Source organism: Lysinibacillus sp. NPDC094403 (genome assembly GCF_050278745.1).
Classification (GTDB): Bacteria; Bacillota; Bacilli; order Bacillales_A; family Planococcaceae; genus Lysinibacillus.
In genome coordinates this window covers 57,672-115,342 of the sequence record NZ_JBNNTL010000012.1, presented here as the reverse complement: position 1 = coordinate 115,342, position 57,671 = coordinate 57,672, and the positions used below count along the sequence as shown (strand labels likewise).

53 protein-coding genes and 1 tRNA gene (1 of these 54 only partly in view) are annotated in these 57,671 nt (G+C 36.3%); 30 read left to right on the top strand and 24 right to left on the bottom strand.

Annotation, left to right across the window (positions count from 1 at the left end):
* Window positions 1-715: 715 nt before the first annotated feature.
* Window positions 716-2,197 carry a malate:quinone oxidoreductase gene (locus ACQKMV_RS17050; protein WP_427505364.1) on the top strand — a complete coding sequence of 494 codons (1,482 nt, stop codon included), beginning with the start codon at window positions 716-718 and terminating at the stop codon, window positions 2,195-2,197.
* 208 nt (window positions 2,198-2,405) lie between these two features.
* Window positions 2,406-2,984, top strand: a complete 579-nt coding sequence (locus ACQKMV_RS17045; protein ID WP_427505363.1) for a Crp/Fnr family transcriptional regulator — start codon at window positions 2,406-2,408, stop codon at window positions 2,982-2,984.
* Here the strand turns inward: ACQKMV_RS17045 and ACQKMV_RS17040 are convergent.
* From ACQKMV_RS17040 to ACQKMV_RS17005, 8 genes are all read right to left on the bottom strand, one after another.
* Window positions 2,981-3,703: a DUF4386 domain-containing protein gene (locus tag ACQKMV_RS17040; protein WP_427505362.1), complete on the bottom strand. Its 723-nt coding sequence runs from the start codon at window positions 3,701-3,703 to the stop codon at window positions 2,981-2,983. The genes ACQKMV_RS17045 and ACQKMV_RS17040 overlap by 4 nt on opposite strands.
* A 427-nt stretch (window positions 3,704-4,130) precedes the next feature.
* A complete protein-coding gene (locus tag ACQKMV_RS17035; protein ID WP_427505360.1) occupies window positions 4,131-4,799 on the bottom strand; it encodes a hypothetical protein in 669 nt (222 codons plus the stop codon).
* Between the two features lie 171 nt (window positions 4,800-4,970).
* Window positions 4,971-5,384 (bottom strand): MarR family transcriptional regulator, encoded by a 414-nt coding sequence (locus ACQKMV_RS17030; protein WP_427505358.1) that lies wholly within the window; start codon window positions 5,382-5,384, stop codon window positions 4,971-4,973.
* A 276-nt stretch (window positions 5,385-5,660) separates the two neighbouring features.
* A complete protein-coding gene (locus ACQKMV_RS17025) occupies window positions 5,661-6,692 on the bottom strand; it encodes an alpha/beta fold hydrolase (protein ID WP_427505357.1) in 1,032 nt (343 codons plus the stop codon).
* Between the two features lie 38 nt (window positions 6,693-6,730).
* On the bottom strand, window positions 6,731-7,390 hold the full coding sequence (locus tag ACQKMV_RS17020) for a hypothetical protein (RefSeq protein ID WP_427505356.1): 660 nt from the start codon (window positions 7,388-7,390) through the stop codon (window positions 6,731-6,733).
* 2 nt (window positions 7,391-7,392) lie between these two features.
* Window positions 7,393-7,800 (bottom strand): permease prefix domain 1-containing protein, encoded by a 408-nt coding sequence (locus ACQKMV_RS17015; RefSeq protein WP_427505354.1) that lies wholly within the window; start codon window positions 7,798-7,800, stop codon window positions 7,393-7,395.
* On the bottom strand, window positions 7,797-8,126 hold the full coding sequence (locus ACQKMV_RS17010) for a PadR family transcriptional regulator (protein ID WP_049662700.1): 330 nt from the start codon (window positions 8,124-8,126) through the stop codon (window positions 7,797-7,799). The genes ACQKMV_RS17015 and ACQKMV_RS17010 overlap by 4 nt, the downstream gene beginning before the upstream one ends.
* Window positions 8,127-8,704: 578 nt before the next feature.
* Complete coding sequence (locus ACQKMV_RS17005) at window positions 8,705-9,895, bottom strand: M14 family metallopeptidase (RefSeq protein ID WP_427505353.1); 1,191 nt, start codon at window positions 9,893-9,895, stop codon at window positions 8,705-8,707.
* A 347-nt stretch (window positions 9,896-10,242) separates the two neighbouring features.
* On the opposite strand from ACQKMV_RS17005, the gene ACQKMV_RS17000 reads away from it, so the two are divergent.
* A complete protein-coding gene (locus ACQKMV_RS17000) occupies window positions 10,243-12,987 on the top strand; it encodes an ATP-binding protein (protein WP_427505352.1) in 2,745 nt (914 codons plus the stop codon).
* 4 nt (window positions 12,988-12,991) lie between these two features.
* Window positions 12,992-13,831, top strand: a complete 840-nt coding sequence (locus ACQKMV_RS16995) for a CheR family methyltransferase (RefSeq protein ID WP_427505350.1) — start codon at window positions 12,992-12,994, stop codon at window positions 13,829-13,831.
* A 61-nt stretch (window positions 13,832-13,892) separates the two neighbouring features.
* Here ACQKMV_RS16995 and ACQKMV_RS16990 read toward each other — a convergent pair whose 3' ends face one another.
* From ACQKMV_RS16990 to psiE, 3 genes are all read right to left on the bottom strand, one after another.
* The gene (locus tag ACQKMV_RS16990; RefSeq protein ID WP_427505348.1) at window positions 13,893-15,035 is read right to left on the bottom strand and encodes a SpoIIE family protein phosphatase; all 1,143 of its coding nucleotides are present in this window, start codon (window positions 15,033-15,035) and stop codon (window positions 13,893-13,895) included.
* A gap of 190 nt (window positions 15,036-15,225) precedes the next feature.
* Window positions 15,226-16,233 carry an HAAS signaling domain-containing protein gene (locus ACQKMV_RS16985; protein WP_427505347.1) on the bottom strand — a complete coding sequence of 336 codons (1,008 nt, stop codon included), beginning with the start codon at window positions 16,231-16,233 and terminating at the stop codon, window positions 15,226-15,228.
* 703 nt (window positions 16,234-16,936) lie between these two features.
* Complete coding sequence (gene psiE, locus ACQKMV_RS16980) at window positions 16,937-17,392, bottom strand: phosphate-starvation-inducible protein PsiE (protein WP_427505345.1); 456 nt, start codon at window positions 17,390-17,392, stop codon at window positions 16,937-16,939.
* Between the two features lie 415 nt (window positions 17,393-17,807).
* On the opposite strand from psiE, the gene ACQKMV_RS16975 reads away from it, so the two are divergent.
* Window positions 17,808-18,029 (top strand): phosphate-starvation-inducible protein PsiE, encoded by a 222-nt coding sequence (locus ACQKMV_RS16975; RefSeq protein ID WP_387084852.1) that lies wholly within the window; start codon window positions 17,808-17,810, stop codon window positions 18,027-18,029.
* Window positions 18,030-18,166: 137 nt separating this feature from the next.
* Here the strand turns inward: ACQKMV_RS16975 and ACQKMV_RS16970 are convergent, their stop codons facing one another.
* Both ACQKMV_RS16970 and guaC read right to left on the bottom strand, forming a co-directional pair.
* Window positions 18,167-19,900, bottom strand: coding sequence for a methyl-accepting chemotaxis protein (locus ACQKMV_RS16970; protein WP_427505343.1), 1,734 nt, complete (start codon window positions 19,898-19,900; stop codon window positions 18,167-18,169).
* 276 nt (window positions 19,901-20,176) lie between these two features.
* Window positions 20,177-21,160 (bottom strand): GMP reductase, encoded by a 984-nt coding sequence (guaC, locus tag ACQKMV_RS16965; RefSeq protein ID WP_427505341.1) that lies wholly within the window; start codon window positions 21,158-21,160, stop codon window positions 20,177-20,179.
* A gap of 392 nt (window positions 21,161-21,552) precedes the next feature.
* On the opposite strand from guaC, the gene ACQKMV_RS16960 reads away from it, so the two are divergent.
* Window positions 21,553-21,972: a VOC family protein gene (locus tag ACQKMV_RS16960; protein ID WP_427505340.1), complete on the top strand. Its 420-nt coding sequence runs from the start codon at window positions 21,553-21,555 to the stop codon at window positions 21,970-21,972.
* A gap of 56 nt (window positions 21,973-22,028) precedes the next feature.
* Here ACQKMV_RS16960 and ACQKMV_RS16955 read toward each other — a convergent pair whose 3' ends face one another.
* Window positions 22,029-23,978 carry a methyl-accepting chemotaxis protein gene (locus ACQKMV_RS16955; protein WP_427505339.1) on the bottom strand — a complete coding sequence of 650 codons (1,950 nt, stop codon included), beginning with the start codon at window positions 23,976-23,978 and terminating at the stop codon, window positions 22,029-22,031.
* Between the two features lie 387 nt (window positions 23,979-24,365).
* Here ACQKMV_RS16955 and ACQKMV_RS16950 point away from each other — a divergent pair, with 387 nt between their 5' ends.
* Window positions 24,366-24,740 (top strand): VOC family protein, encoded by a 375-nt coding sequence (locus tag ACQKMV_RS16950; protein ID WP_427425674.1) that lies wholly within the window; start codon window positions 24,366-24,368, stop codon window positions 24,738-24,740.
* Window positions 24,741-24,860: 120 nt separating this feature from the next.
* Here the strand turns inward: ACQKMV_RS16950 and ACQKMV_RS16945 are convergent, their stop codons facing one another.
* Entirely contained in the window at window positions 24,861-25,607 is a 747-nt protein-coding gene (locus ACQKMV_RS16945) for a hypothetical protein (protein ID WP_427505337.1), read from the bottom strand.
* 271 nt (window positions 25,608-25,878) lie between these two features.
* On the opposite strand from ACQKMV_RS16945, the gene ACQKMV_RS16940 reads away from it, so the two are divergent.
* From ACQKMV_RS16940 to ACQKMV_RS16920, 5 genes are all read left to right on the top strand, one after another.
* Window positions 25,879-27,066 (top strand): acyl-CoA dehydrogenase family protein, encoded by a 1,188-nt coding sequence (locus tag ACQKMV_RS16940; protein ID WP_427505336.1) that lies wholly within the window; start codon window positions 25,879-25,881, stop codon window positions 27,064-27,066.
* Between the two features lie 13 nt (window positions 27,067-27,079).
* Window positions 27,080-27,949, top strand: a complete 870-nt coding sequence (locus ACQKMV_RS16935) for a transporter substrate-binding domain-containing protein (RefSeq protein WP_427505335.1) — start codon at window positions 27,080-27,082, stop codon at window positions 27,947-27,949.
* Window positions 27,950-28,304: 355 nt separating this feature from the next.
* Window positions 28,305-29,012, top strand: coding sequence for an amino acid ABC transporter permease (locus ACQKMV_RS16930; RefSeq protein WP_427505333.1), 708 nt, complete (start codon window positions 28,305-28,307; stop codon window positions 29,010-29,012).
* 12 nt (window positions 29,013-29,024) lie between these two features.
* A complete protein-coding gene (locus ACQKMV_RS16925) occupies window positions 29,025-29,726 on the top strand; it encodes an amino acid ABC transporter permease (RefSeq protein ID WP_427505332.1) in 702 nt (233 codons plus the stop codon).
* Between the two features lie 13 nt (window positions 29,727-29,739).
* Complete coding sequence (locus ACQKMV_RS16920) at window positions 29,740-30,495, top strand: amino acid ABC transporter ATP-binding protein (RefSeq protein WP_427505330.1); 756 nt, start codon at window positions 29,740-29,742, stop codon at window positions 30,493-30,495.
* A gap of 62 nt (window positions 30,496-30,557) precedes the next feature.
* Here the strand turns inward: ACQKMV_RS16920 and helD are convergent, their stop codons facing one another.
* Together helD and ACQKMV_RS16910 are read right to left on the bottom strand one after the other, a co-directional pair.
* A complete protein-coding gene (gene helD / locus ACQKMV_RS16915) occupies window positions 30,558-32,864 on the bottom strand; it encodes an RNA polymerase recycling motor HelD (RefSeq protein ID WP_427505328.1) in 2,307 nt (768 codons plus the stop codon).
* 402 nt (window positions 32,865-33,266) lie between these two features.
* Window positions 33,267-33,509: a hypothetical protein gene (locus ACQKMV_RS16910; protein ID WP_427505327.1), complete on the bottom strand. Its 243-nt coding sequence runs from the start codon at window positions 33,507-33,509 to the stop codon at window positions 33,267-33,269.
* A gap of 244 nt (window positions 33,510-33,753) precedes the next feature.
* Here ACQKMV_RS16910 and ACQKMV_RS16905 point away from each other — a divergent pair, with 244 nt between their 5' ends.
* From ACQKMV_RS16905 to ACQKMV_RS16895, 3 genes are all read left to right on the top strand, one after another.
* Window positions 33,754-34,710, top strand: a complete 957-nt coding sequence (locus ACQKMV_RS16905) for an AAA family ATPase (RefSeq protein ID WP_427505325.1) — start codon at window positions 33,754-33,756, stop codon at window positions 34,708-34,710.
* A 23-nt stretch (window positions 34,711-34,733) separates the two neighbouring features.
* The gene (locus ACQKMV_RS16900; protein ID WP_427505324.1) at window positions 34,734-35,369 is read left to right on the top strand and encodes an RNA ligase family protein; all 636 of its coding nucleotides are present in this window, start codon (window positions 34,734-34,736) and stop codon (window positions 35,367-35,369) included.
* An 88-nt stretch (window positions 35,370-35,457) separates the two neighbouring features.
* A tRNA-Tyr gene (locus tag ACQKMV_RS16895) sits at window positions 35,458-35,529 on the top strand.
* Between the two features lie 107 nt (window positions 35,530-35,636).
* On the opposite strand, the gene ACQKMV_RS16890 is transcribed toward ACQKMV_RS16895, so the two are convergent.
* On the bottom strand, window positions 35,637-36,827 hold the full coding sequence (locus ACQKMV_RS16890; RefSeq protein ID WP_427505323.1) for a coenzyme F420-0:L-glutamate ligase: 1,191 nt from the start codon (window positions 36,825-36,827) through the stop codon (window positions 35,637-35,639).
* A gap of 227 nt (window positions 36,828-37,054) precedes the next feature.
* Here ACQKMV_RS16890 and ACQKMV_RS16885 point away from each other — a divergent pair, with 227 nt between their 5' ends.
* On the top strand, window positions 37,055-37,975 hold the full coding sequence (locus ACQKMV_RS16885; protein WP_427505321.1) for a LysR family transcriptional regulator: 921 nt from the start codon (window positions 37,055-37,057) through the stop codon (window positions 37,973-37,975).
* A gap of 422 nt (window positions 37,976-38,397) precedes the next feature.
* Here ACQKMV_RS16885 and ACQKMV_RS16880 read toward each other — a convergent pair whose 3' ends face one another.
* On the bottom strand, window positions 38,398-39,279 hold the full coding sequence (locus ACQKMV_RS16880) for a LysR family transcriptional regulator (RefSeq protein ID WP_427505319.1): 882 nt from the start codon (window positions 39,277-39,279) through the stop codon (window positions 38,398-38,400).
* Window positions 39,280-39,439: 160 nt separating this feature from the next.
* Between ACQKMV_RS16880 and ACQKMV_RS16875 the strand changes: the two genes are divergently transcribed.
* Entirely contained in the window at window positions 39,440-40,408 is a 969-nt protein-coding gene (locus ACQKMV_RS16875; protein ID WP_427505390.1) for a YeiH family protein, read from the top strand.
* A 123-nt stretch (window positions 40,409-40,531) separates the two neighbouring features.
* Here the strand turns inward: ACQKMV_RS16875 and ACQKMV_RS16870 are convergent, their stop codons facing one another.
* Entirely contained in the window at window positions 40,532-40,867 is a 336-nt protein-coding gene (locus ACQKMV_RS16870) for a heme oxygenase (RefSeq protein ID WP_427425662.1), read from the bottom strand.
* Window positions 40,868-41,209: 342 nt separating this feature from the next.
* On the opposite strand from ACQKMV_RS16870, the gene ACQKMV_RS16865 reads away from it, so the two are divergent.
* The 7 genes from ACQKMV_RS16865 (at window position 41,210) to ACQKMV_RS16835 (ending at window position 47,886) form a co-directional block, all read left to right on the top strand.
* On the top strand, window positions 41,210-41,812 hold the full coding sequence (locus ACQKMV_RS16865; protein WP_427505317.1) for a class I SAM-dependent methyltransferase: 603 nt from the start codon (window positions 41,210-41,212) through the stop codon (window positions 41,810-41,812).
* 490 nt (window positions 41,813-42,302) lie between these two features.
* Complete coding sequence (locus ACQKMV_RS16860; protein ID WP_427505316.1) at window positions 42,303-43,523, top strand: ABC transporter substrate-binding protein; 1,221 nt, start codon at window positions 42,303-42,305, stop codon at window positions 43,521-43,523.
* A gap of 268 nt (window positions 43,524-43,791) precedes the next feature.
* Window positions 43,792-44,667, top strand: coding sequence for a branched-chain amino acid ABC transporter permease (locus ACQKMV_RS16855; protein ID WP_427505315.1), 876 nt, complete (start codon window positions 43,792-43,794; stop codon window positions 44,665-44,667).
* A 13-nt stretch (window positions 44,668-44,680) separates the two neighbouring features.
* A complete protein-coding gene (locus ACQKMV_RS16850; RefSeq protein WP_427505313.1) occupies window positions 44,681-45,616 on the top strand; it encodes a branched-chain amino acid ABC transporter permease in 936 nt (311 codons plus the stop codon).
* Window positions 45,616-46,395 carry an ABC transporter ATP-binding protein gene (locus tag ACQKMV_RS16845; RefSeq protein WP_427505311.1) on the top strand — a complete coding sequence of 260 codons (780 nt, stop codon included), beginning with the start codon at window positions 45,616-45,618 and terminating at the stop codon, window positions 46,393-46,395. The genes ACQKMV_RS16850 and ACQKMV_RS16845 overlap by 1 nt, the downstream gene beginning before the upstream one ends.
* A complete protein-coding gene (locus ACQKMV_RS16840) occupies window positions 46,395-47,102 on the top strand; it encodes an ABC transporter ATP-binding protein (RefSeq protein ID WP_427425656.1) in 708 nt (235 codons plus the stop codon). The genes ACQKMV_RS16845 and ACQKMV_RS16840 overlap by 1 nt, the downstream gene beginning before the upstream one ends.
* 289 nt (window positions 47,103-47,391) lie before the next feature.
* Window positions 47,392-47,886 carry a cupin domain-containing protein gene (locus ACQKMV_RS16835; protein ID WP_427505310.1) on the top strand — a complete coding sequence of 165 codons (495 nt, stop codon included), beginning with the start codon at window positions 47,392-47,394 and terminating at the stop codon, window positions 47,884-47,886.
* 167 nt (window positions 47,887-48,053) lie between these two features.
* Here the strand turns inward: ACQKMV_RS16835 and ACQKMV_RS16830 are convergent, their stop codons facing one another.
* Together ACQKMV_RS16830 and rluF are read right to left on the bottom strand one after the other, a co-directional pair.
* Window positions 48,054-48,773, bottom strand: coding sequence for a DUF6904 family protein (locus tag ACQKMV_RS16830; protein ID WP_427505309.1), 720 nt, complete (start codon window positions 48,771-48,773; stop codon window positions 48,054-48,056).
* A gap of 22 nt (window positions 48,774-48,795) precedes the next feature.
* Window positions 48,796-49,497, bottom strand: a complete 702-nt coding sequence (rluF, locus tag ACQKMV_RS16825; RefSeq protein ID WP_427505308.1) for a 23S rRNA pseudouridine(2604) synthase RluF — start codon at window positions 49,495-49,497, stop codon at window positions 48,796-48,798.
* A 365-nt stretch (window positions 49,498-49,862) separates the two neighbouring features.
* Here rluF and adh point away from each other — a divergent pair, with 365 nt between their 5' ends.
* The 5 genes from adh (at window position 49,863) to ACQKMV_RS16800 (ending at window position 55,010) form a co-directional block, all read left to right on the top strand.
* Window positions 49,863-51,383: an aldehyde dehydrogenase gene (gene adh / locus ACQKMV_RS16820; protein ID WP_427505306.1), complete on the top strand. Its 1,521-nt coding sequence runs from the start codon at window positions 49,863-49,865 to the stop codon at window positions 51,381-51,383.
* A gap of 21 nt (window positions 51,384-51,404) precedes the next feature.
* Entirely contained in the window at window positions 51,405-51,764 is a 360-nt protein-coding gene (locus ACQKMV_RS16815; RefSeq protein ID WP_427505304.1) for a DUF779 domain-containing protein, read from the top strand.
* A gap of 265 nt (window positions 51,765-52,029) precedes the next feature.
* Entirely contained in the window at window positions 52,030-52,992 is a 963-nt protein-coding gene (locus ACQKMV_RS16810) for a DUF4003 family protein (protein ID WP_427505303.1), read from the top strand.
* 43 nt (window positions 52,993-53,035) lie between these two features.
* Window positions 53,036-54,463, top strand: coding sequence for an aldehyde dehydrogenase family protein (locus ACQKMV_RS16805; RefSeq protein ID WP_427505301.1), 1,428 nt, complete (start codon window positions 53,036-53,038; stop codon window positions 54,461-54,463).
* A 67-nt stretch (window positions 54,464-54,530) separates the two neighbouring features.
* Window positions 54,531-55,010 (top strand): acyl-CoA thioesterase, encoded by a 480-nt coding sequence (locus tag ACQKMV_RS16800; protein ID WP_427505299.1) that lies wholly within the window; start codon window positions 54,531-54,533, stop codon window positions 55,008-55,010.
* A 48-nt stretch (window positions 55,011-55,058) separates the two neighbouring features.
* Here the strand turns inward: ACQKMV_RS16800 and ACQKMV_RS16795 are convergent, their stop codons facing one another.
* The gene (locus tag ACQKMV_RS16795) at window positions 55,059-56,369 is read right to left on the bottom strand and encodes a protoglobin domain-containing protein (protein WP_427505298.1); all 1,311 of its coding nucleotides are present in this window, start codon (window positions 56,367-56,369) and stop codon (window positions 55,059-55,061) included.
* 296 nt (window positions 56,370-56,665) lie between these two features.
* Here ACQKMV_RS16795 and ACQKMV_RS16790 point away from each other — a divergent pair, with 296 nt between their 5' ends.
* Window positions 56,666-56,875 carry a hypothetical protein gene (locus ACQKMV_RS16790; protein ID WP_427425646.1) on the top strand — a complete coding sequence of 70 codons (210 nt, stop codon included), beginning with the start codon at window positions 56,666-56,668 and terminating at the stop codon, window positions 56,873-56,875.
* A gap of 122 nt (window positions 56,876-56,997) precedes the next feature.
* Here ACQKMV_RS16790 and corA read toward each other — a convergent pair whose 3' ends face one another.
* Window positions 56,998-57,671, bottom strand: partial view of a magnesium/cobalt transporter CorA gene (gene corA / locus ACQKMV_RS16785; RefSeq protein WP_427505296.1) — the 3' portion only. It continues 283 nt past the right edge of the window; only the last 674 of its 957 coding nucleotides appear in the window; the start codon falls outside the window, past its right edge; it ends in the stop codon at window positions 56,998-57,000.

Sequence of the window (57,671 nt, the reverse complement as noted above, 5' to 3'; positions counted from 1 at the left end):
GAAGTGGCTCTTGAAGAGTTTTTAAAAGATTGGAACAACCAAAATGATGTTGTAGGGGCACTTGTATGTGGCAGCTACATAACAGGAAATCCTTCTAGATAGATGTACATATTATTTTATCTGATGATGTTGATTGGCGAGAGAGAGGAAATAGAATTATTAATGGTTTTCTTATAGAATATTTCGCTAATTCACCAAAACAAATTTGCAAATAGATAGATGGTTGGAAAATAAAAAGTTCTGTCGAAGAATAGGATGAGATTTGACTGGTTAGAATAAAAAAGAAATAATTTTAAAATAACACTAGAAAATATTAAGAAAATTCGATATATTTTTATATGTAGTGGAGCTGGTGCAAAAACAGGACTGGTTCCATATTTTTATGTTATTATATAGATATAATAATCAAAAAACCCTCATTATTATATGAAAACGCTAGCCAATTTTGGGCGAATTATTCCAAAAAATTTAAATAAAGGTTGGGTTTCTTTGTGAGGGAATAGGAGGTTTTTCTCTTGATTTATTAAGGGGAAGGCTCGAAAAATGCACATAACTCTCATATAGATAGTTAATATTTTAATCTTTATGTAATTATGATACACTGCAATAAGGTAATAATTGATACAGAAAAGGTGTACTCCTAGGTTACTCCATGGCTTCTAAGCAGGAGAACTTACATCCTTTCTGCAAATCTTAATATATAAGGAAGGTAAAAATGAGTAACAGACAAATTAAATCAGATGTTATCTTAATTGGTGCCGGAATCATGAGTGCTACTTTGGGGACAATGCTCAAAGAATTAGCGCCAGATTGGAAAATTACAGTGTTTGAGCAGCTCGATAAAGCTGGTGAAGAAAGTTCTCACGAATTAAATAATGCGGGAACTGGGCATGCGGCACTTTGTGAGCTTAACTACACTTCAGAGAAAAAAGACGGATCAATCGATATCAGCAAAGCGATTAACGTTAATGAACAGTTCCATGTTTCAAGACAGTTTTGGTCTTACCTTGTGAACAATAAACTGATCAATAATCCACAAGACTTTATTATGCCTTTACCTCATATGAGCTTAGTACAAGGGAAAGACAATGTAGAGTTTCTAAAAAAACGTCATGAAACGATGACAAAAAATCCTTTATTCCAAGGTATGGAATTTTCTGACAACCCAGAAAAACTAAAGGAATGGATTCCTCTTATTATGCAGGATCGTTCAGCAGATGAAGCTATCGCTGCGACAAAAATTGACACTGGTACAGACGTTAACTTTGGTGCATTAACACGTATGTTATTCGACCACTTGAAAAATAAAGACGTTGACATCAACTACAATCATAGTGTTCAAAGCATGAAACGTACTAGCGATGGTTCATGGGAAGTACGAGTGCATGACAAAAACGGCTGTAAAATGGAATACCATACAGCGAAATTTGTCTTCCTTGGAGCTGGTGGAGGAAGCCTAGAGTTGCTTCAAAAATCAGGTATTCCTGAAGGAAAACATATTGGTGGATTCCCAATCAGTGGATTATTCTTGGCATGTAAAAATCAAGAAGTTACTGACCAACATCATGCAAAAGTATACGGAAAAGCTAAAGTTGGTGCTCCACCAATGTCTGTTCCGCATCTTGATACACGCTATATTGATAACAAAAAATCGTTACTATTTGGTCCGTTCGCAGGTTTCTCACCTAAGTTCTTAAAAACAGGTTCAAATATGGACTTATTTGCTTCTGTTAAACCGCATAATATTACAACGTTATTAGCGGCAGGGGTTAAAGAAATGGGATTAACAAAATATTTAATCCAACAACTTATGCTATCTAAAGAACAACGTATGGAAGAGCTACGTGAATTCATCCCGAATGCTAAGAGCGATGATTGGGATATTATCGTAGCTGGTCAACGTGTACAAGTTATTAAAGATACTCAAGCTGGCGGTAAAGGAACACTTCAATTTGGTACTGAAGTTGTAAGTGCTTCTGATGGCTCAATCGCTGCATTACTTGGAGCTTCTCCTGGTGCTTCTACTGCTGTCCACGTTATGCTTGAGGTAATCAATAAATGTTTCCCTCAACATGTTAATGAATGGGAAGCGAAAATTAAAGAAATGATTCCGTCTTATGGTAAGTCATTAGCGGAAAACCCAGAGCTTCTTAAGGAAATTAACGCATCAACAGACGAAGCGCTTCGTTTAAAATAAAATCTGATGTAGAAACAATGGATTTAAGCGTTTGTTTCTACAAAATATAATATAGAACCTTCATTCTAATTTTGGATTGAAGGTTCTATTTTTTTATTTCATAAATCGTAGTATGAATTTTCAACCATATTAATTAATATATTTAAAAAGGCATTGATTAATGACAAAATCACAACGATTGAACGAAAAAAGTTGAATGGAGAGCAAGATGAGAAAAATACTAATGAAGTATATGACGAAGTATTCGACTCTTAGTGAAGAACAACAACAAGCAATTGTTGAAGGGATACAAATTGAGGAATTTAAAAAGGGAACAATCCTCCTTAGACAAGGAGATGTTCCAACTAAATGTTATTTTGTATTAAAGGGATGCATTAGGCAGTATGCTGTAGATGAAACGGGGAAGGAAGTCACATCCAATTTTTATACAGAAGAACAATCCATTTCAAATATTAATCGTCATAAACAGGATAAGTCATCCTCATACACTTTCTCTTGTTTAGAGGACTGTACATTGGTCGTAGGTGATCTTGTAACTGAAAAAGATATGTATCACAAATATACACAATTGGAAGCAATGACCCGCAAGATGATAGAGCATAGCTTTGGTGAGATGCAAGATGAGTTAGCTTCATTTATTGCATCTACACCAGAGGAACGCTATAAATCATTATTACAGAAACGACCTTATTTAGTTGATCGTGTGCCCCAACATCAATTGGCGAGTTACCTTGGTATAACGCCAGAATCCTTAAGTAGAATTAAGAAGCGAATTAATAAATGTTAGGAGGATGCAGCTTTAGAGACTTTTCCTCCTCTTATTAGCAACCAAATCCCAAAGCCCAGCTCTCCTAAAACCATTGGTACATTAAATATAAGTTTGAGAATTGAAATAATCACATCATATTGCGAAAAAAACGTGATACATAGATTAATAATGATGTAGCCTATTGCGGCAATCAACAACAAGATGCTAATGACTTTAGGGATTTCGGACGATTTGAAAGCAATATAGCTTATAACCAGAAGATGCCCTCCAAAAATAATTAAATCAATAGCCCAGATTGTTTCAAATGCTTCAAGGAATAACATAGTATGTGCCTGAAGTTGATCAATATTAAATGTTAAATTATTTGTACCATTAGAAAGGAGTAATACAAAGACCAAATTTAGAATGGCAATGCCTAATATAGTCGTATAGGTAAGACGGAGCCATGCTGCGAGCAATGCAAGGCTTCTATTAATGGGCTCTAAAAAAATATAAAACGCCCAAGTAACTATAATGTCAGTAATTAGGATGATAATCCAACCAAAAATTTCAGCTTTGAAAAGCCTTATTGATGACTTTAAGTTATTAAAAGTTGCACTAGCATTTTCATGTAATACAAGGTTTTCATGGACAAATCCATAGGAAAAAAATGCAGCAAGTGCCATGATGATGAGAGCGGTTCCCCCAATTAAAGCCGATTTTCGTCGGTTGGAATGTCCGTTTATTGTTGTATTCATATCAAACCCTCCCTTTTAAAGTTGCTTTTATTTTAAAGGGATGATCATGATGTAGCATTGACTTAAATCAAGGATTAAAAATATAACGATACTTCTAATCACGACGAAATCCTCGAGAGGGGGGCACATCTTTTGATTAACTAAAAGATGTGCTTTTTCATGTTAACCCTAAGCTTCGAGATAGAGCGTTTAACATATATTGAGCAAAAGAACAGGAGTAAGGATACAAGGAGGGCTAGGGGAATACTGAAGATGACTGGAAGCTCAACGCCATACCAAATGCTCATCTTTATTTGCTCAAGACCTAATGTTCGCAAAATGCCGGCTAATATTGACAATAATGCACTAAAGACCAAACCTACATAGAGGACAGATAACACAAGGAGTGCCAATGAGCCAAAAAAGGTCTGAATAATGTTTTTTAATATCATTCCTTCTCCCTCCGTATAGTTTGTTGCACTTTAGCACTTGGAGCAATTGAATAACTATCAGTATAATAAAGTGTTTTTATTCTACAATTACTTCCTACAATGACAACATCGCCTTCGACAACTTCCGCATTTGTATAGGAAAGACGTACATTTTTCCCTTTTATGCAATGACAAATCAATTTTTTCTTTAATAAAGAAAGAACAGAAATCTTATCCTTTTCTATACATATTTCATCTGCTATAAGCTCCCCAATTTTACTTTCACCAGACATTTTTAAATGAAAAAGCTTGGCTAGTATTTTTGTTGCTTTCACAATACCGATTGCATCCACAGTTTCAGCCTCTAAACTTTGCTCAATGGTCATCTTCCCAGAACTACTCAATTTTTTTACTTGCCCATTACGTATATTTAAGTTCCCGGCATTTTTAATCTCATTAATTTCACAAAAATCTTTTATAAGACATGATCCTGTACTATTTAAAATCTGCGCTTCAACGTGAGAATGAAAAGAACTATGACCATGAGTAGAGATTTTTTTTACGCGTACCTCGTGATGTAAAGTAACTAATCCACGGATATTTAATTGCTCACAGTCTGCTGCTAAGTCTTTAATATTGCCATTTGTAAGAGTTACCGTGCGTAGTTTTTGAATCAAAATAATCACCCCGTATATTTTAGTCTATATATATTTTAATTATTAAAATATATATTTATTAAAATATATGTGACTTCATTTTGTCAAGAACTAATAAAGTGAAAATTGCCTAAGCATGCGTCAAATGTGTCCTAGTATATTTTCTGAGCAATAAAAAAAGGATTTCAATTTTATGAAATCCTAAAAAATTTTTTTCATTAACTGATTAACCTCACGCAATATTGTTGCCATGTCTATCAGTTTTTCCTGTGGAAATTTTAAAAATAAATCTTGAACCTTCATTTCACCATTATTAGTTAAAATCATTTTTACAACACGACGATCTTCTTTCTCTCTAATTCGCTCTACTAATTCTAATTTTTCCAGCTTATCGCACATCGATGTAACGGCTCCAGGTGTCACACTAAAGAACTCAGCAATTTCTGTTGCTTTCATACTACCATTAATCTTTAGCTGAAGTAGGAGGATCAGTTGGTTTTGAGATAATGATTCTCCCTCAGATAAAAGATTTACAAACATTTTCGATGTATGCTGTATTTCAAGCATCTCGCTCATAATGATTTCCACATTGTGCAATTGATCATTTTTTGACATAATATCACAGCCTGTTAAAATATTTAATAACTAAATTATATAGTAAATAAATAATGTGGGCTACTATAGATACCCTTAAGGGAAATGATTTCTTGACATTGTAAAAATACTGAAGCTGTCATCGAGAAAGATAGGAAGTTAATTAACATGATGTAAAATGTTGTACCGGACATAAGATTATGAAATTAACACAACTGTATTTATTTCTGCTCATCGGACGCCCAGTAAAGCACCCAGCCGGAACGAAAATTAACTCCCTTTATAGTGGAGAGCCATTTATTTCAAAAACGTATCGCACATCCATTCATAAAATTTTTCCTTCTCTTCAAATTGTGGATAATGAGCTGATTGTTCAAATGCAATAAACTCTTTTTTATCGGCTTCAATCATATCAAAGTATTTTCTCGCTTGGTTAGATGAAGTTTGATAATCATATTTACCCATAACAAAATAGCATGGTAATTCAAGTTTTTTTACTTTAGTAGGTAATGGGTTTTTCATTACTTCCTCTAATAGAGTTTTTGGAGAATAGGATAGCCCATAGTTGTAACGAATCACATCTAATAAGTTATACTCACGACTGAATAACATACCTATGCTATTCCCATCAGGGTTATCAATAAGTCTTGAAGCTCCACCATATTTTGCAATATATTCCCGTGGAATAAACGTCTCGCCATTTTCAACTTGTTCAGTTAACCCTTGTAAATATAAAACATCATCCTTATTGCCAGCATTTTCGGCTTGCTGAATAACGTAATTCAAACCGTCAATCTCGCTTCCTGCTTGATCACTCATCTGTCCAATTCCAACATATGCTGTAAATTTTTCAGGAGCTTTAGAGGCAGCTTGCGTTGCAATATACGTACCATAAGAATGGCCAATTAATATTACTTTTTCTTTGCCAAGACGATCTGATATATAATCCGTCAAAGCCAATAAGTCATCTACGAGTAAGTCTGATGAAAGATTAGAGTAATCCTCAAAAAAATGATATGATTTTCCGCTTGCCCTTTGGTCGTAATTCACGACCGTAAAATTGTTTTCCAATAAGTTTTGATACTTACTGGCATACGGTATTTCTGAACATCCAGGCCCTCCATGAACAAAAATAATAACGGGATTATCCTTATCTTTGCCACGTATCATAACTTCATGATTACTTCCATTTATCTTTACTTGTTCTAATGCACTTACACTGTTATTGCCTTTAATATCGGAAGTCCATGTAGGGAATAAAAGCGCTGTTATGAGTAATACGATTGTAATTATTACAGTATATTTTATAAATTTCATGATCTTTTTCATCTAATTCCCCCTGCGAACATGAAATATAATCATAATCTTCAGACTCTTTTGGGAAGAGTTGTTGAATTGTACATTTTTCTTTTATAAACATAAAAGTACATGCTTAGGGGCCACCATAGGACTACAAAGATTGGATAAAACGCCCATATTACTCCTGGTGAAGAGACAATATTTACAGTAATAAAAAAGATACTGATAAGAACTGTAGCGGTAGCAGAGAATGCTACAAATGTTTTTCTTTGTGCGTGGTATAAAGCTAAGGGCCACCAAATTACTAAAAATGAAGGATAAATCGCCCAAGGATATGGATGGGATAAAATAATATTTAATAGGGAGTAATAAATAATGGTACTTGCACAGCCGATCAGTGCAATTTTTAATGTTTTTGCTTTTTCCTCTAAATACATAAGAATTGGCCACCAGATGATTGGATAAACCGCATAAATGAACCATATATAATCTGGCGAGTATAAATAATTTTCAATGATAAGAAAAGCAATAATCAGGGCGCTGCAAACAAGAGAATATTGTTTATACATTCTTTTAGACATAAAGAATATCGTTATTGGCCATAGCAAAACAAGTAAGCACGGGTAAATAAACCAAAGCTGCTGAGGTGACGTCGTATAATTGACGATCCCTAAAAAAATCATTGTCATCAAACTACCTACAATCGAAAAGTTAATCAAGTTTTTCATATTTATTCACTCCATTTCTTACGTGACCAAACGAAGTACATAGATAGTGGCCACCATAATATTGCGAAGATCGGATAGATTGCCCAAATTGTATCTGGTGTATAGTAAAGATTAATAAAAATAAAAAATGCAATAATTAAGCCACTACCCCAAATAGAAAATTCTAAATTTAATTTAGACATGTTTTTCTTTTCGGGCTCCTTGACACCTAATTCTTTTTTTAAATCCTCAATATCTCCAAATTCCACGATGGCTTTGTTGATGGCATCCTCTTGTTCTTTGCCTTGATCCATCAAATAAAATACTTTTTCTTCAAGATTTTGAATGATTTCTTGTTTAACCATCTCTGTTTCTTTATTACGAGGAATGTCTTTAAAAAGCTCATCAATATGATTTTTTATTTTTTTCATTCTAAGCCCTCCATAAATAAGTCGATAATTTCTTTTACTTCCGACCACTCTTTTACTAGCTCATTTAAATAAGCTTTACCTAATGGGGTAATACGGTAATACTTTCTTTTGCCTCCGTGTGAAACATCACCAAAATAGGCTTCAATAATTTCCTTTTTCTCAAGACGTTGAAAAACTGCGTATAAAGTTGCTTCTTTAATTTGAAAACGATTATTTGTGCGGATACTTATTTCCTGAGAAATTTCATAACCATAACGATCTTTCTCTAAAATTAACCTTAAAATAATGGAGTCCAAGTGTCCGCGGATGATGTCACTTCGAACCATAAGTCACCTACTTATTTTTTTATTGCTCTATCTGTCAGAGTAATATTAGCAAACATTACTCTACCTGTCAAAGTAATTTTTCCAAATACGTCCATATTTCTTCTAAGAAGGATCATCATCAAAACGTGTGGTTGATTTCCGTTCCGGCTGGGCGCTTTCCTGGGGGCGTCCGATGAGCCGCTTCACTCGCGATGCTCGCTCCAGGGTCTCGGGCCAACAGATGTTTTTTGCGCGAAAGCGTAGTGTTAACGTAGCGGCAGCAGCACCGATGTTGGTCACGAAGGCGTTATCACAGGATGTGATAACGCCTTCGTTCCTCTTTTCGCTAATCCCCAAGGAGTCGCCCAGCCTCCACTCCAATCCAATCAACTTACTGACATAGTAGACGTTTTAACAAAAGTCATCCATGACTTTTAGTGAGGAACTATCAAGAAGCAATCAATCAGAGGGTAAAAAATCCCCATTCACTTCAAAAGTAAAAGGGGATTGGGGTTATTTATTTGGCATTGAATTATGATGTTTACTTCGAGTTCATAAAATTTTTTACGAAACATAAGATCTTCATGCGCACTATTCTATTACATATACAATGCAGCAAGGAATATGCCTAATGTCTCTTCATAAATATCGTCGAATTGGCTGAGCGGAAGAGGATTTGTACCACTACCTAACTCAACTGTGAAGCCAGGTCTACGCCAATCTTGAATAAACCAATCTTTATAGCCCGCGTAACTGCCTGCTGAATTGATAGGCTCGTAGCCACTGACTCGACTAAACTCATTAACAAGGATTTCTGACTCAAGTGGTTCGAGATTTTCAAAACCCCAATAAATTACTCTACCTTGTGTATGAAACGCAAGCACTCTGGCAAAATCACGCTTCTTTGTTAAATCAGCCATAGCAATGGCCTCTGGCTCGGACAAAGGTCGTTGTCCTCCGAAATCTCTTGGCCCAGGTGTATTCGGATTTCGTGCGCTTTCGAGCTCCCATTTTGCAGGAAACTGGTCGTTCAAATCAACACCATGTATATTTGCCTTCCAACCAGAGAAATCGGTACTACCGTTATTCCAAGTAATAAGCTGATTCCTTAATGCTTCATCATTAGGTGGTCCTTGTAATACTAAATCGACACCATCGGGGTTGACCATCGGAACTATAGAAAGGATTGTTTGCTGGTACAGTGGGAGTAGAGATAAACCGCGAATTGTACTTTGATTGGTGAGTGAGAGTAGGTAGTCGTTTATAAAAGTTAAAATAATCGGAGTTGTAATCCATTCATTCGCATGAAAGGAACCGTTATAATGGACACGCTTAGTTCCGTTCCCGATTAGAAGCTCTGGGATTTCATGCTGTAAAACAGAATGTCCAATCGTAGAGCTTTGTAGAAAAGGATAAGCATCGAGTAGCTTTTTGATATCATTCATCATAATAGTGTAAGTATAATTTTGTTTCCCATTTACGAGCCTCCATGTGATTCGTTGGGGAATACGTACTGTCTGTCCAATGTGCAATTGATTTGGATTAAAATCAGGGTTTACAAGCAAGATGGCTACTAATGGGAGATTTCTGCTTTGGGCTATTTGCCAAAAAGTATCTCCTTGTTTGATTTGATAATTGACTGTGATGAATCCCGGAATTCGAATACGTTGTCCAACCCTTAAAAATTGAGATTTAACGTTTCGATTTGAATCTATAATTAGCTGAAGAGGTATTTTAAACACTTCACTGAAACGCCAAAGAGAATCCCCTGGTCTTACGTAAATGTCCACAATTGTTCTCTCCTTAATATCAATTATTACTTGGCAAAATTGGCCAATATAAATGTATATGAAAAGAATGCGGGACTTATTAACTTTTAACTTCTTTTAGCAATTATTCTCTGTAGCGAAAGCAAAGCGTCAGCTACAATTATTCTCTATAGCGAAAGCAAAGCGTCTCATCGGACGTGCCTAGTCGGAAAGGAAATCAATCACACGTTACGGTGATGAGCTCTTGCAATGTAAAAGTACTTCTCGGCAAGAGATTACTCTTAACCTAAGAGCAAGAAATTTTGTTACTTCTTGATGTACAATGATACTAGTTATAGAGTTTATGACAGATAAAGGTAGGGAAACAAATGCTAAATAAATTAAAGATAGGTATACGAACGAAAATTACGTTAGGCTATATTGTTATCATACTTTGTTTACTTGCATCAGTGCTCATCTTAAATAATCAAATTATCTCTCTACAAAAAGAAAGAAATTATATTATCAAGAATAATTCACATATACATGCTGTAACCAATTGCATTGAAAAATACATTTTAGATATGGAATCGAGCCAGAGGGGCTTTGTTATTACGGGTGAACCAATCTATTTAGAGACCTATTACGAAGCTGGTGAAAAGTGGAGATCCGATTTTAATGAACTTTATCGGCTTTTTGAACATAAACCAACACAGCAACAGAAGTTAAACGAGATAAAGGCAACGATAGAGCATTGGATTACAACATCAGGAGAACCAGCCATTGAATTTAAAAAAGAAAACAAGGCAGAAGCGATATGGGAACTCTACAAAGTAGATGTAGGTCGTAAAGACATGGAAACAGTACGAGCTCAGTTTGAATCGCTCCGTTCAGAGGTAATTGCAAGTATGCAAGCCAAAGTAAATGACTTGGACAAAAGGAGTAGTATCGTAACACTTACATTGCTCGGCATACTTGTATTTATTTCAGTTGTTGCGATTATCATTGCAAATGGTATTTCCCGTTCAATCGTAAAGACGTTAACACAGGTTACGCAAACGATTCAAGAAATCACTGCTTCCAAGAGCAGTCAAAAGGGAAGGATTCATGTTAGAACGAATGATGAGATCAATGACCTTGCAGCTGCTACTAATGAGTTGTTGGATATACTCGAGAGAAGAGAATGGCTGCAGCTGAATATCGCGGAAATCGTCACAAAATATCAAGGCATTTCTGCCATCACCAAATTAGCTGAAACCTTCCTTTCAGAAATAGCGCAAAAAACGCAGTCTTCCCTTGGTGCATTTTATGTTCGTGAAACCACTGATAATCATATACAGTTTGTGAAAAAAGCTGCTTTTGCGGACGCAAGGGATGATGTTGGAATTGAGAGCTTTAAACTGGGGCAAGGTTTAATTGGACAATGTGCTTTAGAAAAAAAGATTTTAATTTATAACGATATTCCAGAAGATTTCCGTTTAATAGGTACTAGCTTAGGGGAAGTACCACCAAAAAGTATTTTTATCGTCCCTATTATATTTGAGAATGACGTCATAGCTGTCGTTGAATTAGCTACAATGACTGGCTTTAATGAGCAACAGCAGCGATTAGTGAAGCAAGTTATCGAAACTTTTGGATTAACGATCAATAGTGTCCTAGGGCGTATGGAAATTGTCCGTTTATTAAATGAATCAAGAGCTATGACAGAGGAATTACAGGTGCAATCTGAAGCACTTCAGGCACAATCCGAAGAATTGCAGATGCAAACAGAGGAACTGACAGTGATTAATGAACAATTGGAGGAAAGAACAAAAGAGGCAGAGTTAAAGACGAGAGAATTAGAACAAGCTAAAAGAGAATTAGAGGAAAGTGCGGAGCAGTTGTTACTAAATTCAAATTATAAATCTGAGTTTTTAGCCAATATGTCACATGAATTGCGAACGCCACTGAATAGCATATTAATTTTATCTGAAATGTTAGCTGAAAATAGCCAAAGTAATTTATCAGATGAGGAAGCTGAATTTGCAAAGGTTATCCATTCTTCAGGTGAAGATTTGCTTGCGTTAATTAACGATATTTTAGATTTATCAAAAGTTGAGGCAGGCAAGTTAGATATTAGTTTTGATGAAATGAATATGAGTGAGGTTCCTGTACAAATCGAGCAAACCTTTGCGCCTGTAGCAACGAAAAAAAATCTCCAATTCCATATTTCGAAAGAAAATAATGTAACAGATGTTTTCTATACGGACGAAAAAAGATTCAAGCAAATATTGAAAAATTTATTATCAAATGCCTTTAAATTTACAGAACAAGGCTCAGTTAATCTTGAAATTAAACAGCTTGGCCAAGAACAGTTAACAAGTAATATGCAGGATCTCAGTGCCGACTGGTTAGAAATCACAGTTATAGATACAGGTATAGGGATTCCGAAGGATAAGCATCAGCTAATTTTTGAATCATTCCAACAGGCTGATGGGGCAACAGTGCGTAAATACGGTGGAACAGGTCTTGGTTTGTCCATTTGTAAAGAGCTTGTAAGATTACTTGGTGGCTGGATTTCTTTACAAAGTGACGAGGGGCAAGGTAGTACATTTACACTGACAATCCCAAGCTTACCCAATGGAATCGCGGAGCAAAAATACCTTGAGCTTGCTATTCATGAGGTAGGGGCTACTAATGAAGTACATGAGTTAGAAGAGGAAGAGCCACTATCAAAAGTTCAGGGATTTTCTCAACATGAGGTAGAAGTTTTTCAAGGGAAAAATATTTTAATTGTAGATGATGATTATCGTAATATCTATGCATTAAAAAATGCGCTCGAAAAACGAGGCATGAATATCTTAGTTGCAAAAGATGGAATAGAGTGTTTAGATATTATGCAAGCAAATGGTGAGATTGACCTTATTCTGATGGATATTATGATGCCAAATTTGGATGGCTATGAAACGATGTCGATTATACGCAAACAACTCAAGATTACGGATTTACCGATTATCGCTTTAACAGCGAAGGCTATGAAAAATGATCGAGATAAATCATTAGAGGCTGGTGCTTCAGATTATATTAGTAAGCCATTAAATTTAGAACAATTAATATCCGTTTTAAGAGTATGGCTAGTTTCTAAAGGGAGTTAATAAGATGGACCGATTTCCTTTGCAACAAAAAGCGCCGACAGATTTAGAAATTGATTTATTACTTGAGGGTATTTATCGTTTGTCAGGATTTGATTTTCGACAATATAATCGTTCTTCAATATCACGAAGAATTAGTAATAGGATGAGGATGAATAATATCTCAACGATTTCTCGTGTACTTGAAAAAGTAATACACGAAAACGGATTTTTAGAGCAACTATTGAACGATTTTTCTATAAATGTTACTGAAATGTTCCGCAACCCTAGTTTTTTTAAGGCTTTTCGCCAAGAGGTTGTACCGTATTTAAGAGATTACCCTGAAATTCGGATATGGCATGCAGGATGTGCCACGGGTGAGGAAGTATACTCCATGGCTATTTTGCTAGAGGAGGAAGGGTTAATGGATAAAGTGGTTATTTACGCTACAGATATGAACGAACAAGTTTTGGAAAAGGCAAAAAAGGGAGTATTTCCGATTAGCAAAATGCAGACATATACTAAAAACTATATGCTTGCAGGTGGCCATCATGCTTTTTCCGAATACTATAAAACAGATTATCAATATGCTTATTTCCATCCATCACTGTTAAAAAACATTATATTTGCACAGCATAATTTAGTAACAGATCAATCGTTTAATGAATTTCATGTCATTGTGTGCCGAAATGTTTTAATTTATTTTTCATCTGAGTTACAAAATCAGGTCCATCATTTGATTTCCGAAAGTCTAAGTGATAATGGATTTTTATGCTTAGGAGATAAGGAGACAATACGATTTGAGGACAGCATTTCAAAATATAAGGAAATCATAGGTAATGAAAAAATATATCAGAAGATAGAGTGAGATAAAAAATGGGCTGTTGCCTAAGTTTCTCCACAGTAGAGACTTAGGCAACAGCCATATCTTATATAGCCTGCACTTGAATCATTAATACACACATATCATCTGGTTGATTCGCTTGTTTCTCCTTAGGCAGTAAATTGTCGATTAGACTTCGAGAATAATCCCATTTCGTAGATATTAGCGATTGTAAATGCTTCTCGGATTCCATTTCACAAGGTCCCATTGCTTCTAGCACACCATCCGTATATAAAATAATTTGCACATCTTCATTGTATTGAATAAATTGCTTTTGTACGTCGATCTCATCGAAAAAGCCGACTGCACAGCTTCCTCGTTTTAATGGTACGAGCGTCTTTTTATCGATCAGAGCATAGCCAGAAGGATGACCAGCGTTCACATATTCAATTGTTTTTTGTTCGGTATCTATCACTAAATAAATAGCCGTGAAATAAAAAAGATTGTCCTCTTTTCCGTTGCGCAAAAGTGTCATATAACGGTTTAACTCTTTTATAACTAATTCAGGGTCTTCTAATTGTTTAACAGCCTCTCTTAGGACAGAGGAGATAAACATACAAACAAGTGCTGCAGAGATACCATGTCCCATCATATCAAGTAAAATGCAGGCGTATCGGTGATCATTTATTTTATGCCAATAATACATATCTCCCGCTAAATTAGAAGAAGGAAGATAAGATACCTCTATTTGAATATTAGTCTCGTTTAAAGGAGCGCTCAAAAGGCTTCTTTGTACGTGTGTTGCCAGATCTAATTCGTATTGTATTTTCTTTTCTTGCTGAGTATGCCAATCTAATTCAGCTTTCAATCGTAAAGCAACTCGAATTCTAGCGAGGAGCTCCGTTTTATTAATTGGCTTTGTAATATAGTCTACTCCTCCGATATCAAGTGCTTCTGCGAGCTTGTTTTTATCTTCTAAAGCTGTGACAAAGATAATTTGAATATCTTTTAATCGTTTATTTTGCTTAATACGTTTACAGGCTTCAATACCGTCGATTTCAGGCATCATAATATCTAATAAAATCAAATCCACGGAATTTCCTTTTGGATTTGGTGCATCTAACTGTAAATAATCAAAAAGCTCATAGGCAGATGTTAGAGAAACACAGTTATCATAACCTGCATTTTTTAATACTTTTTCAATTACAAATAGATTGACTTGATTATCATCTACAAGAAGAATGGTCATAATTATTTCCCCTTATTCTGTTTGAATTAGTGCAGATTATTATTATACAAAACATTAGAGAATAACGGTATTTTGAGGGAGCATCTTAAACGTTTTCAGGTATAGGAAAAAGTTTTTAGTAGGTAGTGAATTTATATGATGAGTAAAGAGCCAACAAGAAAGAGTCAGCCCTCAGAACTTATATTTCTTTTCAAACTCTAGCCTTTTTAAAGCCATTATAAATATCAAATGCATTTGCTATGATGGCTATAGCAATGCTTACGAATAATATTCGGTCTATAGCAAACAAAATCTTAGCAGAGGTCGTTTCCGTAATCGCAGCGATATAAGGTACAGCGGGACTGTGTATGAAATCATGGTGAATAGCCAAGAGGATAAAAACAATAGTTCCTGTACATTGAAGGAGCGCATTAGCTACGGCAATTAACATTGTCCATTGACCAGTCTTCAATTTCCATAATGTTAAAGCTACACTTAAAGCTATACAAAATAAAATGATTGGAGCGAAGGAGAGTAAGACTTCCTGATTGAATATAGGCATAACAAATTTTAAGCCGCCTTTATTGTGAGACGTATAGATTCCTAAAAGGTGATTAGCATTGAAATAGACAAAGGCGAAAATAGCAATACCTAAGAGACTAAAAATATTATCATTAAGTGAAATAGTTTTTTCTTTAGGAATTATTTTAACTTTTACTAAATCATCAGGTGTCCATTCCGGACGGTCTGTTATAAAGGGTATTCGAATATTATTTCCTCCAGATCGTTCAATAACAATGAAAGCAACTGTAATCCAGAACAGTACATATATAATTACTGAGATAATATTAGCGATAGTTAAAGAAATAGTTTTAATAATAGCAGTCAGAAGTGTACCTTCTCCGTTATAAAGAACAATACTTTCTATCACCTGAAAAATAACAGTAATAAAAACCGCCCAAGGAACAACTAATTTTATTGTCCTAATATAAGTTTCAAACACTTTTGGACCGATTAAAAATCGTGGTGTGTCCTGATAGCTTGCTGCAACTTCTACAGGATTGCCTAGCTTTTTAAGCACTCCCTTTATATCTGATTCTGAATAATCTCCAGGTAACATATCTTCAATAGTAGATTTTAGTTTTAGACTGGTATCATTACGTTTATCTTTACTTATCCTTTTAGTTACTTCATGAATATATACATCAATCAGATTCACTCTTTCCGTCTCCCTTCAATAATTCATGCACTCCTAATTCCATAACATTTAATATTTCCGGGCTTTCCCTTTGGTTGTATCCTTGCAACTTGTAATTACTGCCTTATGCCCAATCGACGAAGCAATGTGAGTAGTGTACATAGTTCATTGTTACATCCGACTTGCTCGAGACGCTGAATAAGGTTGTAGCTATTATACGTTGTATGCTGTTGACTCAAAACAACAAGCACTAATGTTCCACCTTGTAATTCTTGTGTAGACATCTAATAAGGAACTAACCTTAATAATCTTGTCAACATACAGTATTATTTGCATGTGGTAATATATGTTATTATCAAGAGCTGAAATTAATGTGAAAAAAATTATGAAAAGAGCGTGCCTTAAAATAAATTTAGTGTAGGATGGGGTTGTATATGAAATTGAAGGAAGAAGATTTTATACATTCTGTTGATATTGAGGTTGGCGCTTATCTAGGAAGGATGGGTAGTTTACAGCCAACAAAAGAGCATCTAAAAGCACTTTGTATCTCCATTCAGCAGTGTTTTTTGTATCGAAAGTGCAACGTCAGTTACAGATGTTTTTTGTGGCGAAAGTGAAACGTCAGCTACAGATGACTTCCACCACTAAGGTGGAGAAATGAATGCGGATGTGTTTCCTTTTCAGTGTAGAGTGGCCAGAAATTAAGCAATTCTACAGTATCAAGCTATTGTTCTTTTTTCATAATAAGCGATGATCGTACTGGCCGTTCCAGTGGCGTAATATTAATAATAAAATAGCTTATAATTAATATTAAAATAATAAGTGAATAAATTAAGGTGTTTACGGGATGATCATGCTCTACGATAATTAATCGTATCATGGCCGTAATTCCTATATATATAAAGTACCTTAGTGGAAAATGATAATTCTCTTTAAAATATTTAATAATCATAGTGATAAATTCAAAATACAAAAAGAAAATAAGAATATTTGCGAGGAAAAGCTTATAGTCTCCGCCATCATTGTTGAATATTAAAATTTTAAGGAATTGGATAAGTTCTTTGCAAAGTAGGAAGGATAAAATGAGCGCTAAAAGTACAAGGCAAACATTTAGAAAGAATTGTAAAGATTTCGGTATAGCCTTTATTAATTGTAAATAAGTCGAGTTCTTTTGGTTCATCGAATTCCTCCAATCTTGTAAGTCGTTCTAAGTGAATATGAATAACTAAATAACACATAATCATATGGTTGAGCGTATTCGTTTTATGATTTGACTATAACATTTTATCGTAAATGTATTAGGTTTCATTTGTAAAGTTTTGGTATATATTAGGTTATCGCCGAAAGCTGTGGATGATATTTGTTAAAACGTATGTTATGTATATAGGTTGATTGGAGTGAAGGCTGGACGCCCCAAGGAAGCTCTGCTCTGCGCGAAAGCGAAGCGGCAGCGATAAAAGCGCCCAGTCGGAACGGAAATCAACCACACGTTATGGTGATGAGCCTATATATTCGCGAAAGAAAGTTTTCAAAATAAATTAGCTGTATGCTAAAATAGATGTGCATGAATATAAAATTCAAAAGGGGTTTTTAAAATGGCTAAAGCAGCAAAAACAGGAAAAATTACACCAGAGCGTTTAGAAGAAGCATTAAACGTACGTGATCGTCTTATCATCGAGTTACTAGTACAAGTTCTTGATGAAAAGCTTGTAATTGAACGTCCAGTATTACGTGAGCGTGTGGCAAACCTTGTAGACCTTTCTGATCATGATGCAGAATTAAAAGAAACAATCCACGCTGTTATTAACAAGCTATAATCTTGAAAGAGATGCTACACTTAATTGGTAGCATTTTTTCTTTTGCTGAAAGTGTGCATATAATGGTAATATCCCTTATTAGATTGGCTGTAAAACCTATCTTATAAGGGATATTTATCTTTTGACAAAATATAATATCACGTAAAACGATCGACTAAATCATGCATGCGCTCTGCTTCTGTGTGTAGCTCCACAGAGGAGTCCATAATGGATGTGACTGCCGACTTTTGTTCATCGACCGAAGCATTTATTTGTTCAGTGGCCGCTGCTGATTGTGTTGCAACGCTAGCTATTTCATTAATGGCATTAATAACGATTAAACGATTTTCAGACATCTCACTCATAGTTTGATCGAGGGAAACAAGATGCTCTGTAATACCTTGTATAGAATTTGCTAATATAGTAAATGCATGTTTTACTTCATTAATTGATATAGCCTGTCCCTGTGAAAGTTTGAGTGTGTTCATCATCTTTGAATCTGAATTAGCTGTATCTATTTCGATACGTTTTATTAAGCTCCTCACGTGGTTTGTAGCTTTATTTGTATCTTCCGATAAATTACGCACTTCTTCTGCTACTACAGCAAACCCTTTGCCATGTTCGCCTGCTCGTGCGGCCTCAATACTTGCATTTAAAGCTAAAAGATTAGTCTGTTCAGAGATGGATGTGATTGTTTGGACAACATTATGAATTTCTTCTATTTGGCTGGTTAAACTTGAGAAATTTGCTCTCAGCTCTTCAATCACATTTGTAAATTCATTCGAGTTTTGTTGTAATATTTCTACTTTTTGTCTGCCGTTTTCCTGGGATTTATGAATAGCATTCAAATTTTCAGTAATATCTACGTATTTATCAGTTGCATTTAAGATAAGTGAGGACAATTTTTCAACCATACTACTCGCCATTTCAGCTTCTTCAGCTTGAATAACAGCCCCTTTGGATATTTCTGTAATTGCTTGGTGAATTTCATCTGCTGAAGCAGTCGTTTCTTCTGTAATGGCGCTAAGTATTTCTGATGAAACTCTCATTTGAGCTGCACTTTCTTTCGTATTATTAACCATTTCGTTTAAGCTATGCTTCATATTGTTGACATTACTAGCGAGTATCCCTAATTCATCTTTTGTCGTAATAGGAATGTCTTCACCAGTTAATTTTCCTTTAGCAATATCTGATGTCATCTCCATAAGTCGGCGTATGTATGAAGTCATCCTACCTGAGAAGAACCAAAATAGTGTGACACCGATGATTGTTGCAAGAGCAGTCATAGCAAGTGAGTAGTAAAGGACCTTTGTAGTACCTGCATTGAAATCCATTTCATAGGTACCGGCTGCTATAATCCATCCCCAATGCTTGTCCTTAGCTACATAAGTAATTTTAGGAGCGGTTACATCAGGTTTTGACGGTAATGCCCAATCATATCGGACATACCCACTGCCTGCATTTGCTTCATCAATCATTTCACGTACAAAATAACGGCCGTCAGTTGTTTGTAAGTCGTAGATGTTTTGCCCTTCAAGAGATGGGTGCGTTTCCACTGTTCCGTCATCTTTAAACGCATAAAAGTAGAAGTTTTCACCGTATTTAACAGGGTTATCAATGGATCTTTTATTATCTTCAAGTTTTTTGCCAACTATCTGTGTTCGGGCACGTTCCTGGGCTTCTTCTAACGTAAGCTTCCCTTGTTGAACCTCCTCATCTAATTGGGCAATTAATTCAATAATTCCTAATGTACCATTTTTAAGACTTTGTCGACCTATCTCATCCATTTCATTTTTCGCCACGAAGTAATTAACCAATCCAACTAGTGCCGTAGGAATCAAAATAACGATAATGGCTAGAGTGACGAGCTTGTTACGGACTGATTTCATCATAGGCAAAACCTCCGTTCTTTATTTACAAAATGTAACATCTAATTTAATTATAATATAAAATTTTTCAATAAAATAGAAAATTCTGAAAATAAATAATAGTATTTTGAAATATGTCCAATTTTATATATATTTGGAATAGGAAAAGGGGTCGAAGGCTCGAGTAAGAGTTACAATCGCTTGGTATTTATCCTAAAGCTCATATAGAGTAAAGAAACGGAATCCAATGAAAAACCCAAACAAGAATTTATGCCATTCTTGTTTGGGTTTTCTTAGTTTTTAGTATACTTTGTCTCCATTAAAAATAGAGTTTTTCACAATTACATAATCTACATTTCGAATGGCGTCTAGTTTATTGCCGCCTGCATAGGAAATAGATGATTGAAGGTCTTGTTGCATTTCGATTAAAGTATCTTTGATGCTGCCTTTATGCTCAACAAACATCTTTTTACCTTCAACATTTTTACGTTCGCCTTTTTGGAATTCAGAAGCAGACCCGAAGTATTCCTTCACAGTTTTCCCTTCGATTTCGATTGTTTCGCCAGGTGACTCTTCATGACCTGCAAATAATGATCCGATCATCACCATTGAAGCACCAAAGCGAACAGATTTTGCAATATCACCATGCGTACGAATACCACCATCAGCGATAATAGGCTTCGTTGCAGCTTTTGAACACCAGCGTAGTGCGGCTAGCTGCCAACCACCTGTACCAAAACCAGTTTTGATTTTAGTAATACATACTTTACCTGGTCCAATACCAACTTTTGTTGCATCTGCACCAGCGTTTTCAAGTTCACGTACTGCTTCAGGTGTGCCCACATTACCAGCAATCACAAAGCTATTTGGTAGATGTTTTTTGATATGTTGAATCATACGAATGACAGCATTTGAATGACCATGTGCAATATCGATTGTAATAAATTCAGGCACTAATTTAGCAGCTGCTAATTCTTCAATAAAAGGATATTCCTCATTTTTCACACCAACACTAATTGATGCAATTAATCCACGGTCTTGCATATCTTTGATGAAGTTGATACGTGTCTCTGGATTAAAGCGGTGCATGATATAAAAGTAACCGTTTTCAGCAAGCTTCGCAGCAAGACTTTCGTCGATAATTGTTTGCATGTTTGCTGGTACAACAGGAAGTTTGAATGTATGACCGCCTAAAGTAACAGAAGTATCACATTCTGAGCGACTTTCTACAATACATTTTGCGGGAATTAGTTGAATATCTTCATAGTCAAATACGTTATCCATTATAAACACTCCTAAAATACGAATATTTTTTAAGTTTTGATTTAAATCGTTCGTCATTTGGTAATTTACATTATTTTTGAGCAAATGTCAAAGCTTTTATCCAAATAAATAAAAAAGTAGTAGGGGAGAACGGGAAATACCGCTTTCCCGCGGAAGTCGAGTAGACCGTAGCGGAAATTAGTTAAAAATGGGGATATATTGGCAAAATAGCAACAAAAAATCCTTTTATCGCTCAATAATCACGCCTGTTATAGATGGAAGTAAAAGTTCGATTAAAATGTCTTTATATTTTGTAAAACTCTGCACAAAACCGGTTCATCTAAAATTTGTATTATTATTCGTTATCCATGTACAATAGAGTTGTTTCAAAAAATGACAAAGGAGTGTTGGAAATGGCAGTAGAGGTATACTTAATTTTTAATGGAAATTGTCGAGAGGCAGTATCGTTTTATGAGAAAGTTTTTGATACAGACAAGGCTGAAATTATGACATTCGGTGATTCACCACAGAATCCAAATTATCAATTACCAGAAGAAGCTAAAGACCTTGTAATGCATACGCGACTTTCGATTTTTGGTAGTACTGTAATGTTTTCAGATACATTTCCAGGCTCACCGTTCACAATCGGAAACAATGTAACATTAGCTGTTGTCTCAGATGATGAGGCTAAGATGCACAAAGCTTTTGAGGCTCTTAAAGATGGTGGAAAAGTTACTATGGAGTTACAAGAAACATTTTGGAGTAAATGTTATGGCTCACTCACTGATAAATTTGGTATTGAGTGGCAATTTAGTCATGAGGATAATAAATAATAACAATGCAAGAAAGCACGATGAATGGGGAAACCCTTTTTCATCGTGCTTTCTTTTTAGTATTTAAAACGATTTACATAGCTTTGTAATTCATCGGCCATATCGAGTAGTGATTTTGCAGCTATAGCCATCTCCTGCATCGAGGACAATGTTTGTTCAGTTGAAGCGGCAACTTCCTCTGACGCAGCCGCATTTAATTTAGCATGATCTGTTAGCTCGATAGCAGTTGCAGAAACTTCCTCGACTACCGCTGACATCTCCTGAGCAGATGCAGATATATCCTCCATTTTCGGAGCAATATCGTGCAGACTCTTAATAATACTTGCAAACTTTTTACTTGTATCTTCTGTTAGCTGTAAACCATCCTGGACATCTGCTGAAGCCTTAATCATTGTTTGAACAGATTTTGCCGTATCTTGCTGAATGCCAGTAATTAGTGCAGAAATTTGCTCTGCTGATTGATGGGATTGTTCTGCTAATTTCCGCACTTCATCGGCGACTACTGCAAAACCTTTCCCATGCTCTCCAGCTCGCGCGGCCTCAATAGCAGCATTAAGGGCAAGCAGATTTGTTTGATCCGAAATAGCGCTAATAATTTCTAAAATAGAACCAATTTCTTTTGTTCGATCATAGAGTGATTTAATCATCGTATCTGATTGTGTCACAGATTCATGAATGGAGATCATTTGATTAACAGTTTGTTCTACCGCTTGTCCGCCTTCATTGGCCAATTTTATAGCATGGCTAGATAGATCTGAAACTTGCATAGAGCTATCGGCTACCTCAACGACTCCTTTTGCAATTTCCTCAATAGAAATAGCATTTTGGTCAATACCTATTGTTTGTTTTTCTGTGCTGATAGCAACCTGTTGCATAGCTTCAGTAACTTGCTCTGAAGCAGCTATATTTTGTTCGGCATTCGCAGATAATCCATGTGCCGAAGTCTGTACATGTTGAGAGCTTTGATCAACGTCACGAATAAGTTTTTTTAAGTTAGCCTTCATTGCGATAAAGGCTTCCCCGAGTTGACCAATCTCGTCTTTAGAATGAATGTCAATAAACGCTGTTAAATCACCTTCGCTAATTTTTATAGCGCTTTGTTTAAGTCGAATAATCGGATTAACGATCGATTTTATCATGAATAGCATAAAAATAATGCCAACAATAATAGAAACAACAATGATTATTAAGTTTATATTAAAGGTTGAAGCAGCAGCATTTGCAGCCTCGGCTGTAAACATTGTACCAACAACTTTCCAACCTGTTAGTTTATTTGTAACAAATTGTAGCTGTCGATCTTTTTCTATAACAGTACCACTATCTTGTTCATAGATTTTAGTAATATAGCTTTCTGTTGCTTCAGCACCACTCTCTTTATCTGGTTGGGCAATATAAACTTTATTGCTATCTAAAAGTGAAGCAAAGCCAGTTTCTCCAATGCGTATATCATTTGTGATAGTACTTAGTGTAGATATATTTAAATCTAACCCTATTACCCCAGAGCCATCTGGTAAAGCTTGAGTAATCGTAAGAACGATATCACCAGTAGTCTCTGTAACGTATGGAGCCGTAATAGACACTTTGTTTTCGTTATCTAAAGCTTGCTTATACCAAGGTCTTGTGCGGGGGTCAAACCCACTAGGGTATTTTTGAGCAGGTTCATCCAGAAGCCTACCATCAGAGGTTCCGATATAAATCAGCTCCACCTCTGGATGCATGTTCATGTACTCGCGGAAAAGAGATTTAAGTTCTGTAATTTTACCTTCTTGTAAATAAGATTGATTGAGCTTTTTTGTAAAATATTGAACGTCCTTCACTTTGGGCTCAACCGTGTTGGTAATATTTGTATTAAGCATGCGCACACTCTCGGTTGCGCTTGCTTGTTGTTCTTCCGAAATTTGCTTTCCAGCACTTTGGTAAGAAACAATTCCAATTAACAGTGTTGGGATGAGAAGCATTGCTAAAAATGAAAAAATGAGCTTTTTCCTTAAACTTAGTTGTTTCACTTGAATTATCCTCACTATAATATTAGTATTTTATACTTTGTCTTATCACCAAAAATTAAAGATGACACGTGTTAAAACACATGCTATTTATTTCCATTCGGTAGAAGATGCTCAGCGGACGATCCAAAGAACATGCTCGGTCGGAACAGAAATTAACCCCATGTTACGGTGACGAGTCTATACTTTTCCGGATAAGGCAAATAATAGACGACTAGGCTCATTTTATCAAAAATAAAATAAAAGTTAAGTATTTTGTAATAACTATTCATTAATTGTAGATATCAGGAACTAATACGTTGAAATTCTCCTAAAAACGATAACCATTAGATGACATACAAAGCTACCTTTTGATGTATACTAATGCTCAAAAGAGGAGGGAATTGTTTCATGATTCGACAAATTGGACAAGTAATGTTATACGTAAATGATCAGGATACTGCCGTGAAGTTTTGGACAGAAAAAATTGGATTTGTTGTAGTTGCTGACCAGGAAGAGGGAGGAGTACGTTGGATTGAAATTGCTCCAACTAAAGAAGCTCAAACTACCTTTGTTCTACACAATAAAGAAATCATTGCAAAAATGCAGCCTGAATTAAATTTAGGTACACCTTCTATCATGTTTTATGCCGATCATATAGAGAACCTATATCAAGATTTTCAAGCAAAGGGCGTTAAAGTAGGAGATTTAGTAATGATGCCAATGGGTAGGGTTTTTAATTTTGCTGATCACGAAAATAATTATTTTGCATTGGTAGAAAAATAAACCTTACAGTAACAGTGTGTTGTCTTATCAGCGTTTTAAAGGGGAATCTGTCCGATTTCGATGTTCTGCGCGGAAATCGGGCAGATTCTTGCTTTTTACCCTATATAAGTGGATAGCAACTTATTTTAAATCTTCTCCAAAAATCCCTACGGTTTGCCGGTCAACTATAAATTCATGGCCATTCCATTTCAAAATATTTTCTACATAGCCTAATCCATCGGCATGGTATCTGCCTGCGATCGACTGATAAGCTAAAATCTCATATATTCCATCGCGTTCATAGTCCACTGGATACAATCCGCTGATTGGATCTACCCACCCTTCAATAGGCTGCTTCAGTGTACCATCTTGATTATAAATTTCCGCTAAATATTCGGGACCTTTGTATTGTAAATCGATGATATATTGCTTTTTTGGATTCATGCTACGAACGGCTACTTTGTATTGATTTTGATAATTAACGGTGTACTTTAGCTTATTATTAAAAGATTCTGCATCAAAAATTGAGCTTATTTTGCCGTTGATTGAGGCAAATATTTCACCGTTGATAATGCCTCCACTACCTCCAGTGTCAGAAATAGCTAAAATATCTTCTAGATGATTGCCAGTAAAGTCACCTAAAAATATGGTTGGGTTATAGCCGACGCTTTGTTTTAGCGTTATTTTTTCGAATTGGTGCGATTGTCCGTAAAAAATAGCGAGCGTTAGGTTTTTCCACAAAGGGCTATCTGGAGTTTTAGTCCCCATCAAAAGAACAGTTTCGAGTAAGCCATCTCCATTAATATCTCCAAATTTCGTCTGAATAACCTGAGGGGTCATAGGCGAAATTGCAATATTATTTAAAGACGGATTCATATTATTAGTCATACATGCACCTCTTTCTTTAGTTTTAGCATATGTTGTAATTATGGCTTGGTGAAAAAAGAAGACGTGTCAGTAATGGATATAAAACTTATAAAAAAACTTATAATTAACCCATTGACATTTTTAAATGCGAAAAGTATCATAAATGTCAACGAATCAGAAAATTCAGTACCAATTATAATCTCGCTACTAAAACGTAGGTAGAGATTTTTTTACAACATAAATCCTTAGTAAATATATATGTTTTATACATTTTAGGAAGAAGGAGATTTTCTTGAAGAATTTATTTATTAAAACAAAGCAACAACAGTATTGGTTAGATCAGTTAGAATCTATTTCGGAGTCAATCAAGGCTGAAGCTAAAGAAGTAGATGAACAATCTCGTTTTCCATTCGAAGCACATAAATTACTTCTGCAAATTGGTTATCCAAAACTAACTTTACCGAAAGTATATGGCGGGGAAGGTTTATCAGTCTATGATATGGTACTCGTTCAAGAAACGTTAGCAAGCTATGACGAGAATGCTTCACTTTCACTAGGATGGACATTAGGTGTTGTAGGTGAACTATATGAGGAAAAACTATGGGCAGATGATTTACTAAGTTCATTTGCCCAGGAAATAATCAATGGCGCAATAATAAATAGGGCCGTGAGTGAAGCGGCAACTGGGAGTCCAACACGTGGAGGGCGACCAGGAACAAATGCGGTTTCAATAGAAGAGGGGTGGCTCTTAAACGGACGTAAAATCTTTACGACAGCTTCGCCAGTGTTAGATTACTTCTTAACATCAGCGTGGATTGAGGAAAAAAATCAAATTGGTTTCTTTCTTATTCATAAAGATGCCCAAGGACTTTCAATTGAAGAAAACTGGGAAATGTCAGCAATGCGAGGCACGAGTAGCCATGATCTAGTTTTAAAAGATGTAATTGTCCCTTCAAATTATTTAGTGGAATTACCAAGTCACCCAAGCGGCGGAAAGATAAATGGTTGGATTCTACATATCTCAGCAACATACTTAGGTATTGCACAAGCAGCTCGTGATTATGCACTGCATTTTGCAAATCATCATCAACCTAATAGCTTAAATGCTCCAATTAGTACATTACCAAATGTGCAGCAGCTTCTAGGCGATATTGAATTGAAGCTACATCAAGCACGCTTTGTACTGTATGGAGTTGCAGAGGCTTGTGATGACCCAGCTAGACGTGAGCTTTTAGTAAATGAAATGGCAGTTGCTAAGCATACAGTAACAAATTTGGCGATTGAAATCGTCGATAAGGCAATGCGTGTAGTAGGTGCGAAAAGCCTACAATTAACAAATCCATTGCAACGCTATTATCGAAATGTTCGTGCAGGACTTCATAATCCGCCGATGGATGATATGACAATTATTAAATTAGCAAATGCCGCAATTGAGCAGCAAAAATCGAATGAAAATCAATTACAAAACCATGGAGAATAAGGGGAAATGATATATGTTTAAACAAAAGAAAAAGGTTTTTCAATTGGCAGCAATCGGCTTGGCGTCACTTGCTATTTTAGCAGGCTGTAATTCAGGTGAAGCTACAGATAAAGACTCAAAGGATGGCGTGAAAGTACGTACAGTGAAGGTTGCATTTGATCAGGCGTCTAAGCCTATTAGTTATATTGATGATAATGGAAATCCAACAGGCTACGATGTGGAAGTTATGAAGCTAGTGGATGAAATGTTACCGGAATATAAGTTTGAATTTGTTGGGACAACTAGTGATGATTTACTGATTGGTGTTGAGCAAGGAAAATATCAAGTAGGAATAAAAAATGCCTTCTTTACGAAAGAACGTACAGAAAAGTTTATTTTCCCTAAAGAATTTTTAGGCTTAAGTAGTGCAGGTTTAGTATTACGTAAAGAAGATGAAGGGATAAAAACATTAGCCGACTTTGCGAAAAAAGGTTATTCATTAGCACCAATTGCTGCGAATAATGCCCAATACACAATTATTGATGAATATAATAAAGCAAACCCAGACAATAAAGTGAAATTACAGGCTGGTGATGCGTTCACTGTCGATGTTGTGCAATGGGTAAATGAAAAACGTGTCGATGGTGGTGTGATGATTGAAGGTCCATTTAAACAACAAGTTTTAGCAGAAGATGGCCCATATCATAATTTAAAGGATGACGTAGTGTACAACGAATTTGCCGTTATTAAAACATGGCCGTTGTTCAATAAAAAGGAACAAGAATTTGCAGATGCTTACGATAAAGCTATAGCAAAAATTAAAGAGCAAAAGAAAACAAATGAATTAAGCACTAAGTTTTACGGTCGAGATTTATTTGAAGTGTTAGATTCTGTGAAGCGCTAATAGGCGGTAGCTTATCCAAGAAGACCCCTCTTTAGAAGAGAAAGTGTTAGCAGCTACTACCAAACAAAAGGCTGTTGAGTCAGTATACTCAGCAGTCTTTATTAATAAAAAGAGAATTTTTGTATCAGGTGTGTTGAAATATGTTGGTTAATTATTGGGTGAAACAAGGATTTTTTTGTTGATATTCTGCTTATATATGAGGATATTTAGCTGATTGTAGTGAAGGGTTACTTGACTCCCGAAGGAAAGCAAGTAGCCCGTAACGGAAATCAGAGTCTTCTAATTAATTTTAGTGAATAAAAATGGCTAATCAACACACCTGTTTTTGTACATTTATATAAAAGTTGGTGAGGAAATGGAGAAGTATTTTGATGCATCATACATTTGGAACTCAATTCCTGTATTATTGCCGTTTTTAAAAGTTACTTTCTTAGTTGCAGGTTCTTCTATTGTACTAGGCACAATATTCGGCTTACTATTAGCGGCTGCCAAGTTAAGTTCAATAACATTGCTACGAAAATTAGCAAACTTATATACAACGATTATGCGCTGTACACCATCTATCGTCTTATTATTCCTCGTATATTATGGCGTTCCGGCGTTAGCGGAAAACTTCGGCATAAATCTCCATTCAATTGAAACAGCCATTTTCGTAGTCGTAACGTTCACTTTACAGTTTGCGGCGATTATGTCAGAGGTTATTCGTTCTGCTTATTTAGCCATTAATAAAGGGCAATTTGAAGCGGCTGTTAGTGTGGGATTAACGCCATTTCAGGCATATCGACGTATTATTTTCCCACAGGCACTTGTTATTGCTTTACCGAACTTTGGGAATGGAATGATTGCATTATTACAAGAAGGAGCCCTTGCTTATACAATCGGCTTAATTGATATTGTCGGAAAGGCAAATTTAATTATCGCAAGTAATATTAATGCACATGCATTAGAAATATATATTGCTTTAGCGATTGTTTATTGGGTGCTGTCGATTATTATCGAAAAATTCTTCGCTATGTTAGAAAAGTTCTTTGGTAAGGGGAAAAAGACGTTAGAAACAACGTAAGGAGGCGTAACCATGAATTATCAATTTTTAGTTGAAACATTTTTTGTTGCATTATCAGGTGTACCTATCGCACTCCTTGTGACAATTGTTGCTATGCTTGTTGCTCTACCACTTGGCTTTCTACTAGCTCTTACACGGGTCAATAAAATCCCGGTGATCCATCATATAGCAAAAATTTATGTCTCCTTTGTCCGAGGTACACCTATAATCATTCAAATTTTTATTATTTATAGCAGTATCCCATTACTACTTAAAATGATTTTTGAAAAATATAATATTGCTTATGATATTTATAAAATCAATCCGATTTGGTATGCATTTATCGTCTTCGCATTTAGTACAACGGCAATTTTAATAGAGGTATTTCGTTCTGCTTTGAGTACGATTGAAAAAGGTCAGCTAGAGGCTGCTCAGGCAGTAGGTTTAACAACATTTCAAGCCTATCGCCGTATTATTATTCCACAGGCTTTAGTAGTAGCTATGCCGAATATTTGTACGGCTACAGTCAATCTCATTAAAGCGACGTCTTTAGGCTATGCAATGTCCTTACCTGAAATTACATTAAAGGCTAAGGTGGCTGCAAATGTTGGCTACAATTACGTAGAAGCATATATTGATATTTTCATTGTGTACTTAATTTTATGTAGTACGGTTGAATACATTTTTAAACGATATGAAAAACATTTAAGTAAATTCAAAGTGGCAAAAGCCTAAGGGGTGAACGAGTATGTTAGAAATTAAAAATATCCATAAATCATTTGGTGACAATGAAATTTTAAAGGGTGTTGATTTAGCCATTGATAAAGGTGATGTTGTTGTTATTTTAGGTCCCAGTGGCTCAGGAAAAACAACATTATTACGTTGCATTAACTTTTTAGAGAAAGCGGACCAAGGACATGCCACATTTGGAGATATCCAAGTAAATTTTCAAAATGTGAAGAAGAAGGACGTACATTCCATTCGTCAACGTGTAGCCTTTGTATTTCAAAACTATAATCTTTTCACGAATAAAACAGCGCTAGAAAATGTTACAGAAGGACTTATTATAGGGCGTAAAATTCCGAAGGCAGAAGCGATTGAAATTGGTAAAAAGGCGCTTGATAAAGTAGGCTTATCAGAAAAATATGATTCCTATCCAAGTCAATTGTCTGGAGGTCAGCAACAGCGAGTTGGTATTGCACGAGCAGTAGCGTTAAATCCTGATATTATTTTATTTGATGAGCCGACTTCTGCTCTTGACCCCGAGCTAGTAGGAGAGGTCCTACAGGTTATGAAAAACATTGCAGCAGAGGGAACAACGATGCTTGTTGTCACTCATGAAATGAGCTTTGCTAAAGATGTAGCGAACCGTGTGATTTTTATGGACGGCGGTGTTGTGGTAGAAGAAGGAAATCCTCATGATATATTTGTTAATCCAAAAGAGGAGCGTACAAAGAAATTCTTAAAACGTGTTCTTCCAGAAGATTATACGTATTACATTTAAAGATCAAAAAAAGAGAACCTGCAAGCTTTCTATGGAAGCATGTAGATTCTCTTTTTTTGAAATTAAAGCTTTAAAAAATGTGTTAACTCGTTAATGGAATAAATATGCAATTCATGCATCGCTCGTGTACAAGCTGTGTAGAAATAATTACGTTCTGTTTCTCTAGCATAATTAGCCGCGGAGGCATTGTATATTAACACAGCATCGAATTCAATTCCTTTTGCCATATAAGCGGGTAACAGTAAAATTCCTTTTTTAAATTGTTTTGTATGATGAGTGATTAGTTGAATATCTACTTGCGCCCTCATTTTATCAAAAGCCATCGTACACTCTTGCTCTGATTTACAGATGACTGCAATTGTTTCGAAATTTAGGGACAAGCTGTTAATCTTTTCGACAAGCTGATCAAATAAATCTATTTCATTCGGAACTATCGTGATAGTCGGTTCGGGACCAGTTCGATTAAAGGCTTCTACTTTGGCGTCCTCATGTAAAATCTTTGAAGTAAGGTGGATAATTTGTTTTGTTGAGCGATAACTTTTCGTTAATATCATTTTTTCTGCTTGTTCACCATACAATTGTGATGTCAGCAGTGAAGGGTTTTTAAAGGTATGAGGATGGATGGTTTGATGTCCATCGCCCAATATAGTCATACGTGCACGTGGGAATAGTTGTTGTAATACAAATAGCTGAAATGGAGAATAATCTTGTGATTCATCAATTAAAACATGACGAATCATCGTATTTGTTCGTTGACCTTCTATTTTGTCCTGTAAGTATAGAAATGGAGCGGCATCTTCATACGAAATAATGCGCTTCGCTAAATTAGGAAGTGTATGTTGACAGATTTCTTCCCACTGATCGGGTAAAAAGTTCTGTAATTGCTGGTGAATAGATGTATTCATTTCAAACAATTGACGATAAATGCCTAACATATGAACGAACTTTAATTGTTTAACAGATTGACGAAGTGGCTGGAACTGTTTTTTGACAATTTGGATGGCTAATTTCTTACGCTCTTGCTCAAAATCGTCAAAAGAGTTTTCTGAAAACCGACCTTCATGTAAAAGCTCGCTATAGGTTTTTGTATACTCTTCAATGTCTAAAAGTTCACTAGCTTCTTCTACCCATTCTTTCGTCCGTTCTGCTTTTTCAATGTTCGATAATCTTTGTAATAACCATTCCTTCACTAATTGCAGTCGATTTGGGATGGGAATTGAAGAATTGAATGAATAAAAGTATTCAGCAATTTCTTGAGCGGTAATAATTCTTTCTCCGCGAAAAACAATATTTTTAAAAAGTAAACCTTCATTTGTAAGGTGCTCAATATATGTGTCCATCAATTCTCGATATTGGAGGCTAGCTTTAAAAGAAATAATAGTAAGCTTCGTTTGATAGAGTGAGTCATCTTTCTCCGTTAAAAGTGATTCCAATTGTTCATAAGGATATTCCAATTGGAACTGTCGACCTAAACGTTTTGTTGCATATTCGGAGAAGGTTAATTGCTGCATATTATCTTCACCTAAATCCGGTAAAACGGTATTAACATATTGATTAAAAAGCTGATTAGGTGTAATCAATAAGATTTGATCAGCGGTAATTTGGTCTCGATAATGATATAACAAATAAGCAACACGTTGGAGAGCAACAGCCGTTTTCCCACTACCCGCGACGCCCTCTACGATTAGATAAGGAGTGTTAACATGTCGAATAATTTGATTTTGCTCAGCTTGAATTGTTGCTACGATGCTACGGATATGTTCGTTTGCATTTTGAGCGAGAATATCGAGTAATAAATCATCGCCAATAGTTAAACCTGTATTAAACATCGATTGTAATTGACCATTCTTAATGATAAATTGCCGTTTTAAAAGCATCTCACCTTGGATTTCTTCAGTGGATGTTTCATAAGTAGCTGAGCCAGGCGTGTAATCATAATACATACTTGAAATAGGAGCTCGCCAATCATAAATTAATATGTTTTCATTTTCTTCATCCATTAAGGTCGCGACACCGATATAAATTTTTAAAGGTTCGTGATGACCATCCTGTAAAAAATCAATGCGAGCAAAATAGGGTGATTGCAGTAAGCGGTCATAAATTTTTACATCCTTGATGACACGCTGCTGAGCATGCTGAGAATCGGATAAGAGCTCCGCCTGTTGTTTGATAGCATAATAGGTCTCGTCTATATCCTCTGGCGTATCTAAATTTACTCTAACGTCGTCCCAAAAGGTTTTCTTTAGCGTTAAAACATTGTCTCTAACATCCTTTTCCTTTTGTAGTAACTCCTCTTTTTTGTGACCAACTGTGTTTAAACAAAGAACAAGATACTGTTTTTCTTCTGTCCATTCATATTGCTTTTCCAACGTTACTCACATTCCTCTCCATATGGCTTTTGAATCGAGAAATTTATCATACAGCTTGTTCAGAAAGAAGTATAGTCTAGTAATTTTGGCAAATTTATGATACAATTAAATTATAAGGGAAAATCAATTTTTTAATAAAAAAGGCTGTTCCACAAAAGTTGGAGCAGCCCTTTTTTGTAGCTTGATTCCCTTTCTGAAGAATGTAACTTTTTATGGGTAAGTCACCGAAATTTAGGAATGAGATCATGTGTAAAGTTGGTCTTCGTTCCGGCTGGGCGACTCCTTGGGGAATAGCAATAGAGGAACGAAGGCTAAAACCATCACATCCTGTGATAACGCCTTCGTGACCAACATTCTGTTGTTGCCGCTGCGCTTTCGCACAAAAAATATCTGTTGCTGCCGCTACGTTGCACTACGCTTTCGCGCAAAAAAACATCTGTTGCTGCCGCTACGTTGCACTACGCTTTCGCGCAAAAAAACATCTGTTGCTGCCGCTACGTTGCACTTCGCTTTCGCACAAAAAACATCTGTTGCTGCCGCTACGTTGCACTTCGCTTTCGCACAAAAAACATCTGCTGCTGCCGCTACGTTGCACTTCGCTTTCGCACAAAAAACATCTGCTGCTGCCGCTACGCTTTCGCACAAAAAAACATCTGTTGCCTCAAGCTGCTCGTCGGACGCCCTCAGGAAAGTACCCAGCCGGAACAGAAATCAATCCCAAGTTACGGTAATTATCCCTTTGTTATCATTTTAACCCTTAAAAATTTATCTCTATACTTTAAAGTTAAGCTGATGATTGATTTTTGATGAATAAGAGGGATAGAAGTTAATCGCTAACTAAAGAATATGTTTCTATAAACGATATAGACACTTGAAAGGGGGTGAGAAAATGAAGGTGATATTTACAGTTGGGTTACCTGGAAGCGGCAAGAGCACGTTTGTTAAAGGGCTAGCTAAAAGCGAAAATGCGCTTATTCTTTCAAGTGATGCTATACGACAAGAGTTATTTGGCGACGATACAAGGCAGAAATCACGAATAGTATTCCGTGTTTTGTATGAGCGTTTAAATGAATGTGTGGCTAAAGGTCAATCTGTTATTGTTGATGCGACAAATATCGAGCGAGAACGCAGGGTATTTGCGCTAGGTAAATTGCCTGATAATGTGAAGTCTGTATGCTATTATTTTGATACACCTTATATATTGTGCGTAACAAGAAATCAGCAAAGAAAGAGAAAAGTTCCGTTAGTGATAATGGAAAAAATGAGAAAGAATTTAGAGTTTCCAATATTGGGGGAAGGATTTGAAGAGGTGCATATTGTGCATGAAGCGAGTCCGTATGAAATCTCAAAAGAGCAATTTATTTCACTAATCCAGAGCCACCCCACATATGAGGAGCTTTTTCAAAAGTTAAGATCAGTCCAACCCTTTGAAGAAATTTATCAATTTAATCAAGAAAATCCATACCATCAATTTTTACTTTGCCAGCATACGTATTTTGTTTATGACTATATGAACGAATACTATATGGAAAGTGATAAGCTAGCATTACAAATAGCTGCTTTATTCCATGATGTTGGAAAACCGTTTTGTAAAAAATATAAAGAGTTACAACAAAGATATGGATATTATGGGCATGAAAATGTATCGGCACAAATGGTATGCCATTTTTTATTAGAACTTGGCTTTGAAGAAGAATTTGTTTTAAAGGTTGTTAATTTAGTGCAATTTCATATGTTAATTCAATATGGGGGCGATAAGGGGTCAAGTAAGATTTATCATTTATTAGATGGTGACTTATTAACAAGTCTTTATTTCTTTCGAGAAGCAGATCAATTTGCGAAATAGATGTAAACAAAGGAAGTGAGTTTATGACCAATTTGATGAAATATCCAAGAAGCTTTCATTTACCATGGAGTAGGGGATATACACATGATGATAAGGTCGCTAAAAATGTTAATCATTTTATTGGAAAAGAGGTTGTTGTAACCGAAAAGTTAGACGGGGAAGGAACAACACTGTATCAAAACTATATGCATGCTAGAAGCTTAAATTCCGGAGATCATCCATCTAGGCATTGGGTCAAAACATTTCATGCTTCATTTGCATTCCAGATTCCAGAAGGTTGGAGATTATGTGGCGAAAATGTTTATGCCAAACACTCCATTTACTACAATGAGTTAACTAGTTACTTTTATTTATTTAGTATTTGGAATGAGAAAAATATTTGTTTAAGCTGGGATGAAACAGTCGACTATGCAGCTGAATTGGGGATTGAAACGGTACCTGTATTATATCGAGGCATTTTTGATGAAGAAAAAATAAAGAAGACGTTTACAGGCAAATCACTTCTTGGGGGTGAGCAGGAAGGGTATGTTATTAGAAATGCGTCTGCCTTCCATTATGACGATTTTCGATTTAACCTAGGGAAATTTGTGAGACAGAATCATGTTCGAACAAGCGAGCATTGGTTAAATGAAGAAGTGATTCCTAATCAATTGAAATAAGTGCTATTGGAAATTATGTAATCTACTATAAAGCGAAAGGATTGAGAAAAATGTAATGCTTAATGGGGTTAATAATACATAATGTATATGAGGAAGATGCAGTGGCAGCATATCCCTTTATAGGACAGGGATATACAGGTTCGACTCCTGTCATCCTCACTAAACGAAAAAATTAGAGGGTTTCCTGTTTGTAATTTTATATTGAAGCGGATCCACTATATAAAAATGAACTCCCAAACGAAAATGGGAGTTCATTTTTAAATCTTTTTATTTTGTATAGTTATCGAAATAACCTTGAATATAAATCATTGGTGTTCCTTTGTCACCTGAACCAGAAGTTAGGTCAGATAGTGAACCAATTAAGTCTGTTAAACGACGAGGAGTTGTACCTTGTGCAGCCATTTGTCCAGTTAAATCTGCATCTTTGTTTTGGATATACTCAGAAATTGCTGCTTTTAATTCATCGCCGCGAAGATCCGCAAAATCGTTATCTGCTAAGTATTTTAGTTTTACTTCGTTTGGCGTGCCATCTAATCCAGCCGTGTAAGCAGGTGAAACAACAGGGTCAGCAAGCTCCCAAATTTTACCCACAGGATCTTTAAATGCACCATCACCGTAAACCATTACTTCAACTGTTTTACCAGTAGCTTCTTTGATTTTTGCTTGGATGCCATCAACGATTGGTTGGCAAGTGTGTGGGAATAGTTTTACGCTATCTTCAGTTGCTTTATTTGAACCAAGCAGACCATATTCCGCATTGAAGCCAGAACCGTTATTAGATTCAGATAAAATATTATCAAGGCTGAATACTTTTTCAGCACCATTTGTCGTTAAAATACGTTTTGTACGTAAGCGTGTATGAATATCACAAGTTAAAACACTCTTCGTATAGTCTAAAATTGTTTTTGGGTTATTTGAAAAGATCACTTCACAAGAAGCGCCTTCAGCTTCGATCAGTTCTTTATAATATTCAATATAATCTACACCTGTAAATGTATGTTTTTTATAGCCGAAATGCTCACGGAATTCAACCTCAGTTAAAGTATCTGTCCAAGGATTAATCCCTTTTACATCTAGCTCATCGATATCAACTAGGTGATTACCAACCTCATCAGATGGATAGCTGAGCATAAGAACAACTTTTTTTACACCTTTTGCAATACCACGTAAGCAGTTAGCGAAACGGTTACGGCTTAGAATTGGGAAAATAACACCAACAGTATCGTCACCAAATTTAGCAGCTACGTCAGCTGCGATGTCATCGATGGATGCATAGTTACCTTGTGCACGCGCTACGACAGATTCTGTAACTGTTACAATGTCACGATCTTCAATTGAATAGCCTTCAGTCTTTGCTGCGTTTAATACCGTATCAACAACGATTTGCTCAATGTTATCGCCCTCGTTAATAATTGGACCACGAAGACCTCTTACTACTGTACCAACTACACGTTCCAAAATAATCTCTCCTTATTAATAGGTAATTGTATGATGAATATTATGCCAAGGCATAATTGCGTCTGGAATCGGCTGTGTACTTACATAAAGAACACCTTATTGATTCCTTGACACCTATTGAAAAAAGTTAAATATTGTGAAATTAAACCAATATGGTTTTACTATACGCCCCTTTAGTGATATAAGTAAAATTAATAGTTCATATAATAGCTATAAGGGGTGCTTATATGATAGGGAAATTAGATTTATATCGTGTTTTTAGTATTGTTGCTAAAAATAGTAGCTTTTCAAGAGCTGCTAAAGATTTATTTATGACTCAACCAGCTGTTAGCCAAGCTATGATGCAATTAGAAAAGGAGCTCGGTACACGCCTTTTTAATCGCACACCTAAAGGGGTAACGTTAACAACTGAGGGTAGACTTTTATACGAGTATACGAATTCAGCGTTAGGTCTTTTAGATGCTGGTGAGGAGAAGTTGCTAGAATTTAAAAATTTAACAACGGGTCAGTTGAAAATTGGGGTAGGGGACACTATTTCTCGTTTCTTTTTAATGCCTTATCTAGAGGCGTTTCATACAATGTATCCAAATATAAAATTACAAATGTTAAACGGAACGACTTCGGAAATTTGTAACTTTATTAAATCTGGTGAGGTTGATATAGGACTTTGTAATTTTCCGATAGAAGATCAGACATTACAGTTAACCGCTTGCACAGAGGTTCAGGATATTTTTGTATGCGGTGAGAAGTACAAAATGTTGGCGTCAAAAAGCTTAAGCTATGAGGATCTGTTAAAGTTTCCACTTGTTTTTTTAGAAAAAAAATCAAATTCAAGAAAGTATGTAGAAGATTATTTATTTGCAAAAGGAATCCGTATTGAACCTGAGTTTGAGCTTGGTTCGCATGATCTAGTGCTGGAATTTGCACGCAGTAATTTAGGGATTGCCTGTGTAACAAAAGAATTTTCTAAGGATTATTTGCAGCGAGGACTTTTATATGAGCTAACATTAACAGAAAGTGTTCCAACACGAAGCATAGGTATGTGTTATTTGAAAAGTGTACCTTTATCTCGAGCAGCATTGAAATTTGTAGAAATTATTGAGCAAAAGCAGGAGCGTAAACGTCTAAATTCAAGAATTATAAAATGAGCTTAGCGAGTAGTGTTGAAAAACAAAATGGTGAAGGGAATCTATGTCACATTAAATAAAGTATGGCTCTTCTGCAAAACGAGAGGTTGATTTCCGTTCCGACTGGGCGCTTTTATCGCTGCCGCTTCGCTTTCGCGCAGAAAACATTTGTTGCTGCCGCTACGTTAGCACTACGCTTTCGCACAGAGCAGAGCTTCCTGGGGGCGTCCGATGAGCCGCTTCGCTTCGCTGCAGGGTCTCGGGCCAACACGATGTTGGTCACGAAGGCGTTATCACAGGATGTGATGTTCTTAGCCTTCGTTCCTCTATCGCTGATCCCCGAGGAGTCGCCCAGTCTCCACTCCAATCAACCACTTCACATAGTATATATCTTCTGACACATAATAGCTTTTCAACAACATGAAGCTTAGCGACTTAATCCGCTAAGCTTTCTTTAATAGTGCCTCTATAAGAATGTCAACATTGCGTTTATTTTTCATTGTAGGCGAGTACAAATAAGAAAATGTTCGTGTAAAATGCTGTTCCTCGTGAGGTAAGATTTTTATATCGTTATTTTTTAATTCGCGCTCAATGACACTAGCAGACAATAATGAAAGTCCAAGCCCTTGTATAACGCTTTCTTTCACACCTTGATTACTACTAATAGTAAGAAGTGAACGTACTTGTAGCCCGTTTGCTCTAAATAAATGATCTAAATAATAACGTGTGCCAGAACCTTCTTCACGTGCAACCCAGTTTTGCTGCTGCAAGTCCGCAACCGTAATCGTTGACTCCTTTGCAAGAGGGTGATCATTCGCACTGACAATAAATAACTCATCTTGCATAAAAGGTTTAATAATAAGTTCATTGTCGTGTGCTTGTCCTTCAATAAGGCCGATATCGACTTGTAATAATTTTGTATATTGAATGATTTCTTTTGTATTGCCAATAATAATTTGAAGCTCTAGCTGAGGGAATTGCTGTTGCAAGTTCGCTATGATAGGAGGCAATATATATTCCCCAATGGTGAAGCTAGCGCCAATTACAAGTGTACCTTGAATTTCATGGTGATAGGTTAAAACATCTTCCTTTGCTGCCTCGGCAATGGCCATCATTTGCTTAGCTCGTTTATATAAAATTTCTCCAGTTGGTGTGATTTGTACAGATTTTGGTGAACGGATAAATAAGGTTGTTTGAAATTCTTGCTCTAAATTTTTAATGTGTAAACTGACACTTGGCTGTGAAATATGAAGTATTTCGGAGGCTTTCGTAAAATTATTGACCTCTACCAGTGTGATGAACGTTCTTAAAGCATCAAATTGCATATTATCACTCCTATCATTATAAATATTAATAATTATGATTATATATATGTATTTTACTGATGATAAACTTTCTAATAAAGTAAAATCATCAAGGATGAAAGAAGTGAACAGCGTGGATAATGGCCAGCATAGATTAAAAAGTTCCCTGACCCCAGCGTTTATGAAGGGAATATTGTTGACACTCATTATTGCCTTAGTATCAAAGTATATTTCGACATTTCCGTTCTTCTCAATATTAGGGCAGCTTGTCATTGCCATTATATTAGGTATGGCATGGAGAGCGGCATTTAAGGTACAGGATTCTTGGCAAACAGGCATATCATTTTCAAGTAAGAAATTATTACGCCTCGGCATTATTTTTCTTGGTATGCGTTTAAATTTAATGGATATTTATAATGCTGGAGCGAGTGTTTTTCTCATTGCGTTTATTAATCTGGTATTTGCCTTAGTGGTTGTCTATGGCTTAACGAAGCTATTTCATGTAGATAAGAAGCTAGGCATATTAACAGCTTGTGGCACAGCTATTTGTGGAGCTGCTGCTGTTGTAGCTATTGCTCCTCAAATTAAAGCGAATGAAAAAGAAACTGCAGTGGGCGCAGCGATAGTCGCATTACTAGGGACTGTATTCACATTAGTCTACACGTTGTTATATTCAGTATTTAACTTAACACCTACTGAATATGGTATTTTTGCGGGAGGCACTCTACATGAAATTGCTCATGTTATTGCAGCAGCCTCGGCTGGTGGAAATGAAGCTGTTGATATGGCAGTTATTGTTAAGCTAACACGTGTCGCATTGCTTGTACCGGTAGCCATTGTCATCGGTATTTTATATGGCAGAATAGACAAGGGGCAGGAAAAAGAAGGATTTTCACTGTCGATAATTCCGTGGTTTATTCTTGGATTTTTAGCGATGAGTGCTATTAATTCGATAGGGATTGTACCAGCTAATGTAGCGCAAGCGTTTGTAAATATCGCTTATATTTTAATTGGGATGTCGATGGCTGGACTAGGTTTAAATGTAGAGATAAAAACATTTAAACAATTAGGCGTAAAAGCGTTTATGGCAGGACTTATTGGTTCGATTTGTTTATCAATACTTGGCTATGTTTTAGTTATTTTCATGTAATCAAGAATATAAAAAATCCTGCATTTTCGAAAATGCAGGATTTTTTTAGATAGAATCAGAAGATATTTTAGTGTTTACCCCACTATCTCGTAAATAGTGGGGATATAGTATACAAATCGAAAATTAGCGAGATGCTTCTATTGAAGAAGCTAATTCAGCTATAACTATTTTGCTACCAATCATTGGACTGTTTTCAGGTTTTTCTCCTTCAGAACCTTGTCCAGGACGGTGATGAGCTGCAGCGAATGCATCGCTGTTACGCCAAGCTTGGAAATGCTCCTTAGACTCCCAGTACATATTGACGCTCATTTCGTCATAAGTCGGATCATCAGTTGAAATCAGTACCTCCACTTTATGGAAGCCTTCGAACTGCTGTAGTGGTCCTGGCTTTGTAAAGTTCGGTGCCATTTTTGCAGCAAAGCCGGGTTTGACTTGAATACGATTTGTAACAATAATCATGCTTTTTTCCCCCTAATCATTTTTTAGTTAAAAAAATATTCTATGCGAATGAATTATCGCTGATTATCATTCGCAATCAATGATAATTGCCATAGGAATACATTGTCAATAGAAGAGCAATGTAAATTGCAAATAGCTCGATATTTTTAGTGTGTGATCCAATGAGGATGCCTATTCAAACAAGATAGTACAATTAAAGCAAGAAACTAAAAGTAGCAATTTTCTTTGTTTTAAAATTTAACCGAAGAGGTAGATAAAAAATAACCATATCCAAAACTTTTGGGTATGGTTTTTGCTTTTTATCGTGCTAAAATTAATCATTCTTTTTTTAGGAGTAATATTATGAATGAACATCAATTTGATAAATATTTACATATTAACACAGTAGGTGAACAATACGGCTTCCCTAAACTAGCTCATTACCACCGCTATGAGCCAACTCCGTATATTGGCTTAGAACAATTATTTTCAGAGTATGAAATGCCTGATAACCCAGTATTTATCGATATGGGATGTGGAAAAGGGAGAGTCCCTATTTATGTACACAATAAATTTCATATCCCGACAATTGGAATAGAGATGGATGCAGGTTTTTATGAAGAGGCAGAGAAAAATAAAAGGGGCTATCTTCAAAAGAAGAATACTCAAGCTCAAATTTCCTTTATCCATTCAATAGCAGAGGATTATGCCATTCAATCACGCGACACCGTTTTCTTTTTTTTCAATCCTTTTTCAATCAATATTTTCCGTACAGTCATTCATAATATTTGGCAATCTTATGAACAGCATATGCGTGAAATTCATATTATTTTATATTACCCACCGTATGATTATTTGCAGTTTTTACATCATGGGACACCTTTTGAATTAATCCATGAGGTTCATCTTGAAAATGAAACAAATATTAACGAACGCCTCTGTGTGTTTGCTTTGAAAAAGGCTTAGAGCTGTGGAAATAGTCCAGCTCTAAGCTTTTTAATAAGATTTTATTGCTCCATTTGATAACGACTAAGACAGAATAAGAAAAATAATCTTATGTTTATTTATTTCCCTGGTAATAAATAGGTATTAATAACTCAGAATTGTTACTTTTCGAGATAAGCGCCTTATATCCTAAATCTTGCAATTTTCGAAAAAAGGACTTCTTGAACGAGATTTTATCGTAAAAAAATAATCGAAAAGGATAGTTTTGTATTAATATTTTCAGACAATTAATAGATAATTCTTAAATTACTAATTATACTGAAAAATCACTCTAGACTAAATATAAAGAATGTTTTACAATGTAAAAGGCTTAAACGAATAGTATTTTAATTCACTTTTAGATATTTATAAATTATAACTTCGGTTATTTTTGTTATTGAGGAAATGCCATGGATTGTTTATAATTATCTGAAATATCTAATATTTGAAAAAACTCAGGGGGAATAAAATTATGAGAGATAACAAAAAGCTTAAAAAGTTTGGCTCAATTCTAGTTGCGTCTTCACTACTTGCAGGCGTTCTTGCAGGCTGTGGTAACGGAGATAGTTCAAGTTCAGGAGGAGGATCATCATCAGGTGGTGGTTCTTCTGATGGTGATACGATTAAAATCGGTGCAAACTTAGAGCTTTCGGGTAACGTAGCTTCTTATGGTTCTTCGATTGGCTTAGGTGCAGACCTTGCAGTTAAAGAAATTAATGATAAGGGCGGAATTAACGGTAAAAAAATTGAACTGATTAAAGTAGATAACAAGTCTGAAAACTCAGAGTCTACTGCAGCAGCTCTTAAACTAGCAACACAAGATAAAGTAGTAGCAATGCTAGCGCCTGCAACTTCTGGTAATACAGTTGCTACTGTTCAAATTGCAAACAGCAATAAAATTCCAATCGTTACGGGCTCTGGTACAGCTCCAAACATTACAGTAAATGATGATGGTAGCGTTAATGAGTATGCATTCCGTACTTGTTTCATCGATCCATTCCAAGGGATTGTAGCAGCAAACTTCGCTTCTAATGAATTGAAAGCTAAAAATGTAGCTATTTTTGCGGATAACGCATCTGATTATGCAAAAGGTTTAGCAAAATCGTTTAAAGAAACAATTACAAAAAATGGCGGGAAAGTTGTCAAGGAAGAAGCGTATGTAGCGAAGGATACTGATTTCCGTACACAATTAACAAATATTAAAGGAGAGAAGCCAGACTTTATTTTTATCCCAGGATACTATGAAGAGGTTGGTTTAATTGTTAAACAAGCACGTGACATGGGTATTGATGTACCACTGATGGGGGCTGACGGTTGGGATTCACCAACATTAGTAGAACTAGCTGGTGCGAAAGCACTGAATAACACGTATATCACAAACCACTACTCTGCAGAAGACCCAGATCAAAAAATTCAAGACTTCGTAAAGGCGTTTAAAGCTGCGAACGGTGATAAAGCACCAGATGCATTCAATGCACTTGGCTATGACACAATTTACTACATTGCTGATGCTATTAAGCGTGCAGGCTCTACGGATGGAGAAGCTATTAAAAATGCTTTGGCTGACACAAAAGATCTTTCTTTAGTAACAGGTACTTTCTCAGTTGACAAAAATCATAACCCAATTAAAACAGCAACAGTTCTTGAATTTAAAGACGGTAAACAAGTGTTCAACTCTAAAGTTAATCCTTAATGTTTTCTAGGCAAGGGGAGGCGGGTAAACACGCCTTCCCTTTTATGTTTTTATCTTAATTCAGTGAAGGCTCCCACCATTGAAGGTGGTGAGATGAATGCGGATATGGTTCCTTTATAGTGTCCAAACACCTAATTACGCAAGGAGAAATTGATAGAACATGAAAAAATTTTTTTAGAGGACACAATTTACCCTATTTTCAATAATAACATGTAGAAGTAAGTTCTATTTTTGCATTTTTCAAAAAAATAAAAAGGAGTGAACGCTCATGGAATGGATACAGCAGCTTGTGAATGGTATTTCACTAGGTAGTATCTACGCATTAATAGCGTTAGGGTATACGATGGTATACGGGATTATTAAGCTGATCAACTTTGCCCACGGGGATGTCTTCATGATTGGGTCATTTATTGGCTTTTACGCAATTGCTAAATGGGAGCTTGGCTTCTTTCCAGCACTATTATTGGCGATGGCAGTCTGTGCAATCTTTGGTGTTTTAATTGAACGTATTGCTTATAAGCGTTTGCGAAATGCCACACGTATTGCAGCTTTAATTACGGCAATCGGTGTATCGCTATTAATCGAATATACTACTATTTTCTTCAGAGGGGCGCAACCGGCAGCATATCCTGAAGTCATTGAAAATAAATCATTTGATGTTTTTGGTGTTCAAATCAGTAGTACATCAATATTAATTTTATCTGTCACAATTGTACTGATGATTCTTTTACAATTCATCGTACATAAAACAAAAATCGGAAAAGCGATGCGTGCGGTTTCTCATGATGCCGATGCAGCACGTTTAATGGGTATTAATGTGGATAATACAATTTCAGCGACATTCGCAATTGGTTCAGCTTTAGCGGGTGCAGCGGGTGTTATCTTCGGGGTATATTACACAAAAATCGATCCATTAATGGGTGTTATTCCAGGGGTTAAAGCGTTTATCGCAGCAGTACTTGGTGGTATTGGTATTATTCCTGGTGCCATGGTTGGCGGCATGTTATTAGGTGTAGTGGAATCATTAGTAAGTGCACTTGGTTTCTCTTTATGGCGCGATGCAGCGGCATTCGTTATTTTAATTTTAATTTTAATCTTCAGACCATCGGGTATCTTTGGTAAAAATGCCCGTGAGAAAGTGTAGGTGAGCGGTAATTATGAAAAAGTCTAAAGTTTTCTGGGGCTATGCCGTATTAGCGTTAGTCATCTATGCAGTTGTTCAGGTACTTATTTCAACGAACATTCTCGATATTTACTATCAAAATATGTTAATTACAATGTGTATTAACATCATGCTTGCGGTTAGCTTGCACATTGTCATTGGTATTACTGGTCAATTCTCGATTGGGCATGCAGGCTTCCTAGCAGTAGGGGCATATATTTCTGCAATTATTACAACTAAATTAATGCTTCCGTTCCCGTTGGCAATTTTCTTAGGAGCGCTCGCAGCAGCAGTTGCAGGTTTAATCGTAGGTATACCAACACTACGTTTAAAGGGTGACTATTTAGCAATTGCGACACTTGGGTTTGCGGAAATTATACGTATTGTCTTTTTAAATACGGATTATGTTGGTGGCGCAGCAGGGATGCAGGTTAAATATTTATCAAATTGGACTTATGCGTTCATAGGTGTTGTTTTAACAATTCTAGTAATCTCTAATTTCACAAATTCGCGTCATGGACGTGCATGTATTTCGATTCGTGAGGACGAAATTGCGGCAGATGCAATGGGTATTAATACGACCTACTATAAAGTTGTAGCTTTCGCTATTGGTTCCTTCTTTGCTGGTCTTGCAGGGGCCATCTTTGCACATAATTTTTACATTATTCAACCGACAACTTTTGGTTTCTTAAAATCATTTGATATTTTAATCTATGTAGTTCTTGGTGGCCTAGGAAGTCTTTCAGGATCTGTCATTGCTGCGGTTTTCTTAACAGTAGTTTCAGCATATCTAGCAAACTTCCCAGAGACACGTATGATTATCTATAGTTTAGTATTAATAGTCGTAATGCTGTACCGTCCAACAGGCTTGATGGGAACAAAAGAAGTTACGGATTTATTTAAGTTTGGTAAAAAAGGAGGTACAAAATAATGACTGGAAACCTTCTTATCAATGTTGAAAACATGGGTATTCAATTCGGCGGTTTAAAGGCGGTACAGGGCGTTAATATGTACCTAAATCGTGGAGAATTAGTTGGTCTTATTGGACCTAATGGTGCTGGGAAAACAACGAGTTTTAATATGCTTACAGGGGTTTATATGCCAACTGAAGGTATTATTACATTTGATGGTATGAAGTTAAATGGGCTTGCACCATATCAAGTAACGCAAAAAGGTATTAGTCGTACATTCCAAAATATTCGTTTATTTAAAGAGCTATCTGTTTTAGATAATGTAAAGGTAGCGAACCATTCGCTTGCAAAGCATTCCATGTGGTCTTCCATTTTCCGCCTGCCGAATCATTTTAAAGGTGAGGCGGAAATGGAGCTTCAATCTATTGAGTTTCTAAAAATCTTTGGCTTAGATGTTTATAAGGATGAGCTTGCAAAGAATTTACCTTATGGGATGCAGCGTCGCTTAGAAATTGCTCGTGCCCTAGCTGCTAAACCTAAGCTACTTTTATTGGATGAGCCAGCAGCAGGGATGAACCCGCAGGAAACACATGATCTAATGGAGCTAATAGCATTTATTCGTAAAGAATTTGGCTTAACAATTCTTCTAATTGAGCATGATATGAGCTTAGTTATGGGGATTTGTGAACGTATATACGTGCTCGATCACGGTCAATTAATCGCTGATGGGACACCAGAAGAAATTCGCAACAATCCAAAGGTAATTGAAGCTTACCTGGGTGAGGAGGTTATCAGCTAATGCTAAAAGTACAAAATATAGATGTATTTTACGGTAACATTCAAGCATTAAAGGGCCTCTCTTTAGAAGTAAATGAGGGTGAGATTGTAACGTTAATCGGTGCAAACGGTGCTGGTAAAAGTACATTATTAAAAACATTGTCAGGCTTATTAAAACCAAAGGGTGGCATCATTGAATATGAAGGCTTCTCTATCGCAGGGAAGGCTGCACAGTCAATTGTAAAATCAGGCATTTCACATGTTCCAGAGGGGCGCCGCGTTTTTGCCAATATGTCCGTTGAAGAAAACTTAGAGCTTGGGGCATATCTTCGTAACGATAAAGCTGGTATCAAAAAAGATCTAGATCATGTGTATGAACTATTCCCGCGTCTTTTGGAGCGTCGTAAACAGCAATCGGGTACATTATCTGGTGGTGAGCAACAGATGCTAGCGATGGGGCGAGCATTAATGGCAAAACCGAAATTATTATTAATGGATGAACCATCAATGGGACTTGCGCCACTCATGGTAAAAAATATCTTTAATATTATTGAGCAAGTTAATAAAGAGGGTACAACCGTATTGCTTGTTGAGCAAAATGCGAATATGGCCTTATCAGTAGCAAATCGTGCGTACGTACTTGAAACAGGACGTATTGTATTATCAGGTACAGCAAAAGAACTTCAAGAGAGCGAACAAGTAAAGGCAGCTTATTTAGGTGGTTTATAGAGGGAGAAGGCATCTCAATTTTGAGATGTCTTTTTTTGTATGATTGAAGGGAGTGAGCAGACGGATAGAAATGTTAAAGTGAAGGGTAGAAGGGCTAGAGCGACGGATAGAGCAGCCAAAGCGAAGGAAAGAAGGGCCGGGGCGACGTAGAATGATCAAAGCAACGGATAGAACAATCAAAGCGACGGAAAGAACAGTCCGAACGACGGATACACTTATCAAAGCGACAAGATAACAGTAGCATTCGTCTTTTATTATTTGGTAATGTGGACGAAAGGAGTGAAGTTTTATGAAGTATTCAGCACAATATTTTATTGAGAAATTAAATTTAGCAGAGCATCCCGAAGGAGGGTATTATATATCTTCGTTTCGAGCATCTGAGGATATGGCTGTAAGAGATGTACAGAGACCAATTTACACGAGTATTTATTTCTTACTACGCTCACAGGATATATCGCATTTGCATCGCTTGAAATCGGACGAGCTTTGGTATTATCATGCTGGCAGTCCGCTAACAGTTCATATGATTTTCCCAGATGGTACATATGAAGCGAAGAAGCTTGGATTAAATGTTGAGGCAGGAGAAGTACCACAAATAGCAGTACCGAAAAATACTATATTTGGCTCATCCGTAGAGGATGCAGATACGTTTAGTTTAGTAGGCTGTATGGTTGCGCCAGGCTTTGATTTTGAAGACTTCGAATTATTTACACAAGAGGAGCTTTTAGCTGACTATCCACAACACGAGGAAGTTATTCGAAAAATGGCTTACACGACAATTTAACTTATTTCAGCAGGCTGAAATAAGTTAAAGCCTCCGGCGGATGTCACGGATTCGGAAAGGAGTGCTTTGTGCAAGCACAAAGCCGAATCCGGACGCAATTATGCCAAGGCATAATTGATTAAAAGAAAAGTAGCCGTCTCAAAATCAATTGAGACGGCACTTTCTATTTACCACAAAATAGTTTCGGGATATTTACCTTTAATTTCAATTTCATGCAACGATTTTTTGGTAGTAATCGCAGCTTCCATAAGCTGTGATTTTAGAGCTACATATTCGTCGTCTTCTAACATTATTCGGAGAGCAAACGATGCTAAATGAGCTTTACGTTCCTCCAAACTTAGTTGAATATACTCTAGGTTCAGAGTATCTATATACTGTGTTGCATAACGGAATGTTAATGGACTTTTAGTGTGCAGCATTCTTAAAAATACTAAGTATTCTTCCTCGTTAAGCTCCTGCTCTAAACAATCAGCAACCGCTGCCTGGAATTTACGAATGGCGGCAACGTCAATATTCCAATCTGAAGAATCAATTAGCTCTTGATGTAGGCGAATGAAATCGTTTAAAGCGATAGCAGTAAAAATTAGCTCAGGCCAAAGAACCTCTGCTGCGAAATAAGCATTTTTGTTTGGGAAAATTAGTTCATGATGTGTCAGTACACTTTTATTGAGCCCGTTGCTAACAAACTCAAGCTGATGCTCTCCCTTGGCAGCTTGACGTAGATTATAACAAACACTAAGAATGCGAAAGCGCGCTCCTTGATAATCATAATATTTGTTTTCATCACCAGTTATTTTGTAAACGGCATTTATAAGCTCATCTAAATCCCAAAAATCCCCACTGATACGTGCTCCGGTTAACTGCTCAGTACTTCGAATTGACAGCATAGTCCTATCCCCTTAAATTGCTTTATTTTGGTGTGTATTTAAGTAGTTTGAATAGTTCTGTTCGTTCTTTATCTGTTAAATCGCGCCATTGTCCAACCTTTAAATTGCCAAGCTTAATATTCATAATACGAACACGTTGTAGACGCTTAACTGAGTAGTCAAGTGCTGAACACATACGACGTATTTGACGATTTAAGCCTTGCTCTAAAATGATTTTAAAAACTTTATCTGATATTTTTTCAACATGACATGGTAGGGTTGTAGTATCTAAAATATCTACACCAGCCCCCATTTTTTTAATGAATTGCTCCGTAATAGGTTTATCAACTTGCACGATATATTCTTTTTCATGATGATTTTCTGCACGTAAAATTTTATTAACGATGTCCCCATCGTTTGTCAGTAATAATAGTCCTTCTGACTCTTTATCTAGTCGTCCAATATGAAAAATGCGAAGGGGGTGATTGACAAAATCAACGACATTTCCTTTTATATGACGTTCAGTTGTGCTTGTTATTCCTACTGGTTTGTTTAAGGCAATATATACGAGCTGTTCTTCTTTCTTTACCTCTTTTCCATCAACACAAACCATATCACCAGCCTCTACTTGACTGCCGACTGTAGCAAGTTCACCATTAATTGTTACTTTACCTTCTGCTATCCATTTATCTGCACCACGGCGAGATACGATGCCTGTTTCACTTAAATATTTATTAATCCGCATACTGTTCTCCTATACATTTATATTATTTTTAAGTATACATTATAGTTGGTCACACCGTGAATCCTAGAAGCTTTTCTAGTACAAATAACTCTTCGCCAAAGCCTGCACATTCCATTCGAAGAGAACGTTTTCAAACGGACTTTCTAGCTGCTCATACTTCGTTCCGGTTGCTTTCATACCAGCCAACTTTTTTTATCAAGAACAGATTTTATCATTGATCAAAAAATTTAAAAAAGTTGAAATTATTTTTCGTTTCTGACAATATATTGAGTAAGAGGGTGTCTATGAAAATATTGTTATTTCGATAAAAATGACGATTTTTGTAGATTATTTTCTCATTATTTTGTGTAAAGGGGAGAAGTAAAATGGTTTATGCATTTCCAAACACTGAAGGATCGGTAGTTCAATTCAAAGAGAAATATGATAATTACATTGGTGGGGAATGGACACCTCCAGTGAAAGGACAATACTTTGATAATGTTACACCTGTTACTGGACAAGTTTTTACACAAGTAGCTCGTTCTACGGCTGAGGATATTGAACTTGCACTTGATGCAGCACATGCCGCAAAAGAAGCATGGGGAAAAACATCCGCAACAGAGCGTGCAAACATTTTACTTAAAATTGCGGACCGCATAGAACAAAACTTAGAAAAGTTAGCCGTTGCCGAAACATGGGATAACGGAAAAGCGGTACGTGAAACATTAAATGCAGATATCCCTCTTGCCATTGACCATTTCCGTTATTTCGCGGGGGCTTTACGTGCACAAGAAGGCGCTGTAAGCCAAATCGATAATGATACAGTGGCTTATCATTTCCATGAGCCTATTGGGGTAGTAGGTCAAATTATCCCTTGGAACTTCCCGTTATTAATGGCTGTTTGGAAACTAGCACCTGCACTTGCAGCTGGAAACTGTGTAGTGTTAAAACCTGCAGAGCAAACACCAATTTCGATTATGGTGCTCGTTGAATTAATAGAAGATTTATTGCCATCAGGTGTTCTGAATGTTGTCAATGGATTTGGCTTAGAGGCAGGAAAGCCACTAGCATCGAATCCACGCATCGGCAAAATTGCTTTTACTGGTGAAACAACGACAGGTCGCTTAATTATGCAATATGCTGCACAAAACCTTATTCCAGTTACGTTAGAATTGGGCGGCAAATCGCCAAATATCTTCTTTGAGGATATTATGGACGAAGATGATGCCTTTTTAGATAAAGCAGTTGAGGGCTTTGTATTATTCGCATTAAACCAAGGTGAAGTATGTACATGTCCTTCTCGTGCATTAATCCAAGAATCTATTTACGATAAATTTATGGAGCGTGTCCTACAGCGTGTTGAAGCGATTAAAGTTGGAAATCCACTTGATCCGAATACAATGATGGGTGCACAGGCTTCAAGTGAACAAATGGAAAAAATTCTTTCTTACTTAGATATTGGTAAGCAAGAAGGTGCCGAATGTCTAATTGGAGGAGAGAAAAATAATGTAGGATCAGGCTTCGAAAATGGTTACTACATTAAGCCAACTGTCTTCAAAGGACACAATAAGATGCGTATTTTCCAAGAAGAAATTTTCGGGCCAGTTGTTGCTGTAACAACATTCAAAACAAAAGAAGAAGCGTTAGAAATTGCAAATGACACATTATACGGTTTAGGTGCAGGCGTATGGACACGTGATATGAATACGGCTTATCGATTCGGTCGTGGTATTGAAGCAGGACGTGTTTGGACAAACTGCTACCATGCTTATCCTGCACATGCAGCATTCGGTGGTTATAAAATGTCGGGTGTTGGTCGTGAAAACCACAAGATGATGTTAGCGCATTATCAGCAAACGAAAAACCTATTAGTTAGCTACAGCGAAAACAAACTTGGTTTCTTCTAATCAATAAGGAGGTGCATGAGCGTGGTCGAGCGTGTTTTAGCAACAGAAGAAGCGCTAGCACTAATCGAATTATTGAAAGAAAAGCATGGACCCGTTATATTTCATCAATCAGGTGGATGCTGCGACGGCTCTTCGCCAATGTGTTATCCAGAGGGCGACTTACTATTAGGTGATCAAGATGTTTGCCTAGGAGAGATTGGTGGTGTTCCCTTCTATATGCATAAAAATCAATATGATTATTGGAAGCATACACAAATAATCTTGGACGTGGTCGAGGGTAGAGGTGGTATGTTTTCACTTGAAGGTGTTGAGGGTAAACGATTCTTAACAAGATCGAGAGCCTTTTCGACAGAGGAGTTAAAGGAATTAGGTTTAATTTAACTTCTTTCAGTAAGTTTGTTCGTAACGAAACGTCAGATACAGGATGTTAAAGCCTCCGGATGCAATTATGCCCGGGCATAATAATTGATTGCTTTTAGAGACAGCGGCAAAAAGTATTGCCGCTGTTTTTTCTATGTTAATTTTTAGGGGAGTGTATGTAAGGCTATATTATTTGGAGAGTTACGTTGTTATGGCGATGAGCTAAAATTGATGAATCCTTTTTTCGTTTTGTTACGTAAATATGGAAAAAAGGAGCGTGTTGAATATGGACTTTGTTATGATTGAAAATCAGTTTACAAATACGGTAGAGGAGGTCTCAAAGGCTGCAGGATGGACGGTTGATCGTAAAATTGTGTTAGCAATTGCTAGCAAATATGTGGCATCCGGAAAAAACTTTGATTCCGTTAAATATAAAGAAGTATTACAAGAAATGAAAAAGCAAACGTCATGGACATCTCCGTTAAGAACAACAGTAGGTTATAGTATTGCTGCAAATTTGATGGAGCAAGAAGACACAGAGCAAGCAGTAAAAAATTTACTGACCAACGTTAACATAATGAAGGAAGTAAAATTTAGAAGTGGAAATTTTAGTTTTATTGGGGCACAGTTTTTAACTGAAGAGGAAAGTGAGAAACGTGCACATGCTCAGGCAGCACGCGCATTATTTGATGCAATTCGCAAACATCATCGTTTTTTAACGTCATATGATGATATTCCATATGCAGTATTGTTAAGTAGCCCATATGATGATGTTGAACTCCGTGCAGAAACAATGAATCGTTATTATAAAGATTTACGTACGTATAATTTTAATGCGGGTAATGAGCTTCAATGGTTATCACAGATACTGACTTTCTTATCTCCTCATTATGATACTAAGCTAGTGTCAAGTGCTGCGACAATCTGTGACACATTAAAAAAACAGGATGTAAAGGTCAAAGCGATGCACTATCCATTACTTGGCTTTTTAGCAATACTTGAAGTGAATCAAGTACAGCTTCAACAGATTGTTGATTTATATCATGAGTTAAAGGGTATGAAACTTTTAAAATGGCATCGTGAGTTCGTGTTATTTATGGCTATACAAATTGCTGTTTATGATATGGCGAAGGTGCAACAATCCTTATCAATGTCAATCATGTCATCCATTGAATTATTAATTCAAGCACAACAAGCAGCAATGTTAGCAGCAGTTTCTGCAGCAGCTGTAGCATCAAGTTCTTCGTGATAAAATAAAGAAGAACTTGATTTTTTGGAGGTGCTTTTGAAGGATGAAGGAAACAAAGCTTTGGATGAACGGCCAGTGGCAGAAAGCAAAGGAAACATATGACCTGAAATCACCCTATAGTGGTGAGGTTATTGCAAAGGTAGCTAAGGCGTCAATTTCAGATGTTGAGCAAGCAATAGAAGGTGCACAGGAGGCATTCCAAACGTTTAAAAAGACAACAGCCTACGAACGTGCCGAAATATTATATAAAGTGGTCGACATAATGCGCCAGCGTAAAGAGGAATTAGCTGAAATTTTGGCCTTAGAGGCAAGTAAGCCAATATCTGCAGGTTTAACTGAAATAGAACGCACAATAGCAACCTATCAATTCGCCGCAGAGGGAGCTAAGCAAGCAAAGGGTGAAACGGTACCGATGGATGCTGCACCCGGGGCAGGAGATCGAATTGGCTGGACAAAACGAGAACCTTTAGGTGTAATTTCAGCCATCACACCATTTAATTTTCCATTTAATTTAGTGGCTCACAAATTAGGTCCTGCCTTTGCAGTTGGAAATACAGTAGTATTAAAGCCAGCGACGCAAACGCCATTAAGTTCTATCGTAATGGCCGAAATTTTTCAGCAAGCGGGTCTACCTGATGGTGCGCTTCAAATTATTACAGGTAGCGGTGGGGAGCTAAGTGATACGCTTGTGACTCATCCACTTGTGAAAAAGGTGACATTCACTGGAAGTAGTAAGGTTGGATTGGGCATTAAAGAAAAAGTAGGTTTACGTAAAGTCACTTTAGAACTTGGTTCAAATGCAGCGGTAATTGTCGAGCCATCGACACCAATTGATAAAATTATTTCGCGTTGTGTCGGTGGTGCCTTTAATTTTGCTGGACAAGTTTGTATCTCCTTACAACGTATTTATGTACACGCATCAATTATTGATGAATTTACAAAGGCGTTCGTAGCCGAGACAGAAAAATTAGTGGTAGGTGATCCACTAGATACAAATACTGATGTTAGTGCAATGATTAATCCAAAAGAGGTTGAACGTATTCGTCAATGGATTGAGGAAGCAAAGTCACAAGGTGCGGTAGTTGCAACAGGAGGGGCATTTACGGAACGTACTTTAACGCCAACTGTTATGACGAATGTGACAGTGGATATGAAAATTATTTGTCAGGAAACATTCGCGCCAATCGTCTCAATTGTTTCATATGAAACATTAGACGACGCTATTCGACTAGTGAATGAGTCGGAACTTGGCTTAAATGCTGGAATTTATACGAATGTGTTACAAGATGCATTACATGCAGCAGATGAATTACAGGCAGGTGCTGTTATTATTAATGATATTCCGACATTTAGGGTTGATAATATGCCATACGGTGGCATAAAAATGAGTGGCTACGGACGCGAAGGTATTAAGTGGGCAATCGAGGAAATGACAGATATGAAATTTATTACGATGAAAAAATCGTTCTAATTTGCATCGACTCTTGTTCTGCGATACGATGACGAAAGAACATTCATGAAGGGAAGTTGCAAGAACTATGTCAAACAACGCAATACCGATGGGCCAGTCACGTACTGTTCAAACGCGTCTCGTATTACCGCCAGATACAAATAATCACAACTCCATTTTTGGTGGAAGAGTGTTAGCTTATATTGATGAAATTGCTGCTATTACAGCAATGAAGCATGCAAAAGGTCTTGTGGTCACAGCCTCTATTGATTCGGTTGATTTTTTATCGGCAGCACATGTAGGGGATATTTTAGAAATTGAAAGTATTGTTTCGTCAACTGGACATTCTTCAATGGAGGTTTATGTTCGAGTTATTTCACGAAACATTGAAACTGGTGAGGAAAAATTAACGACGGAATCCTTTGTAACGATGGTTGCAGTAGACGATGAAGGTAAACCTAAATCAGTTCCAGCAATTTATCCTGAAACAGATGCGGAAAAACGTCTGTTTGAAACGGGACCAGCAAGGCGAGAACATCGTAAACAAAAACGTGCATTACCGCATTAAAAATAAAAAGGGAAATTGACGTATACTGTCAGTTTCCCTTTTTCGTGCTTACATTTGTAATTCATTTACCACATTAATAAGTGAGTCGGAAGAAGAAGAAACAAGTGTAGCCCCTTCTGACAGTTCAGTAATCAAATTAGAGATGGCCGAAATATCTCTTGATGTATTTACATACTGCTGTTGAATTCCAGAAACAGCATCGGCGATATCATTAAATGATTTAGATAAACTGTTTTGTGTATCTACGCTATGTTGAATCTTTTGATCAACATTAATAACTGAATTCGACATTGTTGTAATATTACTTTCTGTTTCCTTAATGAGATGGGAAACATTTTGTACAGCATTTTTTGTTTCTTCCGCAAGCTTACGAACTTCCTCTGCAACAACAGCAAAGCCTTTACCATGCTCACCTGCACGGGCTGCCTCGATAGAAGCATTCAGTGCTAATAAGTTAGTTTGATCGGCAATTCCTGTGACCAATCCTACAATTTCTGATATTTTTTGAGAAGATGTGCGTAACTGGTTCATCGTAACTTCGAGACTGTTTACACTTTGTAAAATGACCTGTATTAAATCATTTTGATCTTGTAGCTGCTGCTGTCCACGTCTAGATTTTTCCTGTGTATCAGCAACGAAGCTTAAGCCTTGCTTAGTAGCTACTGCGATATCATCTGTTTGAGAGGAAATGACTAATAAAGAAGCTGCTGTTTCTTCACTTATCTCATTGAGTTCTTCTGCTGTTTTTTGAATAGTAGTAACAAGTGCATGTTTTGTTTCATCAGCTACTGCACGAATGCGTTCCTCTTCTTTTTCATAGGCTTCGATTACAAGCTGCTGTTCGAAGTTAATGATTTTGCAGAAGGCATTGATAGCACGTATTGCATCATGTTTTGATATATCTAACTCATTTGTAAAGCGTGTAAATGTCGATGTTAATGACTGGAATGAGGCGATATACCACTTCGATTGTAGACCAATTCGAACATGAGTTTCGGCAATTGCCTTCCGTTCATTGATATATGAGTCATTAATATGACTTTCGAAAATATCACTTAAATGCTTATGTAAAGTAACTTTTAAACGATCTATTTGTGACGTTCTGTTTATAATATCCAACAAATTTTGACTCAAACTAATGGCTGCATAAAATTGATCCACCATTTCAGGAATTAAATCTTTAGCTAAAGGCTGTAGTTGTTTAATGATGGCTAAATCCTCAATTGTTAAATCTAAAAGCTGCAACTGCTTTTGAAGTTTTGGATGATTGGATACATCCAATTGTACATTGTTCTTATAATTTTCAGGTGCTATTGTAATTGAGTAGCTAGAATCGCTCTTTTTTGTAAACCAACTCATTGTTGTTTGCTCCATTCTTTATAAATGCATAGTAAGTATATAAAAAATCGAATTGCTTAGTTTGTTAATTTTTCGAAATATATGGTATTTAGTCCATTCTACTATTTTTTGTAGGATATTTGGTTAAAATTTTAGTTTATTTCTTTATTTTTTTATAGGCATTATAGATTATTGTCGATTAAAAGTCATTAAATAGACTATTAAAAAGGTAATAGGTAAATTGAATTTGGAATAGGAAACCTGTAAAATACGAACTGTTTAGATTGAGCGTAACAATAGTTTTGAGGAGGTATTACATGGAGAAAAAACGTTTCAAATTTATTATTCCGGTTATGGTAATTGTAGCAATTGGATCGGTTTACATGTTAAGAAACTACTATGCTGAAGTACCAGATTTAGATCAACTAATTATTACTATCTGTGCAACATTAGTATCTGGCGTACTCGCATACTTTTTATTTCCACAACAAGGAGAAGGTAAAATTGATGATCGCGGTCCTTATTAACAGTGAAAAGGCACCTTAGAAACATGTCTAAGGTGCCTTTAGCTTGCTTTCCGCGAGCTTGTCTACGATCTCCTCGTCATTTGTGCCGTTGATCCCCAAGGAATTGTTATAGCAATAAATTATCACTTAAATAAATTAAACCAGCCTTTAAGTTTAAAGATTCCCAGCATAAATAAAGCGATAAGAATCATAATTCCGAGTATGATGAAGTAGCTATATTTCCCATGTAGCTCTGGCATATTGTCAAAATTCATTCCATACACACCGGCGATAAACGTTAGAGGAATAAAGATTGTCGAAACAATTGTTAAGGTCATCATGATGCCGTTCATGCGACTAGAGCTCATCGCCATATAGCTATCACGCATATCAGCAGTGAGCTCACGGTTGGATTCAATCATTTCGGTCAGTTTAAGAAGATGATCGTAAATATCTCCGAAATAAGCTCGTTCTGATTTCTTAAGTGAAAATCGGTAAGAGTTAAGGATACGATATAATAAATCACGCATTGGTAAAATGGTGCGTCGTAGATCAAGCAAATCACTACGGAATTCAAACACAATTTTCATAGCATTGGGGTTACTTTGATAGGTAAGCTCATCTTCAAGTGCATTTAAATGATCTTCAATCTTATAGACAAGTGGGAAATAGCTATCAACGATTTTATCGATTACCTGGTATGTTAAATATATTGTGCCACGTTCCCAATTTTTTGGCTGCTTTTCTAACATCATTTGTACTCGATCTATTTCTGGTGCTACGTTTTTATGGAATGTAACAATAAATTTATTAGAAA

Excerpts from the sequence above, each read along its gene's own strand:
- ACQKMV_RS16925 (WP_427505332.1), top strand. The coding sequence starts at position 29,025 with ATGAATTATCAATTTTTAGTTGAAACATTTTTTGTTGCATTATCAGGT.
- guaC (WP_427505341.1), bottom strand. The coding sequence starts at position 21,160 with ATGGATAACGTATTTGACTATGAAGATATTCAACTAATTCCCGCAAAA.
- ACQKMV_RS17025 (WP_427505357.1), bottom strand. The coding sequence starts at position 6,692 with ATGAAAAAGATCATGAAATTTATAAAATATACTGTAATAATTACAATC.
- ACQKMV_RS16835 (WP_427505310.1), top strand. The coding sequence starts at position 47,392 with ATGAAGTATTCAGCACAATATTTTATTGAGAAATTAAATTTAGCAGAG.
- ACQKMV_RS17030 (WP_427505358.1), bottom strand. The coding sequence starts at position 5,384 with ATGTCAAAAAATGATCAATTGCACAATGTGGAAATCATTATGAGCGAG.
- ACQKMV_RS16905 (WP_427505325.1), top strand. The coding sequence starts at position 33,754 with ATGAAGGTGATATTTACAGTTGGGTTACCTGGAAGCGGCAAGAGCACG.
- ACQKMV_RS16830 (WP_427505309.1), bottom strand. The coding sequence starts at position 48,773 with ATGCTGTCAATTCGAAGTACTGAGCAGTTAACCGGAGCACGTATCAGT.
- adh (WP_427505306.1), top strand. The coding sequence starts at position 49,863 with ATGGTTTATGCATTTCCAAACACTGAAGGATCGGTAGTTCAATTCAAA.
- ACQKMV_RS16875 (WP_427505390.1), top strand. The coding sequence starts at position 39,440 with ATGAAGGGAATATTGTTGACACTCATTATTGCCTTAGTATCAAAGTAT.
- ACQKMV_RS17000 (WP_427505352.1), top strand. The coding sequence starts at position 10,243 with ATGCTAAATAAATTAAAGATAGGTATACGAACGAAAATTACGTTAGGC.
- ACQKMV_RS16790 (WP_427425646.1), top strand. The coding sequence starts at position 56,666 with ATGGAGAAAAAACGTTTCAAATTTATTATTCCGGTTATGGTAATTGTA.
- ACQKMV_RS16800 (WP_427505299.1), top strand. The coding sequence starts at position 54,531 with ATGTCAAACAACGCAATACCGATGGGCCAGTCACGTACTGTTCAAACG.
- ACQKMV_RS17020 (WP_427505356.1), bottom strand. The coding sequence starts at position 7,390 with ATGAAAAACTTGATTAACTTTTCGATTGTAGGTAGTTTGATGACAATG.
- ACQKMV_RS16950 (WP_427425674.1), top strand. The coding sequence starts at position 24,366 with ATGATTCGACAAATTGGACAAGTAATGTTATACGTAAATGATCAGGAT.
- ACQKMV_RS16935 (WP_427505335.1), top strand. The coding sequence starts at position 27,080 with ATGTTTAAACAAAAGAAAAAGGTTTTTCAATTGGCAGCAATCGGCTTG.
- ACQKMV_RS16845 (WP_427505311.1), top strand. The coding sequence starts at position 45,616 with ATGACTGGAAACCTTCTTATCAATGTTGAAAACATGGGTATTCAATTC.
- ACQKMV_RS16945 (WP_427505337.1), bottom strand. The coding sequence starts at position 25,607 with ATGACTAATAATATGAATCCGTCTTTAAATAATATTGCAATTTCGCCT.
- ACQKMV_RS17015 (WP_427505354.1), bottom strand. The coding sequence starts at position 7,800 with ATGAAAAAAATAAAAAATCATATTGATGAGCTTTTTAAAGACATTCCT.
- ACQKMV_RS16810 (WP_427505303.1), top strand. The coding sequence starts at position 52,030 with ATGGACTTTGTTATGATTGAAAATCAGTTTACAAATACGGTAGAGGAG.
- ACQKMV_RS16840 (WP_427425656.1), top strand. The coding sequence starts at position 46,395 with ATGCTAAAAGTACAAAATATAGATGTATTTTACGGTAACATTCAAGCA.
- ACQKMV_RS16880 (WP_427505319.1), bottom strand. The coding sequence starts at position 39,279 with ATGCAATTTGATGCTTTAAGAACGTTCATCACACTGGTAGAGGTCAAT.
- ACQKMV_RS16900 (WP_427505324.1), top strand. The coding sequence starts at position 34,734 with ATGACCAATTTGATGAAATATCCAAGAAGCTTTCATTTACCATGGAGT.
- ACQKMV_RS16960 (WP_427505340.1), top strand. The coding sequence starts at position 21,553 with ATGGCAGTAGAGGTATACTTAATTTTTAATGGAAATTGTCGAGAGGCA.
- ACQKMV_RS16795 (WP_427505298.1), bottom strand. The coding sequence starts at position 56,369 with ATGAGTTGGTTTACAAAAAAGAGCGATTCTAGCTACTCAATTACAATA.
- ACQKMV_RS17010 (WP_049662700.1), bottom strand. The coding sequence starts at position 8,126 with ATGGTTCGAAGTGACATCATCCGCGGACACTTGGACTCCATTATTTTA.
- ACQKMV_RS17045 (WP_427505363.1), top strand. The coding sequence starts at position 2,406 with ATGAGAAAAATACTAATGAAGTATATGACGAAGTATTCGACTCTTAGT.
- ACQKMV_RS16995 (WP_427505350.1), top strand. The coding sequence starts at position 12,992 with ATGGACCGATTTCCTTTGCAACAAAAAGCGCCGACAGATTTAGAAATT.
- psiE (WP_427505345.1), bottom strand. The coding sequence starts at position 17,392 with ATGAACCAAAAGAACTCGACTTATTTACAATTAATAAAGGCTATACCG.
- ACQKMV_RS16970 (WP_427505343.1), bottom strand. The coding sequence starts at position 19,900 with ATGATGAAATCAGTCCGTAACAAGCTCGTCACTCTAGCCATTATCGTT.
- ACQKMV_RS16990 (WP_427505348.1), bottom strand. The coding sequence starts at position 15,035 with ATGACCATTCTTCTTGTAGATGATAATCAAGTCAATCTATTTGTAATT.
- ACQKMV_RS16865 (WP_427505317.1), top strand. The coding sequence starts at position 41,210 with ATGAATGAACATCAATTTGATAAATATTTACATATTAACACAGTAGGT.
- ACQKMV_RS16930 (WP_427505333.1), top strand. The coding sequence starts at position 28,305 with ATGGAGAAGTATTTTGATGCATCATACATTTGGAACTCAATTCCTGTA.
- ACQKMV_RS16920 (WP_427505330.1), top strand. The coding sequence starts at position 29,740 with ATGTTAGAAATTAAAAATATCCATAAATCATTTGGTGACAATGAAATT.
- ACQKMV_RS16870 (WP_427425662.1), bottom strand. The coding sequence starts at position 40,867 with ATGATTATTGTTACAAATCGTATTCAAGTCAAACCCGGCTTTGCTGCA.
- ACQKMV_RS16850 (WP_427505313.1), top strand. The coding sequence starts at position 44,681 with ATGAAAAAGTCTAAAGTTTTCTGGGGCTATGCCGTATTAGCGTTAGTC.
- ACQKMV_RS17040 (WP_427505362.1), bottom strand. The coding sequence starts at position 3,703 with ATGAATACAACAATAAACGGACATTCCAACCGACGAAAATCGGCTTTA.
- ACQKMV_RS16885 (WP_427505321.1), top strand. The coding sequence starts at position 37,055 with ATGATAGGGAAATTAGATTTATATCGTGTTTTTAGTATTGTTGCTAAA.
- rluF (WP_427505308.1), bottom strand. The coding sequence starts at position 49,497 with ATGCGGATTAATAAATATTTAAGTGAAACAGGCATCGTATCTCGCCGT.
- ACQKMV_RS16975 (WP_387084852.1), top strand. The coding sequence starts at position 17,808 with ATGGCTAAAGCAGCAAAAACAGGAAAAATTACACCAGAGCGTTTAGAA.
- ACQKMV_RS16860 (WP_427505316.1), top strand. The coding sequence starts at position 42,303 with ATGAGAGATAACAAAAAGCTTAAAAAGTTTGGCTCAATTCTAGTTGCG.
- ACQKMV_RS16805 (WP_427505301.1), top strand. The coding sequence starts at position 53,036 with ATGAAGGAAACAAAGCTTTGGATGAACGGCCAGTGGCAGAAAGCAAAG.
- ACQKMV_RS17050 (WP_427505364.1), top strand. The coding sequence starts at position 716 with ATGAGTAACAGACAAATTAAATCAGATGTTATCTTAATTGGTGCCGGA.
- ACQKMV_RS16855 (WP_427505315.1), top strand. The coding sequence starts at position 43,792 with ATGGAATGGATACAGCAGCTTGTGAATGGTATTTCACTAGGTAGTATC.